Origin of the sequence: Streptomyces sp. NPDC051315 (assembly GCF_044455165.1) — a bacterium.
In the GTDB taxonomy this organism is placed as follows: Bacteria; Actinomycetota; Actinomycetes; order Streptomycetales; family Streptomycetaceae; genus Streptomyces.
The window spans coordinates 1-56044 of record NZ_JBITEN010000016.1; the positions used below are offsets into that span (position 1 = coordinate 1).

General features: G+C 71.4%; 46 protein-coding genes and 6 pseudogenes. 28 read left to right on the forward strand and 24 right to left on the reverse strand.

All coding sequences use genetic code 11. The features are described from left to right. The coding region (locus tag ACIBBD_RS27405) for an SDR family NAD(P)-dependent oxidoreductase (RefSeq protein ID WP_399422249.1) at positions 1-2658 on the forward strand (2658 nt) is incomplete at its 5' end. Between the two features lie 173 nt (positions 2659-2831). Here ACIBBD_RS27405 and ACIBBD_RS27410 read toward each other — a convergent pair. The 6 genes from ACIBBD_RS27410 to ACIBBD_RS27435 form a co-directional block, all read right to left on the reverse strand. Beyond that, on the reverse strand, positions 2832-3410 hold the full coding sequence (locus ACIBBD_RS27410) for a LuxR C-terminal-related transcriptional regulator (protein WP_399422250.1): 579 nt from the start codon (positions 3408-3410) through the stop codon (positions 2832-2834). Positions 3411-4001: 591 nt separating this feature from the next. After that, a complete protein-coding gene (locus tag ACIBBD_RS27415; RefSeq protein WP_399422251.1) occupies positions 4002-6824 on the reverse strand; it encodes an AAA family ATPase in 2823 nt (940 codons plus the stop codon). 768 nt (positions 6825-7592) lie between these two features. After that, positions 7593-10487, reverse strand: coding sequence for an ATP-binding protein (locus tag ACIBBD_RS27420; RefSeq protein ID WP_399422252.1), 2895 nt, complete (start codon positions 10485-10487; stop codon positions 7593-7595). Positions 10488-10752: 265 nt separating this feature from the next. Beyond that, entirely contained in the window at positions 10753-12135 is a 1383-nt protein-coding gene (locus ACIBBD_RS27425; protein ID WP_399422253.1) for an acyltransferase, read from the reverse strand. A 6-nt stretch (positions 12136-12141) separates the two neighbouring features. Next, entirely contained in the window at positions 12142-13362 is a 1221-nt protein-coding gene (locus ACIBBD_RS27430; protein ID WP_399422254.1) for a cytochrome P450, read from the reverse strand. A gap of 173 nt (positions 13363-13535) precedes the next feature. Next, complete coding sequence (locus ACIBBD_RS27435; RefSeq protein WP_399422255.1) at positions 13536-14759, reverse strand: cytochrome P450; 1224 nt, start codon at positions 14757-14759, stop codon at positions 13536-13538. Between the two features lie 389 nt (positions 14760-15148). Here ACIBBD_RS27435 and ACIBBD_RS27440 point away from each other — a divergent pair, with 389 nt between their 5' ends. From ACIBBD_RS27440 to ACIBBD_RS27455, 4 genes are all read left to right on the forward strand, one after another. Continuing rightward, the gene (locus ACIBBD_RS27440) at positions 15149-15361 is read left to right on the forward strand and encodes a ferredoxin (RefSeq protein ID WP_399422256.1); all 213 of its coding nucleotides are present in this window, start codon (positions 15149-15151) and stop codon (positions 15359-15361) included. 46 nt (positions 15362-15407) lie between these two features. Beyond that, positions 15408-16655 carry an activator-dependent family glycosyltransferase gene (locus ACIBBD_RS27445; protein ID WP_399422257.1) on the forward strand — a complete coding sequence of 416 codons (1248 nt, stop codon included), beginning with the start codon at positions 15408-15410 and terminating at the stop codon, positions 16653-16655. A 98-nt stretch (positions 16656-16753) separates the two neighbouring features. Next, positions 16754-17770, forward strand: a complete 1017-nt coding sequence (gene rfbB / locus ACIBBD_RS27450; RefSeq protein WP_399422258.1) for a dTDP-glucose 4,6-dehydratase — start codon at positions 16754-16756, stop codon at positions 17768-17770. Further along, a complete protein-coding gene (locus ACIBBD_RS27455) occupies positions 17764-18555 on the forward strand; it encodes a BTAD domain-containing putative transcriptional regulator (RefSeq protein WP_399422259.1) in 792 nt (263 codons plus the stop codon). Before rfbB ends, ACIBBD_RS27455 begins: the two co-directional genes overlap by 7 nt. 114 nt (positions 18556-18669) lie before the next feature. Here ACIBBD_RS27455 and ACIBBD_RS27460 read toward each other — a convergent pair whose 3' ends face one another. Continuing rightward, positions 18670-19653, reverse strand: coding sequence for an NAD-dependent epimerase/dehydratase family protein (locus tag ACIBBD_RS27460; protein WP_399422260.1), 984 nt, complete (start codon positions 19651-19653; stop codon positions 18670-18672). A 186-nt stretch (positions 19654-19839) separates the two neighbouring features. Between ACIBBD_RS27460 and ACIBBD_RS27465 the strand changes: the two genes are divergently transcribed. Further along, positions 19840-20448, forward strand: coding sequence for a dTDP-4-dehydrorhamnose 3,5-epimerase family protein (locus ACIBBD_RS27465; RefSeq protein ID WP_399422261.1), 609 nt, complete (start codon positions 19840-19842; stop codon positions 20446-20448). A 42-nt stretch (positions 20449-20490) separates the two neighbouring features. Then, a complete protein-coding gene (locus ACIBBD_RS27470; RefSeq protein WP_399422262.1) occupies positions 20491-21720 on the forward strand; it encodes a macrolide family glycosyltransferase in 1230 nt (409 codons plus the stop codon). 371 nt (positions 21721-22091) lie between these two features. Here the strand turns inward: ACIBBD_RS27470 and rfbH are convergent, their stop codons facing one another. Beyond that, positions 22092-23393, reverse strand: coding sequence for a lipopolysaccharide biosynthesis protein RfbH (gene rfbH, locus ACIBBD_RS27475; RefSeq protein ID WP_399422264.1), 1302 nt, complete (start codon positions 23391-23393; stop codon positions 22092-22094). A gap of 265 nt (positions 23394-23658) precedes the next feature. Here rfbH and ACIBBD_RS27480 point away from each other — a divergent pair, with 265 nt between their 5' ends. Beyond that, positions 23659-25017, forward strand: a complete 1359-nt coding sequence (locus ACIBBD_RS27480; RefSeq protein WP_399422265.1) for an acyltransferase — start codon at positions 23659-23661, stop codon at positions 25015-25017. A gap of 72 nt (positions 25018-25089) precedes the next feature. On the opposite strand, the pseudogene ACIBBD_RS27485 reads toward ACIBBD_RS27480, so the two are convergent. Then, positions 25090-25290, reverse strand: a pseudogene (locus tag ACIBBD_RS27485) (methionine adenosyltransferase domain-containing protein); the annotation flags it as partial. A 276-nt stretch (positions 25291-25566) separates the two neighbouring features. On the opposite strand from ACIBBD_RS27485, the gene ACIBBD_RS27490 reads away from it, so the two are divergent. Together ACIBBD_RS27490 and ACIBBD_RS27495 are read left to right on the forward strand one after the other, a co-directional pair. Beyond that, on the forward strand, positions 25567-26199 hold the full coding sequence (locus ACIBBD_RS27490; RefSeq protein WP_399422266.1) for an HAD family hydrolase: 633 nt from the start codon (positions 25567-25569) through the stop codon (positions 26197-26199). 205 nt (positions 26200-26404) lie between these two features. Continuing rightward, positions 26405-27346 (forward strand): SDR family oxidoreductase, encoded by a 942-nt coding sequence (locus ACIBBD_RS27495; RefSeq protein WP_399422267.1) that lies wholly within the window; start codon positions 26405-26407, stop codon positions 27344-27346. A 268-nt stretch (positions 27347-27614) separates the two neighbouring features. Here the strand turns inward: ACIBBD_RS27495 and ACIBBD_RS27500 are convergent. Next, positions 27615-27692, reverse strand: a pseudogene (locus tag ACIBBD_RS27500) (hypothetical protein); the annotation flags it as partial. A 519-nt stretch (positions 27693-28211) separates the two neighbouring features. Between ACIBBD_RS27500 and ACIBBD_RS27505 the strand changes: the two are divergent. Then, the gene (locus ACIBBD_RS27505; protein WP_399422268.1) at positions 28212-28598 is read left to right on the forward strand and encodes an ArsR/SmtB family transcription factor; all 387 of its coding nucleotides are present in this window, start codon (positions 28212-28214) and stop codon (positions 28596-28598) included. A gap of 514 nt (positions 28599-29112) precedes the next feature. Here the strand turns inward: ACIBBD_RS27505 and ACIBBD_RS27510 are convergent. Next, positions 29113-29283: a hypothetical protein gene (locus ACIBBD_RS27510; protein ID WP_399422269.1), complete on the reverse strand. Its 171-nt coding sequence runs from the start codon at positions 29281-29283 to the stop codon at positions 29113-29115. Positions 29284-29451: 168 nt separating this feature from the next. Here ACIBBD_RS27510 and ACIBBD_RS27515 point away from each other — a divergent pair, with 168 nt between their 5' ends. Then, positions 29452-29910, forward strand: a complete 459-nt coding sequence (locus ACIBBD_RS27515) for a MarR family winged helix-turn-helix transcriptional regulator (RefSeq protein WP_399422270.1) — start codon at positions 29452-29454, stop codon at positions 29908-29910. A 315-nt stretch (positions 29911-30225) separates the two neighbouring features. Here the strand turns inward: ACIBBD_RS27515 and ACIBBD_RS27520 are convergent, their stop codons facing one another. From ACIBBD_RS27520 to ACIBBD_RS27530, 3 genes and pseudogenes are all read right to left on the reverse strand, one after another. Next, positions 30226-30837, reverse strand: coding sequence for a lytic polysaccharide monooxygenase auxiliary activity family 9 protein (locus ACIBBD_RS27520; protein WP_399422428.1), 612 nt, complete (start codon positions 30835-30837; stop codon positions 30226-30228). 891 nt (positions 30838-31728) lie between these two features. Then, positions 31729-32527 (reverse strand): annotated as a pseudogene (locus ACIBBD_RS27525) (MerR family transcriptional regulator); the annotation flags it as partial. After that, positions 32520-33056, reverse strand: coding sequence for a VOC family protein (locus ACIBBD_RS27530; RefSeq protein ID WP_399422271.1), 537 nt, complete (start codon positions 33054-33056; stop codon positions 32520-32522). The pseudogene ACIBBD_RS27525 and the gene ACIBBD_RS27530, both read right to left, overlap by 8 nt. 366 nt (positions 33057-33422) lie before the next feature. Between ACIBBD_RS27530 and ACIBBD_RS27535 the strand changes: the two are divergent. Next, a pseudogene (locus ACIBBD_RS27535) lies at positions 33423-33653 on the forward strand (nuclear transport factor 2 family protein); the annotation flags it as partial. Positions 33654-33785: 132 nt separating this feature from the next. Here the strand turns inward: ACIBBD_RS27535 and ACIBBD_RS27540 are convergent. Further along, on the reverse strand, positions 33786-35897 hold the full coding sequence (locus ACIBBD_RS27540) for a LamG-like jellyroll fold domain-containing protein (protein WP_399422429.1): 2112 nt from the start codon (positions 35895-35897) through the stop codon (positions 33786-33788). A 616-nt stretch (positions 35898-36513) separates the two neighbouring features. Here ACIBBD_RS27540 and ACIBBD_RS27545 point away from each other — a divergent pair. Both ACIBBD_RS27545 and ACIBBD_RS27550 read left to right on the forward strand, forming a co-directional pair. Further along, positions 36514-36744, forward strand: a complete 231-nt coding sequence (locus ACIBBD_RS27545) for an e9imm peptide (RefSeq protein ID WP_399422272.1) — start codon at positions 36514-36516, stop codon at positions 36742-36744. A 437-nt stretch (positions 36745-37181) separates the two neighbouring features. After that, positions 37182-37826 (forward strand): CBS domain-containing protein, encoded by a 645-nt coding sequence (locus ACIBBD_RS27550; protein ID WP_399422273.1) that lies wholly within the window; start codon positions 37182-37184, stop codon positions 37824-37826. Between the two features lie 208 nt (positions 37827-38034). On the opposite strand, the gene ACIBBD_RS27555 is transcribed toward ACIBBD_RS27550, so the two are convergent. After that, positions 38035-38550, reverse strand: a complete 516-nt coding sequence (locus ACIBBD_RS27555) for a hypothetical protein (protein WP_399422274.1) — start codon at positions 38548-38550, stop codon at positions 38035-38037. 150 nt (positions 38551-38700) lie between these two features. Here ACIBBD_RS27555 and ACIBBD_RS27560 point away from each other — a divergent pair, with 150 nt between their 5' ends. Together ACIBBD_RS27560 and ACIBBD_RS27565 are read left to right on the forward strand one after the other, a co-directional pair. Next, positions 38701-39081 (forward strand): hypothetical protein, encoded by a 381-nt coding sequence (locus ACIBBD_RS27560; RefSeq protein ID WP_399422275.1) that lies wholly within the window; start codon positions 38701-38703, stop codon positions 39079-39081. Between the two features lie 400 nt (positions 39082-39481). After that, the gene (locus ACIBBD_RS27565) at positions 39482-39766 is read left to right on the forward strand and encodes an ANTAR domain-containing protein (protein ID WP_399422276.1); all 285 of its coding nucleotides are present in this window, start codon (positions 39482-39484) and stop codon (positions 39764-39766) included. Between the two features lie 26 nt (positions 39767-39792). On the opposite strand, the gene ACIBBD_RS27570 is transcribed toward ACIBBD_RS27565, so the two are convergent. Continuing rightward, the gene (locus tag ACIBBD_RS27570; protein ID WP_399422277.1) at positions 39793-40155 is read right to left on the reverse strand and encodes an STAS domain-containing protein; all 363 of its coding nucleotides are present in this window, start codon (positions 40153-40155) and stop codon (positions 39793-39795) included. A gap of 170 nt (positions 40156-40325) precedes the next feature. Between ACIBBD_RS27570 and ACIBBD_RS27575 the strand changes: the two genes are divergently transcribed. Together ACIBBD_RS27575 and ACIBBD_RS27580 are read left to right on the forward strand one after the other, a co-directional pair. Then, complete coding sequence (locus ACIBBD_RS27575; RefSeq protein ID WP_399422278.1) at positions 40326-40814, forward strand: ATP-binding protein; 489 nt, start codon at positions 40326-40328, stop codon at positions 40812-40814. 647 nt (positions 40815-41461) lie between these two features. Then, positions 41462-42307 (forward strand): RNA polymerase sigma factor SigF, encoded by an 846-nt coding sequence (locus ACIBBD_RS27580; protein WP_399422279.1) that lies wholly within the window; start codon positions 41462-41464, stop codon positions 42305-42307. Position 42308: 1 nt separating this feature from the next. Here the strand turns inward: ACIBBD_RS27580 and ACIBBD_RS27585 are convergent. Beyond that, positions 42309-42566, reverse strand: a pseudogene (locus tag ACIBBD_RS27585) (IS630 family transposase); the annotation flags it as partial. An 81-nt stretch (positions 42567-42647) separates the two neighbouring features. Further along, positions 42648-43001: an antibiotic biosynthesis monooxygenase family protein gene (locus ACIBBD_RS27590; protein ID WP_399422280.1), complete on the reverse strand. Its 354-nt coding sequence runs from the start codon at positions 42999-43001 to the stop codon at positions 42648-42650. A gap of 232 nt (positions 43002-43233) precedes the next feature. On the opposite strand from ACIBBD_RS27590, the pseudogene ACIBBD_RS27595 reads away from it, so the two are divergent. Together ACIBBD_RS27595 and ACIBBD_RS27600 are read left to right on the forward strand one after the other, a co-directional pair. Next, positions 43234-43396 (forward strand): annotated as a pseudogene (locus ACIBBD_RS27595) (alpha/beta hydrolase); the annotation flags it as partial. 179 nt (positions 43397-43575) lie between these two features. Beyond that, entirely contained in the window at positions 43576-44451 is an 876-nt protein-coding gene (locus ACIBBD_RS27600; protein ID WP_399422281.1) for a PhzF family phenazine biosynthesis protein, read from the forward strand. A gap of 110 nt (positions 44452-44561) precedes the next feature. Here ACIBBD_RS27600 and ACIBBD_RS27605 read toward each other — a convergent pair whose 3' ends face one another. Continuing rightward, on the reverse strand, positions 44562-44741 hold the full coding sequence (locus ACIBBD_RS27605) for a hypothetical protein (protein ID WP_399422282.1): 180 nt from the start codon (positions 44739-44741) through the stop codon (positions 44562-44564). Positions 44742-44905: 164 nt separating this feature from the next. Here ACIBBD_RS27605 and ACIBBD_RS27610 point away from each other — a divergent pair, with 164 nt between their 5' ends. From ACIBBD_RS27610 to ACIBBD_RS27630, 5 genes are all read left to right on the forward strand, one after another. After that, positions 44906-45262 carry a GNAT family N-acetyltransferase gene (locus tag ACIBBD_RS27610; RefSeq protein WP_399422283.1) on the forward strand — a complete coding sequence of 119 codons (357 nt, stop codon included), beginning with the start codon at positions 44906-44908 and terminating at the stop codon, positions 45260-45262. A gap of 393 nt (positions 45263-45655) precedes the next feature. Beyond that, positions 45656-45940, forward strand: a complete 285-nt coding sequence (locus ACIBBD_RS27615) for a GvpL/GvpF family gas vesicle protein (protein WP_399422284.1) — start codon at positions 45656-45658, stop codon at positions 45938-45940. Between the two features lie 47 nt (positions 45941-45987). Continuing rightward, the gene (locus tag ACIBBD_RS27620; RefSeq protein ID WP_399422285.1) at positions 45988-46407 is read left to right on the forward strand and encodes a phage holin family protein; all 420 of its coding nucleotides are present in this window, start codon (positions 45988-45990) and stop codon (positions 46405-46407) included. Beyond that, positions 46404-46868, forward strand: coding sequence for a DUF3618 domain-containing protein (locus tag ACIBBD_RS27625; RefSeq protein ID WP_399422286.1), 465 nt, complete (start codon positions 46404-46406; stop codon positions 46866-46868). Before ACIBBD_RS27620 ends, ACIBBD_RS27625 begins: the two co-directional genes overlap by 4 nt. Positions 46869-47348: 480 nt before the next feature. Then, entirely contained in the window at positions 47349-48338 is a 990-nt protein-coding gene (locus ACIBBD_RS27630) for a magnesium and cobalt transport protein CorA (protein ID WP_399422287.1), read from the forward strand. A 606-nt stretch (positions 48339-48944) separates the two neighbouring features. On the opposite strand, the gene ACIBBD_RS27635 is transcribed toward ACIBBD_RS27630, so the two are convergent. Both ACIBBD_RS27635 and ACIBBD_RS27640 read right to left on the reverse strand, forming a co-directional pair. Then, the gene (locus ACIBBD_RS27635) at positions 48945-49610 is read right to left on the reverse strand and encodes a DUF6518 family protein (RefSeq protein ID WP_399422288.1); all 666 of its coding nucleotides are present in this window, start codon (positions 49608-49610) and stop codon (positions 48945-48947) included. A gap of 682 nt (positions 49611-50292) precedes the next feature. After that, a complete protein-coding gene (locus ACIBBD_RS27640) occupies positions 50293-50874 on the reverse strand; it encodes a TetR/AcrR family transcriptional regulator (RefSeq protein ID WP_399422289.1) in 582 nt (193 codons plus the stop codon). Between the two features lie 249 nt (positions 50875-51123). On the opposite strand from ACIBBD_RS27640, the gene ACIBBD_RS27645 reads away from it, so the two are divergent. After that, entirely contained in the window at positions 51124-51612 is a 489-nt protein-coding gene (locus ACIBBD_RS27645) for a nuclear transport factor 2 family protein (protein WP_399422290.1), read from the forward strand. A gap of 202 nt (positions 51613-51814) precedes the next feature. Further along, positions 51815-53248, forward strand: coding sequence for an MFS transporter (locus tag ACIBBD_RS27650; protein ID WP_399422291.1), 1434 nt, complete (start codon positions 51815-51817; stop codon positions 53246-53248). Positions 53249-53766: 518 nt separating this feature from the next. Here the strand turns inward: ACIBBD_RS27650 and ACIBBD_RS27655 are convergent. Both ACIBBD_RS27655 and ACIBBD_RS27660 read right to left on the reverse strand, forming a co-directional pair. Then, entirely contained in the window at positions 53767-55236 is a 1470-nt protein-coding gene (locus tag ACIBBD_RS27655) for an aldehyde dehydrogenase family protein (protein WP_399422292.1), read from the reverse strand. Between the two features lie 30 nt (positions 55237-55266). Further along, complete coding sequence (locus ACIBBD_RS27660; protein ID WP_399422293.1) at positions 55267-56013, reverse strand: aquaporin; 747 nt, start codon at positions 56011-56013, stop codon at positions 55267-55269. Positions 56014-56044: the final 31 nt, after the last annotated feature.

The window sequence follows — 56044 nt, forward strand, 5'->3', positions numbered from 1 at the left end:
GAGGCGCAGGGCCGCCGCACCTCCCGTCTGCGGGTCTCCCACGCTTTCCACTCGCCGCTGATGGAGCCGATGCTGGCGGACTTCCGTCAGGTCGCGGAAGGCCTCACCTACGCCGCCCCGTCGATCCCGGTCGTCTCCAACGTCACCGGACGCGTCGCCGCAGATGGCGATGTGGTGACTGCCGAGTACTGGGTGCGGCACGTCCGCGAGGCCGTCCGGTTCGCCGACGGCATCACCACCCTGGCAGGGAAGGGCGTCACCCGGTTCGTCGAACTGGGCCCCGACGCCACCCTCACCGCACTCGCCCGCACCGTGCTCGGCGACACCGCCGACCCGGTCTGCGTCCCGTTGATGCGCCGGGACGCGGCCGAGGAGGTCACCCTTCTGCGCGGACTGGCCGCCTTCCACGTGAGCGGCGGCACCGTCGACTGGACGACGCTGCCCGCCGTCCGCGCGCACGCCCGAGTGGACCTGCCCACCTACGCCTTCCAGCGCACCCGGTACTGGCCCGCTGTCGCCGACTCGCACGCCGTCGCGTCGGTGTCGGCCTCACGGGCACCCTCCGCCGACGACGCCTTCTGGTCGATCGTCGAGGAGGAGAGCGCCCAGGGTCTGGCCGGGCGCCTCGGAGTGCCTGAGGACGCGCTCGACGCGGTGCTGCCCGCGTTGACGTCGCTGCGGCGGGAGCAGATCGAGCGCGGGGCGGCCGACGCGTGGCGGTACCGCGTCGGCTGGCGGCCGGTCGACGTGGGAGCGGCCGCACCGGTGACGGGGCGCTGGCTCCTGCTGCAGCCGCCCGGTGGCGCCGCCCTCGAAGGGCTCGAGGAGTTCGTTCCGTGCCTGGAACGGGTGGACTGCGACGTGCGGGACCGCAAGGGGATGACCCGGCTGCTCCAAGCGGCGGTCGCCGAGGGCGAGGCGCCGGCCGGTGTGCTCTCCTGCCTGACGGCGGGCGCGTCCGGTGCCGACGACGGCGCTCCCGGCGTGGTCACCGCGGTGGTGGACACCGTGGCCCTGATCCAGGCCCTCGGCGATGTCACCGTGAGCGCCCCGCTGTGGGTGGTCACGCAGGACGGGCCCGGGCCGGACGACGCGCCCGAGGACCCGGCGCAGGCCGCTGTGTGGGGCCTGGGACGAGTGGCCGCGCTGGAGCATCCCGACCGGTGGGGCGGACTGGTCGACGTGCCGCGCCGAGCCGGTCGTGCCGAACTCGGCCGTCTTGCCGCGGTGTTGGCGCGTGCCGACGAGGACCAGGTGTCCCTGCGCGGCACGGAGGTGTCCGCGCGGCGACTGCGCCCGGCGCCCCTCGCCGATACCGCGCCGGACGGCGCCTGGCGGGCTCCCGCCCGGGTACTGGTCACGGGCGGCACGGGTGCGCTCGGCGGGCGGGTGGCCCACTGGTTCGCCGAACACGGCACGAAGGAGCTCGTTCTGACGAGCCGAAGGGGATCCGCCTCCCCGGGTGCGGCTGATCTCGTGACGCGACTGCGCGCGGCCGGAGCGGAACGTGTCGACGTCGTGGCCTGTGATGTCGCCGAACGCGCAGAGGTCGCCGACCTGCTCACCGTGCACCGAGTCGACGGCGTCGCCCACGTGGCGGGTGTCCTGGACGACGATCTGATCGACGCGATGACCGCCGAGAACGTGGAACACGCGCTGCGAGCCAAAGCTCTGGGCGTGGTGCACCTGGACCAGCTGACGCGGGCCCGGGAGCTGGAGACGTTCGTGGTGTTCTCGTCCATCGCCGGTGTGTGGGGGAGCGGTGGGCAGGGCGCGTACGCGGCGGCAAACGCGTGCGCAGACGCGGTGGTGGAAGCGCGTCGTGCGCGGGGCGAGGCGGGGCTTTCGGTGGCCTGGGGCCCGTGGGCCGGCGGGGGGATGGTGTCGGACGCGGGTGCGCGGGAGCTGGAGCGCCGCGGGCTGCGGATGATGGAGCCGGCGCGGGCCCTGCAGAGTCTGGGGCGTGCGCTGGACGCGGGGGACGCCACGGTCGTGGTCGCGGACGTGGAGTGGGAGCGGTTCGTCCCCGCCTTCACCAGCCGTCGGCCCAGTCCCCTGCTGACCGCTCTTCCGCGGGCGGTGGCCGCGCTGGACCGGGAGGACCAGACCGGACGCCAGAGCACCGGGGCGGCCCGCTCCGCACTGGTGGAACGAGTGATGTCCCTGACCGCCCAGGACCGGTCGGCCGCCCTCCTCCTGCATGTGCGGCAGGTCGCGGCCGCGGCACTCGGTCACGCCCCGGACGCCGTCCCCGCGGACCGGGCGTTCCGTGACATGGGTTTCGACTCCCTCACCGCCGTCGAACTGCGCGACCGGCTCACCAAGGACACGGGGCTGAGTCTGCCCTCGACGCTTGTCTTCGACCACCCCACACCGGCCGCCCTCGCCCGTCACCTGGCCGCCGAACTGGCCGGTGAGGGCGGGACGGTGGCGGGCATGCTGGCCGACCTCGAGACCGGCATCCGACGCATCGTGCAGGCCGATCCGGACCGGGACGCGCGAGCGCTGCTCGGCACGCGGCTCAGGGCGCTGCTGGCCGAGATCGAAGGCGGTACGGCCGACGACGAGGACACGGACGGCGCCGCGCTCAGTGACCGTCTGGACGGCGCGAGCGACGACGAGCTGTTCGATCTCATCAGCCGGGAACTCGAGCAGTAGGCGGCCTGCCCGGGGCGGCGGGCGCCCCGCCCCGGGCACACATGCCGGCGGCCGTACCAGGAGGAGTGGTACGGCCGCCAACTGTCCTGTGTGCCGGAGTCCGGATCGGTCGGTCTCGCTCCCGCGCCGTCGCGGACAACCGGACCGGCCACGGAGGAGGAGAGATACGCGAGTTACTTGATGAACTCCGGCAGGACCCGAGGCGGCCACTGGCCCACCGTCAGCATGCCCATGGAGTGAGCACGGGCCACCAGCGCCGCTCGGTTGGGGGCCTTGAGCTTCCGCAGCATGAGGCCGACGTGGTACTCGACGCCCTGCCGGCTCAGGTAGAGCCTGGCGGCGAGCTGCACGGTCGAGGCCCCCGCCGCGATCCCTTCCAGGACCTGCGCGTCGAGTTTGCTGAGCAGCCGCTCCCGCGGGATGCCGACCACGTCCTCGGCGGCCGTGCCGTCCGCCTCCGAGTCGGGCCGTACCTGCACGACGATGCCGGCCAGATTCCCGGTGGTGTTCTGCACGGCGATGCCGGTCAGCTCGCCGGAGAAGACCCGGCCCGCGGTGCTGAGGCCGACCATGCGCTCGGCGAAGCGGTTGGAGCGGCCCTCGGCGAGCCGGATGAAGTGACGGTTCAGCACAGAGGGCGCCGAGGGGTGGAGCAGGTCGTACAGGCTGCGGCCGCAGGTGTCGGCCGGGGTGCGGCCGAACTGGCGCGAGAAGTCGGGTTCCGCGGCCACGATGTGCATCTCGGGATTCACGTGAGCGGTGTAAAAGCGGCGGTTCACCATCGCATGAGCCCGGGACTCCTGGGTATTCCGGCCGGCGATGCCCTGATGCGGTATGGACGCCCTGTCTCGGGTGTGCGGGGGAATGACTACGTGCGTGGTCACTTCGATGCCCGTCTTTCTGCGTTCAGATGTGGGGGATGCACGCACCACCTGGGAGCGCATCTGATCACAGGTGGTGCAAACTCGGCCGGGTCTCGGTCAATGACCCGTCGAGTCAATCTCTGATCAACTGGGGGAGAGCCTAGGAATGCCCCTCCAGGCCGGTCAAGCAAACCTTTGCGTGGCGGCAAAACACTGTGGTTCGGTGGTTCGGTGGTGCGGTGCGGTGGACCCTCCGGGGGCCTTCCTGATGTCCGGCCACCCGGCCTGACCAGCTCAATCACCGCTGACCGCGAAGTTTCGCCCGCCCTCGGGGATCGTCGGGGCGGCGGCCGCGGCCGCCGGGTTCCGGCCTGGTCGTCCGCCGGGTGGGCCGACCCGCGTGACCGTTCTCCGCCGGGGGCTGCCCGTTTCCCGCCCGATTTCCGGGAAGACGCAGCGCGTATGCGGAAGTGGCGCGGGTCACGTGGGTGGCGTTTCGCCGCGTTCCTCAAGGGCTTGGGCGAGATCCGGGCGGCCCGCGATTCCCAGTTTGCGGTACGAGTTGGTCAGGTGCTTTTCGACCATGCGGGAGGACGTGCCCAGCCTGGCCGATATCTCGGTATTGCTGAGGCCGGCGGCCGCCAAGTGTGCCACTTTCCGCTCGGACGGGGTCAGCCTGTCGGTGGCCGAGGAAGTCCCTCTTACACGCTCGTCCCTCCTTCGCGCGATTTTCTCCGCCAGAGCGTCGGCTCCGAGGCCGACCGCCAGCTCGTGTGCCCGTTTGAGCGCGGCGGAGCGCCGTCTGCGGTCCGTTTCGGAGTGGGTGCCGAGGGCGTACAGCGCCTTGCACAGCTCAAGCTCGTTGGTCGCGTTCTCCAGCACCCCGACGGCTTCTTCCAGCACGGTCACGCCCTCTCGTCCCTGGGAGACCCTGCCGAGGGTCACCAGGGCACGTCCCAGCCGCACGGGAGCACCCCACGTGCGGGAGCGCTCGACCTCCAGGCGCGCTGCCGCCACCGCCTCCTCGTGCTCGCCCAGACGGTGGTGCATGAGGGCGGCGCAGGACGACCAGGGGACCGCGACCGGGTTGTACCAGCCGATGCGCTCCGCGCGCCGGCCCGCGGTCTGGAAGTGGACGAGCGCGGTACGGGTTTCGCCGCGTCCGGCCGCGAGTGTGCCCCGCGCCAGGTGCAGCAGCGCCGCCAGGTGCTGGTTCTCGGTGTGCAGTCGGTGCTGGGTGAGGATCTGTTCCGCGAGCTGGGGTTCCTCCGTGTGGAGGGCGACGATCGCCAGGACGGCGGCGCAGACGGTCGGCAGGCCCCCGGTGTCGGGTCCGGCCAGGGCGTCGGCCTGGACCACCTTCTGCCGGGCGTGGACCAGTTGCCCGTCGGCGAGGGCGACCAGGGCCTGCTCCGCGCGGATGACGGCCTGCTCCACGTCACCCCCCGTGCGCTGCGCGAGCCGGTGCGCCTCACGCAGCCAGCCGGCCGCGCCGTCCGTCCGGCCGGCGCCGGCGAGGATGTTGATGACCAGCGGCGTGGTGCTGTGGACGTGCTCGGGGGTGGGCGTCTCGCGCTCCAGCAGCCGGGCGCACAGCAGCGACAGTTCCTCGGCGGAAGCGGCGTTGGCGACGAACGCGACGTGCATGAGCGACGTCACCAGTTCACGCTCCCCGGTGGTGCGCAGGGAAGGGGTGGGGCCCAGCTCCCGGAAGCGGCGCAGAGCGCGTTGCACGTGCGCGGGATCCTGTGCCGACAGCACGTGCTCCCGGGCTTCCAGACGCAGCGCGAGTTCTCGTTCCGTCCAGTCGTCCGGGTCGGACCGGCCCAGTTCCTCGGCAACGGCCCGCCGTACGGAGTCGATGCGGAACGCGGCTGGATCCATCAGCAGAGGGCCCAGCCGTGTCACGGCGTCGGCGCGCTCCCATACCGACTCCAGCAGCGGTACGGCTTCCGCGACGTGCCGCAGGGAGGCGGCGGAGGCGAAGCTGCGCTCGGCGGTCGCCAGGTCGATCAGCAGGCGGCCGCGGTCGGGCCCGGTGGGGGAGGTGTCGAGCAGCGCGCGTCGCAGGTAGCGGGCGGCGTCCCGGGGCGAACCGCGGCGCAGCGCGCTGTCCGCGGCGGTCCGCAGGATCTCCACGGCCTGCGGGCCGTGCAGGGTGATGACCGACATGAGCTGTTCCGCTGCCAGTTCGGCCGGATGACCGGTGCGGTGCAGCAGTTCGGCCGCCACGCTGCGCATGGCGGTGCGCTCGGCCGCGGGCATGCTCTCCTCCAGCAGGTCACGCAGCAGCGTCCCGGGGATGAGGAAGCCGGAGTGCTGCGCCACGAGTCCGGTCAGACGCAGGACGTCGATGGCTTCCGCCCGCCGGTCGTCGTCGATCTCCGCCAGGTAGGTCACCAGTTGGGGGTCGGCGGCGTCATCGAGCACGGTCAGCGCGTAGGCGACGCGCCGGACGTGGTCGGGCTGCGACCGCAGGAAGGCGGTGAGGCGCCGGCGAGCCCGTTCCGGACGGAGGGCTGCCGCTGCCGCGCAGTTGGCCTCGGTGGGCTGGAGCTGCTGGTACTGGGCCTCGTCCACCAGGGCCTTCACCAGCAGGGGATTGCCGCCGGAGCGTTGCAGCAGGGTGTCGACGAATGTGCCGTGGGGCGGCGCGTCACAGGCTTCCTCCACCAGCAGACGCACACCGTCGCGGCTGAGCGCGGTCAGTTCCACGGTACGGTCAGCCGGCTCCAGTAGTTGTCGGACCTGGTCCCTGGTGCCGCGTACGTCGCCGGGGAGGACGGACAGGACGAACACGATCCGGTTCTGCCGTCGCTGCGCGAGGGACGGCAGCAGCGCCAGCAGGGACTCACTGTCCGACCACTGGAGGTCGTCCACCATCACCATGACCGGCCGGTCCGACGCCATGGACGCGAGGAGAGCGGTCAGCCAGCGGGGTGCCTGCCGAGGGGTGACCGAGGACCACGGCGGGACGGATCCGGTGACGTGAGGTCCCGCCGTGTCTGCCGCGGCCGCCGCGTCCCTCAGCCAGCGTCCGCTGTCGTCGGCGGGTGCGGTCACGAGGACCGAGTCCGCCAGCTGCCGCACGACCCCGAGCGTGAAGTTCTCCTCGGCGGCGGCCGCCTGTGCTCGCAGGGTCAGGAAATCCTCGGCGTCCGCGAGGGCCGCCACCGTCTCCAGGAACGTCGACCTGCCCACTCCGAGCGGTCCTCGCACGACCAGGAGGCAGCCCTCCCCCTCCGCGGCGCGGCGCAGTGCCGACGTCGCCTGCGTCAGTTCGGACCTGCGCTCCAGTAGCAAGGCTGTGGTTCTCCTTCATCGGCACGGGCCGCCGGCCACCGCTCCGGGTGCGGCCGGACGCGGCTCCGTGAGCGTTGCGCACCCTGCGGGCGGTGCCGCGGGACCGCCGGGACTCCTGTGGGCACAGCACCGGACTTCTCACGGGGGTTGGCCGAACCCGGGCCCGGCACGCTGAGGCCCGGGAGTGTCGGGCCCGCGAAATCGCTGACACAAGGGAGTTCCTGAAGCTCGGTCACAGCTGTGGGAAAGCCTGGGGACGAGCAGATCACAGCAAGGTGCGCGGCGGCAAGACCAGTTGGGCCGTACATACCCGAGGGAGGTCGGCAGCGAGGAGAATCGTCACCTTCGGCATGTCGCATGCGTAAGCGGAACGACGTGGGGAGTCGGCTCCCGGGTGGCGTGCGGCGGATGGGCGACCTGAGGGCTGCTGCGTGATGCCTCCACATGCGTGTCTTCGGTGCTCACCTCCGCGCCGGTCGCGGATGGCCGCAGCTGGTCGCGCAGGAGAAGAAGGACGACGGGGTGAACCGGAATGCCGTGGAACTCGGTGGGGCGGGAAGTGCGCCGAAATACGATGGGCCGTTCCGAAGAGAATGCGGCCGCCTGTCAGCCGATGGACAATGTGCCCGTCGGGCCTTTATCACCATTCCGTTCGTCGCGCATGGCCGGCCGGACATCGACAGCAATACGACAGCGACCCGGCCGTGCGGAAGGTGCGCCGGAAGCCGTCGGGATTTCTCCGGTCCCCTCGGCGCACCGCGCGTCCGATCACACCTGCCGGGTTGCGCCCTGGGCGTCCGCCGACTCCAGAGCGTCGCGCAGCTGCCGCCTGCCGGACAGGCCGAGCTTGCGGTAGACGGAGGTCAGATGAACCTCCACGGTGCGCTGGGTGACGAACAGGGTCTCCGCTATCCACGCGTTGGACCGCCCGTCCGCCGCCAGCCGGGCCACCTGCGACTCGCTGCGGGTGAGGGCACCGAGCCCCCGCGACACGCGCCGGCGCGGACGGGCGCCCGTGGCCAGCAGTGCCCGGTGGGCGACGTCGTGCAGGGAGCGGGCGCCGAGCGCGTACGACTCCTCCCATCCCTGCCGCAGCACTTCCCGCGCCGCCTTGCGGTGACCGAGGGCGTCCAGGGCGCGGCCCCTGGCGACCTTCACCCGCGCCGTCAGCAGTGCCGCCCTCGTCCCGCCGAGCACGTGCTCGGCCTCCTCCAGGAGCGTCGCGCGCTCGGCGCCGTCCACTGTCGCGGCCCACAGCTCCAGACCGGCGCCCAGCGCGAGCGGCAGGTGCGCCGACCGGGCCCCGTCGACGGCCTCTTCGGCCAGCGCGCGGGCCGCACGGCGGTCGTCCAGCGCGAGGTGCGCCCGGCCGGTCCAGTACCACCAGGGCGAGACGGCCGGGTTGACGCGCTGCCAGGCCGCCTGCCGGCGTCCGCACTCCCGCAGGTCGGCCAGCGCGCGCACGGCGTCCTTCTGCGCCAGCCGGAGCCGGCCGCGGGCGCACAGCACCTCGTTCCACTGCCAGGCCTCGCTCCGGGCCGGATCGGGCACCCGCTCGTCCAGGTCGGCGGCCTCCGGCAGTTGGCCGCGGTCCAGGAGCGCGTGCAGTCGCACGGCCAGCGGGAGCGCTTCCTGTGCGGTGGCGCGTGCCACGGTGGTGTGGCGCAGCGCGTCGGTGGTGTGGCGCAGCGCGCTGTCGAGGGCACCGAGCCGTTCGTGGGCCTCGGCGCTGAGCGCGAGCAGGCTGGCGTAGGTCTGGTCGGGCAACGGGTCGGTTCCGTCGATGAGTTGACCGTAGACATCCTGCGCCTCGTGCGGCAGGTCGGCGTAGAGCAGGACCGAGGCCGCGACGGCGAGGAAGGCGGGGTCGTCCGCGGTGGGTCCGCCCCGCCCGGTGACTTTGCGTGCCGCCGCGACCGACTCGGCCACCCGGTCCATCCGGGACACCGCGATGACGGCCCGGGCGGCCAGCAGCGCCCGCTCCTGGGCGGTGTCGCCGGGCAGCCGGAGGTCGAGGGGCACCGTGTCGAGCAGCCGCGTGAAGGCGGCCCGGTCGACCGTGGACGCCATCAGCAGCTGCGCTTCCAGCAGTCGGGTGCTCTCGGCACCGGAGGGCAGGGTGGCCGGGTCCGCGCGGCACAGCTCCAGGAGTTCGACGGCACGGTCCACCCGGCCCTGGCGGGTCAGCGCGTCGGCGAGGGAACTGAGGGCCGTGAACCGCAGGTCCGGGGAGGTCGTCCGGTCGAGGGCGGCCGTCAGGTGCCGGACACTGGCCGCCGGGTCCAGCCGTGCCTCGGCCGTGCCCAGTTCGATCAGCAGCCCGGGATCGCAGTCGTCGGCGGCACCGTCCGGAACACAGGGCCGCAGCAACTCAACCGCCCGGCTCGCCGCCCCGACCACCATCGCCTCCCGGGCCGCTTCCCGCAGCACGGTCGTGGCCCACGGCTGGGTCGCCGTGGCGGCGGACCGGCACAGGTGGGCGGCGACATCCGCCGCGCCGGCACCGATGTCGTGCAGCAGACGGGCCGCGCGGCCGTGCGCGGCGGCACGCTCGTCGTCCGGCAGGTCGTCGAGCACGGCGCGGCGCACCAGCGCGTGCGTGAAGGCCCACCTCCCCTCGGGGCGGTCGCCATTGACGAGTCCGAGCGCGCCCAGCACCGACAGGGACCGGTCGAAGGAGGTGGCGTCCACCAGGGCCAGCCGCGCGCACAGTTCGTGGGCGGTCCCGTCCCCCAGCACCGCCATGGCACGAGCCGCGTCCACCGTGGCCGGTGCCTGGCGGTGCAGCAGGCGCACCACACGGGCCCCGAAGGCCTGCATGTCCTGCTCGGTGACCGTGCTCAGCTCGGCGCCGGTCAACGGCAGGTCCTCCGCGTACAGCGTCCGGATGAGCCGGGTCGCCAGCAGCGGATTGCCGTAGCTGGCGGCCAGGCACGCCCGCTGGAACGTCGCGTCGGGCTCGGCGCCGGTGAGACGGCGGGCGAGCGCGACGAGGCCCGGGCCGGTGAGCGGACGAGGCCGCAGCACCCGGCAGGACGCCAGGGTGGCGATCTCGGCGAGGGCCGGCGCGTCGGCACCGGTGCGGCACACGAGGGCCAGCAGCACCGGCAGGCCCGCCAGCCGCCGCGCGGTGTGTGCCAGCAGGCGCTGGGAGGCGGGGTCGGCCTCGTGCGCGTCGTCCACGGCGATCAGCAGGGGAGCGCGTGCGGCGGCCCGCCTGACGACGTCGTGCAGCCGCGTCAGCACACCGAACGACACCTCCGGGGTGTCGTTGTCGCAGCACAGCAGCGCGGGTGGCCGTCTGTCGGCGAGCCCGTGCGCCGCGAACGCCCCTGGTGTCGAGGGCGGTGGGGCCTGATCGTCGTCCGGCAGGCCGGTCAACAGGGTGTGCGCGGTACTGAACGGCAACCGGTGCCCGTCGGCGGCCTCCGCCTGGAGGACGCGCAGCTCCAGGGCGTGCGCCTCGGCGATCAGGGCCCGCAGCAGGGCCGTCTTCCCGATGCCGACCGGGCCCTCCAGGACGACGAGACCGGACCGTCCGGTGGCGGTGTGCCGCAGCAGCTCACCGAACAGGGCGAGCTCCCGTTCCCGCTCCACGAGTTCCGGGGGTGGGGAACCGGTGCCGGAGTCCGGGTGGCTGTGACCCTCCGAGGCAACGATCATGACCGTGTCCCTCTCTCCCGGCGTTGCGAGGCAGAGCCAGCATCCAGGCCACGACGGCCGGCTGTCGCGGGTGCGCGCCCGACGGTTCGGCCGGACGACCTGACCGTTGCCTGCCATCTTTGCCCAGACCAGCCCGGCCGATGTCCTGGACCCCCCTTTTCCCGTCCGCCGGGATCCATCCCGCTCGGTTTCCCGGCCGACGCGTACCGCGGCCGACCGCCCGCCCCGCGCGGCCGCGGCCCTCCACCGCACCCCCGGCGAGACCTCACCCCGTGAGGCCGGAAACCGCGTACGGATGCAGCCGCTCCTGCCAGCGGCCGGTGCCGGCCAGGACCGCGTTCGGCTCGGACAGGCACAGGTACACGTCCCGGCCGCCGTCCTCCTCCGGCGTCGGCGTGATGTGCACGGTGGGCACCGGCAGGTCGGGGAACTCGTACCAGAACGGCCGCCCGGCGCCCAGATCGATCCGGTACAGCGGAAAACGCGACCAGTTGTTGACGGTCAGGGACGTCTCGGACACGTCGAGGGCGTGGGCCGACATCACGTGCCGGGAGACGCCCCGTCGGCGGTAGGAGCCGAGGAAGGCGATCTCGTCGCGGAGCTTGTCCTCCGTGTTGTCGCGCAGGCACCGGCGCACGTCGCCCGCCACCGCCCCCAGGGACCGGCCGCGCAGTTCTCCGGCGGGCAGCGACGTCCAGCTCTTGCTGACGCAGTTCCCCCAGTACGACGACGGCAGCGCGTCGCCCAGCCCGGATCGCGCCCCGACGACGAGTCCCAGCCACTCCACCACCTCGTCCGGATGCGCCCGCAACTCGCCCAGCACACGCCACAGATGGGCCGTCAGCACGTCGTTGGTGGACACCCAGGCGCCCGCGTCCGTCAGTTCCCCCAGCGCCCGGCTCTTCATCGCCGCCAGCTCGGCCGCCTCGAACCGGGTGGTGACGGTGACGCGTCTGCGCAGACCCGGGCGCAGCGTGGTCAGCAGGTGCCGCATCCGGCCGACGCCGACGAACACGCGGCCGGCCCGCGTCGCCGGGTCGTCCGACGGCCGGCCGAGCGCGTCCAGCGCCCGGCGGTCGTGGCTGGGGTCCTCCCAGGGCAGCCCGAGGTGCTCACGCGACCAGTTCTCCAGGAAGGCGAGGGTGCTGCCGCCGTCCGCGAGACTGTGGCTGATGAGCACGCCGAGGACCGAACCTCCGCCGCGCATCTGCGTGAGCCGGATCTTCAGCAGGGGAGTGTCCCGGCCCACCACACCGAACGGGCTCACCTCGCGCACCACGTCCCCGATGACCGGCTGCGCGCGCAGCAGGTGACCGTACTCGCGCATCGGGTCGGGACAGGACGCCTCGGTGAAGCGCACGCCCGCGTCGTTGCACAGCACGCTCAGTCCGCCGTCGGCGTCCCGCTCCAGCCGCCCCGCCAGCAGCGGATAGCGCAGCAGGGTGCGGGCCAGTGAGTCGCGCAGCGCCTCGCCGTCGAGCGTCTTGCGGTAGAAGAACGTCAGCGGCGTGTACCAGGGGCCGGTCAGCAGGTCGTAGGCGGAGAGCCGGACCCGGCCGCCGTCGGCCGTCCCGGCCCGGACCGTGTGCACGGACTCCACCCGGCTGTCGACCACCGTCCGCAACGGCGGAACCCGCCTTCTCGCCACGGCCGCTCAGTCCCAGCCCACGAGCAGCCGGTCCACGCCGTAGTGCACGGCGCGGTCCCGCAGCGGCACCTCCGCGGCCGGCTCCGCCAGCCGCAGCGTCGGGAACCGCTCGAAGAGCCTGCCCAGCCCGATCCGCAGGCTCGCGCGGGCCACGTGCTGGCCCAGGCACTGGTGCGGCCCGAAGCCGAGCGCCAGGTGTTTGCGCGGCGTACGGGTGACGTCGAGCCGGTCGGGGTCGTCGAAGACCTCGGGGTCGCGGTTGGCCGCGGGCAGCGACAGCACCACCGTCTGGCCGGCCTTGATCGTGGTGCCGCCGATCTCCACGTCCTCCAGCGCGCACCGGCTGGAGCCCATGTGGGAGATGGTCAGGTAGCGCAGCAGCTCGTCCACCGCCCCCTGCGCGTACAGCTCGGGCCGCTCCCGCAGCAGGGCCAGCTGGTCGGGGTGCTCCAGCAGGGCGAAGGTGCTCAGCGCCAGCATGTTCGGCGTGGTGTCCAGCGAGCCGGCCAGGGTGAGCACCGCCAGGTTGACCAGCTCCTCCTCGGTCAGTTCGCCGCTCGCGGCCAGCCTGCCGAAGAAGTCGCCGCCGCGCTCGGCCATCCGCGCCCGGATCATGGGACGGATGAGGGCGTCCATGGCTTCCACGTGGTGGATGAACTCCTCCAGCGTGTAGGTGAGCGCCATCAGGACCGAGAAGTGCTCCTGGATGCCGTCCATCAGCTCCGGCGACACGTCCATCAGCGAGCACGTCGAACGCAGCGCGACCTTCTCCGCGAAGCCGGTCACCAGATCGGCCGGCGAGCCCTCGGCCGCCATCTCCTCCAGGGCCTCGTCGACGATGCGGGTCAGCTCCGGTTCGTGCCGCTGGATGGTGCGCAGCGTGAAGTGGCCCGCCAGGAGCCGCCGGTACTTGGTGTGCTCGGGCGCGTCCGTCTTGGCGAACGAGCCGGGCGGGGAGGGCTGCGGCGCGTACTCGGTCATCGGGAACGGCGGGGCGACGACGTGCGCGAGGAGTTCGTTGCGGTGGCTGAAGCGGTCGTCGGCGAGGATCTGGCGGACCAGGTCGTAGCGGGTCACCAGCCAGCCGGAGGGGTCCTTCGGCGCCACCTTGAAGGTGATCGGACTGACCGGTTCCTCGGCGCGCAGTCTGGCGTAGGCGGCGGGCGGGTCGAAGGGGCACTTGCCGCGGTCCGAGGGGATCACGGGCGGATCGGGCCGGGTCTTCATGAGGTCACTCCGTCGGGGTACGGGGGCTTGGGCGGGGTGGGAGGGACGGGACGAGGGCCACACGCGGCGGCCGGGGCCCGCATGCACGGGTGGGACGTCCCGCACGGCGGCCGGTGCAGGGGAGCGGCGCGGGGCGCGTGCCACGCGGGGCGGCCGGTGCGCGGGGGGAGCGGTCAGGCGCGTTCCACGCACAGCGGCAGGTGCCGGGCGCCGAAGACGTTCGTGCCGTGCCAGGAGAGCCGGACCGTGGGATCGACGCGGATCCGCGTGAACCGGTCCAGCAGGGCCTCCAGGGCGATCCGGCCCTCCAGCCGGGCCAGCGGGGCCCCGATGCAGTAGTGGATGCCGTGCCCGAACGCCGCCTGCCGGGCGTTGGCGCGGTCCGGGCGGAAGGCGTCCGGGGCGTCGAAGACCCGCTCGTCGCGGTTGGCGGCCAGCAGCCACAGATGCACCAGCGTGTCGGGTCCCACCTCGAGGCCCGCGACGGTCGTGGCGGTCGTGGTGACCCGCTCGATCCGTGTGAACGGCGGCCGCAGCCGCAGCGTCTCCTCGATGACCGCGGGGATCAGCGAACGGTCCGCGCGCACCTTCTCCAGCAGGTCCGGGTCGGAGTCCAGACAAATCAGCGCGTTGCCGACCAGCACGGACGTGGTGATGTGCCCGGCGAGCAGCAGGAGGGTGGCGAAACTCGCGATGTCCTCGTCCTCCAGGCGCTCGCCGTCGAGTTCGGCGTCGACCAGGGTGCCCAGCAGGTCCCCCTGCGGTTCCCCGCGCCGGGCCTCGATGAAGTCCTGGAGGTAGGCGGTGATGGTGACCGCGGTCTCCTCCATGCGGCGCACGCTCTCCGGGTCCTCCGGATCGGTGGACAGCAACTGGTCGGCCCAGCCCTGGAACAGGGCGCGGTCCGCCGTCGGCACGCCCAGCATGCGGGCGATGACGGTCACCGGCAGTGGGTTGGCCAGTGCGTCCACCAGGTCGAAGCGGTCCTCGGTGACGGCGTCCAGCAACTCGCCGGTCAGCTCGGTGATCCACGGTTCGAGCCCGGCGATCAGACCGGGCGTGAACGCCTTGCTCACCAGCCGGCGCATCTTTCCGTGCAGCGGCGGGTCCAGCAGCAGGAGCGTGCCGCGCGGTGCCTTCTTCTCGCCGCCCGAGAGACGGCCCACCGTGTCCGAGGAGAAGGTGGCGGGATCGGAGAGCACCTGCTGCACGTCGGCGTGCCGGAACACGTGCACATGACCGGAGTCGTCCCGACAGGCCCGCTCCTCCTCGCGCATCCGCGCCGCCCACGCCAGCAGGGTGGCCCCGCCGTCCGGTTCCACGGACGGCGCGCGGCCGGGCCGGGGGGCCGCCGCGGGCGTGGGGTCGAGCACGTCCGAAGTGCCTTGCTGCGCCACCCGGATTCCCCTTTCACGAAGTCGTCGTACGGCCGCCCGCGTCCCCTGCCACGGCCCTCCCCGAGCCGGGCCGGGGACGAACACCGCGACGGCCGGCCTGGGAGCGGCCCTCCCCGGGCACCGGCCGGCACCACGCGGGTTCCGCGGGGTGCCGTTCCTGCCGGCCACTCCAGCACGGCCGGTGCGGGCCCGGCCAGCGGTGCCGGAGCACTCTAGGGATTTTCCGAGTACCGGCCGCCCCGCCCCGCCCGCGGAACCGGGCGGGCCGCGTGAATTACTGGAGGAAACCCCAGACAGCGTCCGAGCGCGGTCCCGGTCCCGCCGGGAGGCCTCCAAGATGGGCACGACCCGGCATGCGTCACGGACCCGACCGGCTGACAGGGGGCGGCATGGACATCACCATCGACCACGACCGGTGCATCGGCGCCGGCCAGTGCGCGCTCGTCGCACCCGCCGTCTTCGACCAGCGCGACGAGGACGGACTCGCCGTACTGCTCGTCGACCGGCCCGGAAGCGACCAGCACGCCGCGGTGCGCGAGGCGGCCGAGTCGTGCCCGCTGAGCGCCATATCCGTACGGGAGGACCGGAAGCCGGCGGCCTGAGGCCCGTCACGCACCGCCCCCGCGGCCCCGACGAGGAGAGAAACCCATGCGCGTCCTGTTCGCCGGCCTGCCGGAGAAGTCGCACGTCTACACCATGGTGCCGCTGGCCTGGGCCCTGACGGCCGCCGGGCACGAGGTGCTGATGGCCAACGCCCCGTCGCTGACCGAGGTCATCACCGGCGCCGGGCTGGTCGCCGCCCCGGTGGGCGACGACCACGACCTCCACCGCGAGATGGCCGTCGCCCGGGACTCCCAGGACGCGGACGTGGCCAACTGGAGTCGCCTCGGCTACGGCGACGTCGACCACGCCGGCCTGGTCGCCCGTTACCGGATCAGCGTCCCCTACGGGTTCGCCCGCTACAACGACCCGATCCTCGACGACCTCGTCGCCCTCGCCCGCGACTGGCGGCCCGACCTCGTCGTGCGGGACCCCATCGCCTACGCGGGCGGCATCGCGGCCCGGGCCTGCGGTGCCGCCCACGCCCGTCTGCTGTGGTGCGCGGACGTCTACGGCCAGGCCCGCGCCACCTTCGTCGAACTGGCCCGCGACATGCCCGAGGAACAGCGCGTGGACCCCCTGGCCGACTGGATCGACGAGCGGGGCCGCCCCTACGGCGTGCGCTGCGACGAGGAGCTGCTCAACGGGCAGTTCACCCTCGACACCCTGCCCCCCAGCCTGCGCCCGGCGAGCGACCTGCGGACCGTGTCCATGCGGTACGTCCCCTACAACGGCCGGGCCGTGCAGGAGGACTGGCTGCGCGAGGAGCCCAAGCGGCCCCGGATCTGCGTCACCCTGGGACGCACCAACACCGAGGCGTACGGCGGCGACTACGTCGGCGTGTCCGACATCCTGCGGTCCCTGTCCCGGCTCGACGCGGAGATCGTCGCCGCGCTCCTGCCCGAGCAGACCGAGCGCCTGGGCGGCCTGCCCGCCAACGTACGGGTTGTCAGCGGCGTCGCCCTCAACACGCTGCTGCCCAGCTGCGCCGCCGTCGTCCACCACGGCGGCTGGGGCACCTTCTCCACCGCCCTGGTGAACGCCGTGCCGCAGCTGGCGCTGTCCACCCTCGTCGCCGACCAGGAACTGCGCGGCCGATGCCTGGAGGAGGCCGGTGCCGGATTCTTCCTGCACCACTCCGAGAGCGACCCCGACCGGGTGGCGGACCTCGCCCGGCGGCTCCTGGACGACCCCGCCCACGCCGCCGCCGCACGCCGGCTGCGCGACGAGTCCGCCGCCATGCCCAGCCCCTACGACATCGTGCCGGACCTGGCCGACCTGGTCGCGGGTGACTGACCCGCACCGGGCTCTCGCCCGCCGGGCGGACACCACCGCACAACCGAAAGGAAGGAGGACGGCGCCGCTCGGCACGCCCGGTGACGCGCCGCATCCCCATGAGTCAGACGCGCATCCTGGTGACCGGCGGTGCCGGCTTCATCGGTTCCCACTACGTCCGCACCCTGCTCGGGCCCGACGGACCCGACGACGTCACCGTCACCGTTCTCGACGCCTTCACCTACGCCGCCAACCCGGCCAACCTCGACCCCGTCCAGGCCTCGCCCCGTTACCGCCTGTGCGTCGGCGACATCTGCGATGCCTCCGTGGTCGACGCTCTGATGGCCGAACACGACCAGGTGGTGCACTTCGCCGCCGAGTCCCACGTGGACCGCTCCCTGGCCAGCGCCACCGAGTTCGTGCGCACCAACGTGCTCGGCACCCAGGTCCTGCTGGACGCCGCCCTGCGCCACGGCGTCGAGCGGTTCGTGCACATCTCCACCGACGAGGTCTACGGCTCGATCCCCGAGGGCTCCACCTCCGAGGAGCACCCGCTCCACCCCAACTCCCCGTACGCCGCGTCCAAGGCGTCCTCCGACCTGGTGGCCCTGTCCTACCACCGCTCGCACGGGCTCGACGTGCGGGTCACCCGCTGCTCCAACAACTACGGGCACCACCAGTTCCCGGAGAAGATCATCCCGCTGTTCGTGACCCGCCTGCTCACCGGCGGGAAGGTGCCGCTGTACGGCGACGGACTCAACGTGCGCGACTGGCTGCACGTCGACGACCACATCCGCGGCGTCGAGCTCGTGCGCACCGGCGGCCGGGCGGGCGAGGTCTACAACATCGGCGGCGGCACGGAGCTGGACAACCGCCGGCTCACCGAACTGCTGCTGCGGGCGTGCGGGGCCGACTGGGACAGCGTCGAGTACGTCGCCGACCGCAAGGGACACGACCGCCGCTACTCCGTGGACTGGAGCAAGGCGCGCGTCGAACTCGGCTACAAGCCGCAGAAGGACTTCACCGAGGGCCTCGCCGAGACCGTCGCCTGGTACCGCGACCACCCCGAGGTGTGGGAGGCGGCCGCCCGCCGCGCCGCCCTCCCCGAGCAGCGCTCGGGAGCTCTGCCGTGCTGAGGTGGCGAACCCTGGGCCCGCTGCGGGTCACCTGCGACGGCCGGGACGTCACGCCGACGGCGCCGAAGGTGCGCCAGGTCCTGGCCCTTCTGCTGGCCCGCCGCAACACCGTCGTCCCGCTGACCGCCCTCACCGAGGAACTGTGGTCCGGCCGGGCGCCGCGCAGCGCGGTCACCACCGTGCAGACGTACGCCTACCAGCTGCGCAGGGCGCTGCACGGGGGCGAGGAGCCGGACGGCCCCGAGGGCGGGCCGCTGGTCACCCACGCGCACGGCTACCTGCTGCGGGTGGGGCCCGGGGAGTGCGACGCGGAGGAGTTCACCGCCCTGACCGCGGCGGCGCGGACCGCGCTGGCCTGCGGTGACCCCGCCGCCGCGGAGACCGTGGTCGGCCGGGCGCTGGACCTGTGCGAGGGGCCGCTCTTCGCGGACGTGGTCCACGGCCCGCTGCTGCGCGGATACGCCTTGCGGATGGGGGAGTTGCACCTCCAGGCGCAGGAGCTGCGCATCACTGCCGGCCTGCGCCTCGGCCGGCACCGCGAACTCGTCGGGGACCTGAAGGAACTGGCGTGCGCGCACCCGCTGCACGAGTGGTTCCAGGGCACCCTGATCATCGCCCTCCAGCGCTGTGGCCGGCGCAGCGAGGCGCTCGAGGTCTACCAGCGTCTGCGCGCCGTCCTGCGCGACGAGCTCGGTCTCGATCCCTCGCCCGGCCTGCAACAGCTGCGCCAGCACGTGCTGACCGACCGGGTCAGCACCGCGGACCTCGATCTGCTGCCCGGCTGACGCCGCCCACCGCCGACGCCCCGAGCCCGTGCCGCACGTACGCCTTCGTGCGTCCCGCGTATCCTTCCCCGCCGCCGCGCTGCCCTGCCGTGGTGTCCCGGAGGGACCGAGCGGTCAGTCCTGGTGTGCCGCGGCCCGCCACAGGTCCTCCACCATGTCCCGGGGGGTGCGCCGCGGTTCCCAGCCGAGCACCGTGCGGGCGGCCGACACGTCCACCCCGGTCCAGTCGCTGCCCGCGGCCGGACGCAGCCCCGGGGCGCCCCGTTCCACCAGCGTCGCCCGCCGGCCGCTGACCGTGAGCAGCAGGCCGACCATGTCCCGCACGTGCTGCGAGGTGCCGCTGGCGATGTTCAGCACCCGCCCCGAGGCGTCGGGGACGCGCAGCGCCGCGATCACCGCGCGCGAGACGTCCTGCGCGTCGACGAAGTCGCGGGTGCTTTGCAGGGGAGAGACCCGGACCCGCGCCGGTGCTCCGTCCCGGCCGCCGGCGAGCAACTGCGCCGCCACCTGCCCCAGCAGACTGGCCCGGGGCGTGCCGGCGCCGATGACGTTCGACAGCCGCAGCACCACCGCGTCCGCCTCGCCGGCCCGAACGGCCCGCAGGACCGCCCGGGTGCCCCTCAGTTTCGTCCGTCCGTAGTCGGAGACGGGCCCCTCCGGCGACGACTCCGTCAGCCACACCCCGTGCGGCTGTGGCGCGTACTCGTGCACCGACCCGAGCTGGACGAGCCGCGGCCGTGCCCCGGACCCGGCGAGAGCGGCCAGCAGCCGGTCCACCAGCAGCTCGTTGTTGCGGCGCATGCCCTCGGTGTCGGGGGACCAGACCTCACCGGCGGCGTTCACGACCGCCACCGGCCGTTCCTCGTCGATCAGTTCGGTCAGGGCCTCCGGGCCGCCGTGCGCCAGGTCCATCGGCCGGAACCGCCAGGAAGCGGGAGTCTTGAGCGGGCGGCGGGCGACGGCGAGGATCTCGTACCCGGCCGCCTCCAGGGCCGCTCCCACGTGCCCGCCGACGAAACCGGTCGCTCCGAGGACGACCACCCGGCCGGACCCGGTGTCCCACCTTTCCGGTCGCCCCAGCACACCGACCTCCGTCATGCCGTTCTCCTCCCGGACCCGCCGACGCGTGCCCGTTCGTCTCCCGCACCCGCGACGCGGACGCGCGGGCCTCGGCGCCACCTTGGCACCCGCCGGTCCAGGATCGTTCCAGGCTCCGTCCACCCGATCCGTCCACAGCCGGTCCTGGATCGGCCCTCGAACGGGGTTCCCTACGGTGTTGCCACCATGAAGGTTCGAGAGATGGCCGTGCCGGACGCGTACCACATCACCCCGCACCACCTGCGTGACGCGCGCGGCAGCTTCTACGAGTCGTTCCGGCACGACCGGCTGGCCGAGGAGATCGGCCGCCCCGTGTCCGTGGCCCAGGTGAACTACTCGGTCTCGCGCCGCCGCACCCTGCGCGGGCTGCACGGGACACTGCTCCCGCCGGGCCAGGCCAAGGTGGTGTGCGTGGTGCGGGGCGCGGTGCTCGACATCGTCGTCGACCTGCGGGTCGGGTCGCCCACCTGGGGCGTGCACGAGGTGAACGAGCTGTCCGCCGAGTCCGGTGAGACCCTGTTCGTCGCCGAGGGACTGGTCCACGGCTTCCTGGCGCTCACCGACGACACCTGCGTGTCGTACCTGTGCTCCACCGAGTTCGTGCCCGGCACCCAGGTGGACATCGACCCCTTCGACCCCGAACTCGACCTGCCCTGGGGCCTGTCGGAGGCCCCGCTGATGTCGGCCAAGGACTCCTCGGCCATCTCCGTCGCCGAAGCCCGGGACCGCGGGATCCTGGCGGGGTACGAGGAGTGCCTGGCGCACTACGCGGCCCTCCGCGAGGCCGCCCGCTGACCATGGCCGGCACCGCCGCCCACCCGACCCCTAGGAGAGCTGATGCCGCCCGGCACCCCCGCACCCGTCCTGCACTACGCCGTGCTGCTCTTCGCGGACTTCGGCCACATCGCCCCCACCCTGGGCGTGAGCCGCGAGCTGCTGAACCGCGGACACCGCGTCACCTACGTCGTCGACGAGAAGTTCGCCGCCACCGTCGAGGAGACCGGCGCCCGGGCCGTCACCTACCCCTCCGCCCGCGGCGACTTCTACCGCGCCGCCGATCCCACCGCGGACCGGCTCGCCGTGGACGGCTACAACCTCCTCGTGGACACCGTGCTCACCGTCTTCCCCGCGGCCCTGGAGGCGTTCGCCGACGACCGGCCGGACGTCGTGCTGTACGACTTCGAGACGGTCGCCGCCGCCCGGGTCCTCGCCCGTGAACTGGACGCGGTGCCGGTGCAGGTGTCCCCGAGCCACGCCGCCAACGAGACGTTCTCGCTGCGGGCCCAGATGTGGGGGGCCGACCACCCGGTGATGGCCGAGGGCGCCAAGGTGATGATCGACTTCATGGGTGAGCACGGCATCGGTCTCGACGAGATGGCCCGTTACGGAGCCGAGTGGGATCAGCGCAACCTCGTGTTCCTGCCCCGCGCCTTCCAGATCGAGGGCGACAGCTTCGACGACCGGTTCGCCTTCGTCGGCCCCACGTTCACCGGGCCGGCGCCGGACTCCGGCCGGTGGGCCCCGCCCGCCGACGGCCGGCGCGTGGCGCTGGTGTCGCTGGGAACCGAGGCGGGGGACCGGGGCGACTTCTTCCGGCTGTGCGCCGAGGCGTTCGACCCGGCCGACTGGCACGTGGTGATGACGCTCGGGCGCGGCAGCGACCCGCAGCTCCTCGGTCCGCTGCCCGCGCACGTCGAGGCGCACCCCTGGCTGCCGCACCCGCAGGTCCTGCCGCACGCCGACGTCTTCGTCTGCCACGCCGGCATGGGCAGCCTCATGGAAGCCCTGTACTACGGCGTCCCCGTGGTGGCGCTGCCCCGCGCCCACGAACTGGCCGTCAGCGCCGAGCAGCTGGAGCGGTGCGGGGTGGGCAGGTCCCTGTCCCGCTCCGGGCTGACCGCGCCCGGCCTCGCGGCGGCGGTGGCCGGCCTGCTCGACGACCCGGAGGCTCCCGCGGCGCTCGCCCGCATGCGGGACGCGGTCCGTACGGCCGGTGGCGCCGCCCGGGCCGCCGATCTGCTGGAGGCCTGGGCCGCCGACCGCCCCGCGGTGACGGCCGCCGGCTGATCCACCCGCCCCGCCCCCACGCGAGTCGCCCCCGGCGCCGTACGGCTGCCGGGGGCGACGGGCCTGGCCGAGGAGGACGCCCGTGCCGTCGATGTCGATCGCCGTGCCGTCACATCCGCCGATGCCGGGCCCGCCTTGGTGGCCGGGACCGTTCGCGCGCGTCCACGATGCAGACCTGCCGCCCGCCAGGGCCCGGCATTGCGCCGGTCCGGGCAGGGGCCGGACCTCTGATCAGCGCCTGTGACGGCACCCTTCGGGCCCCGGTGACACCACCCGCCAGGTCATCCGTCCGACAGGGGCAAACAGTCACGCCGGGCACGGAGGCCCGGCGGCCCTCTTGCAGGACCGCGCGGAAGACGACGGGGCCGTAGTCAGTGCGGCAGCGTCACGTACTCGCTCACCGTCTGGATGCTGTGGTCGATCATCTCGTCGGTGAGACCCGGGTAGACGCCGATCCAGAACGTGCGCTCGGTGGTGATGTCGCTGTTCGTGAGGGGCCCGCTGACCCGGAACTCCCGCCCCTCGTACGCGGGGTGACGGGTCAGGTTGCCCGCGAAGAAGCGCCGGGTGGCGACCTTGCTGGACTCCAGGTGGTCGATGAGCGCACCTGGCGCGAAGGGCGCGTCGGGGCGGACGGTGATGGCGAACCCGAACCAGCTGGGGTCGCTGCCCCTGGTGGCCTCCGGCAGCAGCAGGTGCGGCAGCCCGTCCAGGCCCTCCCGCAGTCGCGCCCAGTTGTGCCGGCGCGCGGCCCCGAACTCCTCGATCCGGCCGAGCTGCTGAAGCCCGAGCGCTGCCGCGATGTCGGTCGACTTCAGGTTGTAGCCCACGTGGGAGAAGATGTACTTGTGGTCGTAGCCCTGGGGGAGTGAGCCCATCTGGTGCTCGAAACGCTTGAAACACCGGTTGTCCTCGCCCGGTTCGCACCAGCAGTCGCGTCCCCAGTCGCGCATCGACTCCACGATCCGGGCCAGGATCAGGTTGTCGGTCAGCACACAGCCGCCCTCGCCCATCGTGATGTGGTGGGCGGGGTAGAAACTCTCCGTCGCCAGGTCGCCGAAGGTACCGGTCAGCTGTCCCCCGTAGGTGCTGCCCAGGGCGTCACAGTTGTCCTCGATGAGGAACAGGCCGCGGTCCTGAGCCAGTTGGGCGATCTCCCGGACCTGGAACGGGTTGCCCAGGGCGTGCGCCATCATGATCGCCCGGGTGCGCGGGCCGATCGCCTGCTCCACCCGCTCCAGCGAGGCGTTGTAGGTGCCCAGTTCGACGTCGATGAAGACGGGCACCAGCCCGTTCTGCAGGATCGGGTTGACGGTCGTGGGGAAGCCGGCGGCCACCGTGATCACTTCGTCGCCGGGCTTGAGGCGGTCGTCGCCCAGCTGCGGCGAGGTCAGCGAGCTGAGCGCCAGGAGGTTCGCCGAGGAGCCCGAGTTGGTCAGATGCGCCTTGCGCAGGCCGAAGTACCTCGCCAGGGACCGCTCCAGCCAGCGTGAGCTGACACCTGCGGCGATCCGCATGTCGAGGGCCGCCTCGACCAGGGCCACGCGATCGTCCTCGGTGAGTACGGCGCCGGAGGCCTGCACCGGGGTGACCCCCGGCACGAACCCCGACGAGACGGTGGAACGGTGGTACTCGCGAACCAGCTCCAGGATGTCGGTCTTGTCGTACCCCATCGCCTGATGGCCTCCTGTGTGTGCCAGTGGGGACGACACGTACGGCCGGCTCGCAGTCGAAGCGGGTCCCCACGCCCGTATCGATCGATCGGGGGATGCCAGACCAGCACGTGGGCACGGGCACGGGCCAGCGCTGCCGGGCAACTCTAGGGATCCACCAAAAGCGTGCGCCGCCGCCCGCCCGGTCTAGGGAATTCCTCGCCCGTCAGCGGTCACGCTGGAGTGTCCGGCCAGCCCCCTCGGAACGACCATCCTGGAGACGCTCATGAAAAGCGGTCCCGCAGCAGGCGACGCCGACCGTACCGTGCTCCTGCGTGCCGGAGGGGCGAGCGGCGAACGCGTCCGGTTGAGCGTCTACGACGTGGTGAACGGCACCTTCGCCACGTCGCGCACCTTCTACTACCGGCAGCGGCTGGACACCGAGGCCCTGCGGGAGTCGCTGCGCCGGACCCTCGCGCACCACCCCCTGCTCACCGGGCGTCTCGAACGGGACGCGGACCGCGGCCTGAGTGTCGTCTGCAACGATGCCGGCGCGGTGCTGGCCGAGAGCCACTGCGACCGGCCCATGCCCGACTACGGCCCGGGCCGCCCGGCCGAGAACGACCTGCGCCGGTACCTGCACTCCGTCAACGCCTTCCGGGTCGTCGGGCACGACACGCCGCTGCTGACGGTCAAGGTGACGCACATGCGCGGCGGCGGCTCCGTCCTCGGCGTCTCGATCAACCACAGCGTGGTCGACGGCGCTGGCTTCCTCGACTTCCTGGTGCACTGGTCGCGCACGCACCGAGGGCTGGACCACGTGGCGCCGCCTCATGACCGCGCCGTCCTGAACGGTCTCGCCGCGGGAACCGCGCCCGCGCCGCAGGACCCGCAGTACGCGGTGGTCACCGGACGGGCCAAGTTCGGCTTCATCTGGCGGGTCAACGCGCGTGCGCGCCGGGTGCGGACCCTGACCACCCGGTTCTCCTCGGCGGAGGTCCTCGCGCTGCGGGAGGCCGCACGCGCCGGCGGGGACAACGCCCGGGTGTCGAGCGGTGACGCCCTGGGCGCCCATGTGTGGCGGGTCCTGGGCGCACTGCGCGACCGGGAACAGCAGGCCACCGAGCGGCTGGGCATCGTGGTCGGTCTGCGTGCCGCGCTGTCGGAGAGCCTGCCGCACGGATACTCGGGCAACGCGGTCTCCAACACCACGGCCGCCGTGCCCGCCCGTGCGCTGCGGGAGGAGCCCCTGGCCCACACCGCCTCGACGGTCCGTGAGGCCCTCGACCGTGTCACGCCGCACCGGATACGCCAGGAGGCGGCGTTCCTGGACGCGCAGCGGCGCGCGGGCCGGCTCAACCGGGTGCTCAGCCGCATGGCCCTGGACGCCTTCGAGGGCACGGTCGCCCTCAACAACGTCAGCCGGCTGCCGGTGTACGCGATCGAGTTCGGGGCCGGCCGGCCGTTCTGGTTCGAGTACCCCGCGAGCCCCATACCGTGGACCGTCCTGATCACTCCGACGCCGGACGGCGAGTACAGCCGGGATGTGCACCTCAGCGTTCCCCGCGAGGCGGCCGAGGCCCTGCGCACCCCCGAGTGGGCGCGACGTCTGCACCCCCGGGACCACTCGCTCGACCGTCCCTGAGCGGAGTACGGGGCCCGGCTCCCCGAACCCGGGGGAGGCGGGCCTTCCGGCGCGGTGCGGGACCTGCGGCGCGGCCGCCTTGCGCAGCGCGTCCACGCGGTCGATCTTCTCCCACGTGAAGTCGGGCAGCCCACGGCCGAAGTGGCCGTTCGCGGCGGTCCGGGCGCAGATCGGGCGGAGCGGACCGAGGCCGCGGATGATCGGGGCCGGACGGAGGTCGAAGACCTCGCCGATGGCCTTCTCGATCGTCTCGGGGTCGGCCTGCCCGTCGCCGATCCCAGCAGGACGGCGCATTGCACGACGGCGACGGCGACGGTGACGTGGCCGGGGCTCACACGAGGCTCCAGCGGGACGGTGTGCGCGGTGTCCGGCCGCCTGTCATCCTCCCGTCGGCCCGACCAAGCAGATCGGGCATCCCCGCACCCCGGGCCGGTCCCGGGAGCGCCCCCCCGACGTTCCGGAGAGCGGACCTCCGCATCCTGTGCACGCTTTGCGGAGCGATGGTGCACATCTCTGCAGAGGACACGCTGACGATGGCATAGTGAAAGCGTGTTCATGTCGGATCACGTGGGCGTCGTCTTCTTCTCCGTCGACTGCGTCCTGAGCGAAGGGTGCAGCCTCACCCGCCTCGTCGAGGAGCGCCTCGGACTGCGCGTGTCCGAGAGCACCGCCGAGCCGGACGACACGGGTCCCGACGCCGACCGCTGGGCCGGAGTGCCCGAGAGCGCGCTGCACGCCGAACTGGACGGGCTTTCGCTGCTCCCGGGTGTCCAGGAGACCGTCGACTGGTGCTGGCGCACCGGACTGGTGCCGATCGCCTTGTCCCTCACCTGGACGCCGATCGTGGCCCGGCTGGCCGAGCGGTTCGGCTTCCACTCGTACTCGGGCCGTCCGTTGGAGACCAGCCAGGGCCACTTCACCGGCCGCGCGACCCGACCGACGAACGCCGCCGACCAGCGGAGGGCCGCGCTCCGACGGGCCGACGAACTCGGTGTCCCCCTCACCGCATGCGCCGCCGTCGGCGCATGCCCCGACGACGGCCCGCTCTTCGACGCGGTCGGCATCGGCATCGCCTTCAACGCCGCGGACGAGGTCCGTGCCCTGGCGGACACGGCCGTGGACGGCGACGACCTCCGTGCGCTCATCCCCGCGTTGGAGCAGCTGAAGGCCAGGACGAGGTAGACCTCGGCCCGGTCCTCCGCCGCCTGGCCCGGACCGGTCGCGCGGCGGCGCCGCCCCGACCGTGTTCATCCGCCCGGCACCCGTGTCCTGGACGCTGCAGAGCCGTGGGCCGAACGGGTCAGACGCCCCGCCCACCCGGGCCGCGCCGGGTATGTCGGTAGGGGTGCCGCCGACGGTGGTCGGTGGCAGGGAAGGAACGAGGCGTATGCGTGACATCCCCGGGACCGGCCGGCCCCGTACGGCTGCCGTTCCGCCGCTCGCCGGGCGGGTCGCGGTCGTGACCGGCGCGGCGCGCGGTGTGGGTGAGGCTCTCGCCCGGCACCTGTCCGACGCCGGGATGCTCGTCGCGCTGGTGGGGCGCGAGGAGGAGACCCTCTGCCGGGCGGCGGCCTCCCTGCCCCACCGCAGTGTGTGCGTCGAAGCCGATGTCACCGACCCCACGGCTCTCGACCGCGCCGCCCGGCAGATCACCGACGTGCTGGGCCCGGCGAGCGTGGTCGTGGCCAACGCCGGCATCGCCACCGGCGGCCCCTTCGCCCGTACCCCGGCCGATCTGTGGCAGCGGGTCGTGGACGTCAACCTCACCGGATCCGCCAACACCGCCAGGGCCTTCCTGCCCCAGCTCACCCGCACCCGCGGCTACTTCCTGCAGATCGCCTCCACGGCCGCCTTCGGCTCCGCCCCGATGATGAGTGCCTACTGCGCCTCCAAGGCCGGGGCCGAATCCTTCGCCCAGGCGCTGCGCGGCGAGGTGGAACCGGACGGGATCGGCGTCGGCATCGCCTACCTGCACTGGACCGGCACCGACATGGTCACCGGCATCGACGACCATCCCGTGCTCAAGGCCCTGCGACGCAACCAGCCCCGCTTCGCCCGCACCGTGCACAGCGCCGACCAGGTCGCCGACTGGCTGACCACCGGCATCACCCGCCGTGCCCGCCATGTCTACGCACCCCCGTGGCTGCGCTGGTGCCAGCCGCTGAGACCCGCCTTCCCCGCCCTCGTCCTCCGCCTCACCCGGCGCGAGCTGCGCCGCCTGTCCTCGAAGGAACTGGCCGCCGACACCGGAGTGCTGGGTGCCGGCGGCCGCGCGGACTGGGACGCCCACCGAGCCGGCACCCGCCCTCCGCGCCCCGACGACTCGTGAGCCGGCCGGCTGGGCGGGCTACTGCCGTGCCCCGGACGTGGGTGCCGCACTCCACGGTCCGCGCCCCTGTAACCCACGGGCGCGAACGAACCGATCCGCAGACCGGCGTTGACGAAGGCGACACCCCGGTTTGCAGCAGCTCGGGGGCGGTGGTGACCTCGAGAGGCGGGTAGGTGCTGGTGGACAGGGCCGGGAAGGACTGGGCGTGGGGCAGGGGGGTGGGTCGGGGGTCGAGGGCGCCGTGGACGACCAGGTGGCCGCCGGGGGCGATGGCTTCCGCCAGTGTCTCCACCCCGGGGCCGGCGACCGGGTCGAAGGCCAGGCGGACGCCCCGGCCGTCGGTGATCTCCTTGACGCGGGCGGGGAGGTCCTCGTCGTCGGTGACGACGACGAGGTCGGTCCTTGGTGGCGTGCACGGACTGGTTCAGGCCCTCGCCCGCGACGACCTCGATGACCTGGTCGACGCCCTGACCGTCGGTCAGCTCGCGTACCGTCTAGGCCCAGTCGGGGGTGGCGCGGTGGTTGATGAGGTCGCCGCGCCGAGGGCGGAGACCCTCTGAGGCTTCTCGTCGCTGCTGGAGGTGGCGATCACGCGGGCGCCGAGCGCGATGGCGACCTGCACGGCGAACAGGGAGACGAGTAAGCGAATCCGCTTCTCGCGGCTGCGCGGGACCGCCGGAAGGGGGCATCGCTGCAGGTGGGAAGAGTGTTGGAGGGCATCGACGGTTGCGCAGGACTTCCCCGCAGGGCTGCTGCACCCCTGCCGGTCCCGCCCTTGAGTGGACCGCAACGGTGTGGTCCGCGTCACTTATTTGATGGCCGTCGTAATATGGCTCTGCATCCGCACCGCACCAAGGGAGTCGTCATGGCCCGCCCCCGCACCTCCGCCCGGACGGTGGATCACCCTGACATCGCGGACGTCTTGCTGCAGCAGTTCCTCGAAGCCCTGGTGGACCCCGTACGGCGCACAGTGGTGTCCCAGCTCGCCCGAGCCGGCAAGGAGATCAGCTGCGGCACGTTCGATGTGTCCGTCTCCCTGTCGACCCTGACCCACCACTTCAACGTCCTGCGGGAGGCCGGTGTGATCCGGCAGTACTACGTCGGAACCACGAAAATGAACGCGCTCCGCACGGAAGAGATGGAGAAGCGCTTCCCGGGCCTGTTCTCCGCCCTTCTGGCCGCCGCCCAGGATGCGGACAGCGCTGTGCAGCAAAGGGTCGAAGGGCGTCGAGTCGCGGGTCGGGTTGGTTGATCAGCTCCGGCGGTACCGCAAGGGTGCTGCCCTGGGCGCGTGAGCAGTTCAGTGGGTGCTGTGACGCGGTCGGACCGGTGCGGTCCCTGCGATCCAGCGCCCGCGACGTGCTCACTCTCACCGAAGCCCTCCTCGACCCCGTCTCGGCTGAGGTCGAGCGCACTGCAGACCGCTCTGCGCGAAGTCCTGCGCCCCCGGCTCCGCCTGCCGCGCGGCAGCAGAGGTCTCGAACGGGACCTGGCGGACTCGGTGCCGCCCGCCGGCGCGATGTCGCGCGTCCCTGACCGCAGCAGGTCACGGGCGAGGCCGATAGCGGTCGCGCCCGAGGCATGCGGTGGAGGTGGTGACATGCGGACCCCCCGCTCCCGGATGGATCGTGACCTCGCCCGCCGCCACGTTGGGGATGCTGCGCGGCACTGTGCGTGGGGAGACCCGCTCAGGGTGGCCGTACTGGGGTGGCGGGAAGGCGTTGTGATCAGGCGCAACGCTTGTCGCAACCCGGCTCCGGGCGGCCTCACGCGGCCAGGGCCGCTCCCCGGGTGAGGGTCGGCTGCCGCAGCTCGGTGGGCGCCGCCGGCACCGAGCGGGCGGTGTTCCAGTACGGGTGCCACCCCAGCCCTGCAGACAGGCGCGGTGGGTGGTGCTGCACGGCGGTGGGGTGCGGCGAGCGCGTCGTAGGTGGCATTCCAGGCGTGCTGCCTCTGCACACGGGTGGGCCGAGTGAACGCCGGCCGCCTGAGGCCGTCGCGGTCCTGCATGCTGGCGGCGATCACGGAGCCTTGACCTCAAGTTCGGTTGAGTTTTTATGGTCGGTCTCATTGAACGAGCTGAAGCGACGACGGAGGGACCGGTCGTGGAGTACTCACACGATGACGCCGAACTGATTCAGCAACCCATCGGCTACTGGAGTTGGGCCGCCTTCAAGGCCGTCGTCACCCGCACCCGGGGCGCCCTCGCGGAGATCGGCACTACCCAGCCGCAGTGGTGGATCCTGGCACAGGTCGCACGAGCCGACACTGTCAAGACGCGGGACGAGGTGTCCGGCCTCCTCCGGAACTACCTCGACACGGGCGCGGAAGCCATGGAGTGGGAGATCGACAGGACCATCGCCCGGGGCTGGGTCACCGAGGACTCAGAAGGACGACTGGGCATCACGGCCGAGGGCAGGGCGTTCTACGACAAGGCCGCGGCCCTCCAGGACGAGCTGTGGGCAGAACGGCACGCGGACATCTCCGACGAGGAGTACTTGACCACCCTCAAGGTGCTGCAGCGATTCATTCACAACACGGGCGGGCGTGCCTGGCACCACTAAGGTCCGTCTTCGACGATCATCCATGGTGGCGGCGTATCACCCCGCCATGAACCACTACCTACACGTGACCGGCGTACCCCGGTGCGGAGGAGGATGGCGCGTCCTGGCCGTCCGGCCGGGACGCGCCACCCGGACGCATCGCCGCCCTGACGAGGGCGTGGCGTGCCAGGGGCCGTACAAAGGTGTGCCGGCCGTGGGTTGCCGTAGGTCAGGACGAGACGATTCGCCCACTGGCACGACGTACGCCCCGCGATCCCGGCCGGTTTCCGGGACGCCCGTGAAGACGGGACGGTCCCGGCAGTCTCCCCTTGCGGCCTACCGGGTGAAGTTCACATCCATCACCTGGTAGAAGGCATGACCCGTGTCGGCGACCTCCCACACACCGAGGACGACGTGGTAGCCGGAACGCTCCGGCAGTCTGATCGTGTGCGGCTTGTCGAGGTTCGGGTCGGTGGAAGCGTCCGGCATCTCCCAGTATGGGATGTCGCCGTACGGCTTGTATGTCGCGAACGGCTCAGGCTCGAACTGATCGCGGCTCAGGGGCGCCGTCGGGTCCCAGTCTTCCCTGGTCACGAAGTAGTTGTAGCGGCGTGTCCTGTGCTTCTGCGAGAAGTTCCACTGGAAGGGAACTTCGGCGCCCGACTGGAGATCGACCTTCGGCCAGTCCCGTACCTCGTCCAGCTTCGCCGCGTCCGGCTCGTTTCCGCCGCTGGCGATCTGGCCGTCCGGGGGCACTGGCTTCGGTCCGCTGGGGCTGTCCGTGGGCGCGTCCGGGTCCGTAAGCCCGATCTCTGTCGCGGGGAAGAACTTGCCCGCCTCAAGCCCATTGGCCGGCCAGCCGCCATTGAACTCGAGGTCGGCGCGAGAGGGAGGACTCGTCAGCCCGCCGTGTGCGGGAGTGACATCACTGCGATCTTCGATAGCCATTTCTGTCTCCTCTTGGTCCCGATGCGCTGGGCAACGGGATGGCCACTCAGTGGACGACGTACACGGCGCATGAACACGGCTTTGCCCACGCCGTCCTTGCCGCCGTCGTAGGCTACTCACTGTTAATGATTGATTACAGAAAGTCACGCGCGAGAGGTCATCGTGTTGTCTCGCGCCTGCGCCCGGCTGCAGCCGGCCACAGCCGTCCGTCGTCCGTGACGTCTTTCCCGTCCTGGGCCGTCCGGCAGCGCCGCTGAAGCGACCCTGTGCGCCATGTTGCTGCAGACCGTGGCAAGCGGCGACAACCTCACCCTCGAAGCCCCACTTTCGACTGGGCTGGGAGACTGGGCCGAGGGACGGCGCCGCCGCTGTCCGTCTCCATGAAGTGCGCCGCGTCAGGGTAAGGCGTCGTCTCCGCGCGCCTCCGCGCTGGACGCCGTGAAGGCCGGCTTCCGCGCACGGGTACCCCTGGAATATTCGGTCGGAGTCGCCCCGGACACGACAGCCGCGGCCGTGGACGACTTCCACCAGGCAGGTATCGCCGTATCCGGTGAGGCACCCCTGCCGCAGTAGTCCCCGCACCAGGCTCGGAGCGGGACCGGAGCGAACTGTGGTGCGCCCTGCGACCGGGAACCCTCGTGGCCGAAGCCGCGAGGGCGGACCGGTACGCGTCGTGGCCGGCCTGGTGCGGAACGCGACAGGACGTCGCCGGCATCCTGACCTCGCTGACCGAAGACGGTGAACTGCCCGCCAGATGGACGTTCCCCGCCGCCGCCCTGCCAGGTCGCGGCCGCCCTTGACGGCGAGGGCGGCGATGGGGTCGGCCCAGGACCAGCCGAGTTTCGTGAAGCCGTCGGACGCCCCCGAGGCTGCTTCGGGACCCGCGTTCCACTGCCAGGTCGCGGTGTCGGGGTCGATGCCGTGGGCGCGCGCCGGCGTCGATGATGCGACGGAACCACGTGGCGAGGCCGGCGCGGATGCCGTCGTAGTGGGCAGCGAATCCCGGATCGGCCTCATACATGCGGCCGAGACAGACCTGCATCCGCCGGGTGAGGGGAAAGTACGAAGCGAAGACTTCGCGGTGCCGCTCGACGAGTTGATGCGCTTCTGGGCTGCCAGGTGTGACGCCGGCGTCCATCGCATCCCCGAGGGCGCGGTCGAGGCCGGCAACGGCGTCGGCGATGGCCTGTCACTCCTCCGGGCCGCGAGAGGCGGAGAGTTCGGCGTACTGCCGCCACTGCGTCGTGTCTCCGTAGCGCTGACGGGCTTGGGCGGGCCCGTCCGGGTTCCACTGGGGGCCGAAGATCGAGGCCTGCTGCTCGACGGTCAGCGACAGGCCGCGCTCGTGGGCGGCGATCATCCGGTCCAGCCCGGCCCCGAGCTGCTGGAGGCGGTCGATACGTCCAGCAACCTGGGTGCGCTGCGCGCGCAAGGCGCCGGGCACGTCCGCGGTCGAGTCGTCCAGGACGGCCCGGATACCGTCCAGGCCCAGACCGACCTCACGGTAGACGACGATGCGTTGCAGGCGTTCCAGAGCACCAGCGGTGTAGAGCCGGTATCCGGCAGCCGTGCGCAGCGACGGTCGCGCCAGACCGATTTCATCCCAGTGGTGCAGCGCGCGGACTGTCACTCCCAGACGCGCCGAGACCTGAGCGACGGTCAGACCATCGGTGTCAGCGGCATCAGGCATGCTGCTGATTGTCGCCGCGACCGAAGCCCGGTGGGGTGATCCCGATGGCTTCAAGGTTTTGCGCCTCCTGACTGGCCGGATCAAAGGGCTTCGCCGCAGTGAAGACGATCCGTGCGTTCTCGGGGGTGATCACCGCCACGTCGCGGGTGTTCCAGGGCGTGTCCCGTGGACCGTCGACCGAGTCCGGGCGCAACGCGCGGCAGGCCTCGACAAGGGAATCGACCTGGCTGAGCACGCACGCGAAAATGAGGCTCATCGCTGGTGCCCGCTCCGGAACGCTCCCCTCCGAGACGAGAAGTACGTCCTGGAACGCCCACCGGCGCAGGTGTACGAGCCTGCCAGGGATGCTGAACAGCTCGAAGAACCCGAGCCCACGAACCCAGAAGTCCACCGACGCCGCCAGGTCACTCGTGGGGAGCGTCACGAACGCGGGCATTCCATAGATGCCACGGAACGGCTCCGGCGGAACCGCATCCGGGCCGGGAGCGGGCACGGGGCTCATCTCGAACGCGTTGTAGTAGTCGCTCATGTGCCCAACCCTCCAGCCTCACGCAACGTGAGAGTCAAGCCGGGACCTGAATCTCTCCCTACCCAAACGATGTGACCAACGTTGTGGCCGGGTACGACCAGGGCCTTTCGCGAAGATCGATCTCGGGCCGCTCTCCTCACAGGATGTCGGTGACCAGCGGGACGGGCGGACTTGCCATGATCGGGCTCGGCGCCATGGTCGCCGTCACCTGTCGCGCCGACTGGAACGGTGGGGCAGCTTCTGAGAACCCGCTGTCCCGGCAGGCGTTGCCCGTTGGGTGCCTGTGGGCTTGTGGGGTCGTTTCCCAGGCGGACGTTGTCACGATCACCGCCAGGAGCTCCTCCGTCTTGGCTGCCGAGTCCGTCCGTGCGGCGGCCCAGCACCTTCCGTGACCACCTGGCGTACCTGTCGGCCGGGAGGATCGACCAGTGGGTCGAGCTGTTCACCGAGGACGGCGTGCTGAAGTTCCTTTACGCCCCGGGCGGCTTCCCCGAGGCCGTCAAGGGCAAGGCGGAACTGCACGAGTACATGAGGAACTTCCCCGAGCACTTCAAGGTCGAGTTCACCGACCTGCGCTTCCACGAGACCACCGACCCCGCACTGGTGATCGCCGAGTTCGCCTCCCGCGGGACCGCACCGGCCGCCGGGCGCCCCTGCAACCGACGCACCCTCCCATACCAGCGGCCCGCCGGAACCTGGGTTCGGGCGGGCCGCCGGGGAGGTCGGAGATCAGCACAGGCAAGGATCCGTGCCCGACCCCAGGCTGCGGACGTCCCCGTCCCTCAGTGCACCGGAGTAGGCCTGTACCTCGTCCACGTCGCCATGCAGGTACTCGCCCCAGCCGTCACCGGCCTTGGCCCGGCCGATCTGGAGGGCGCCGGTGCTGTGCCAGCCGCGGGGGAGGTTCGCGGTCGCCTGGGCGTTGGTGTAGCCGTCGAGGTAGAGCTTGATCGTGTCGGTGGCGTCGTCGTAGACCACGGCGAGGCGATGGCCCTGGCCCTCGCCTCCGTCCGCGCCCTCGATCTGGGACACCACCTTCTCGGGGGCGCCGGCCTCGTCCTTCTCCGGCATCACCAGTTGCCAGGTGTGTGTGGACGGCTCGTAGCGCACCTTGAAGGCGTCGGTGTGCCCGCCGGCCTGGGAGAGCACGGTCATCGGGTGGGCGGGCTCCGAGTCCGCGAGGCGTACGACGACGCCGAGAGTGAAACTGTCCCCGGTGTCCACGACGGGCCCGTCGGCAGCGGCATACCCGTTCTCGCCGTCCAGACGCAGATGCCCGTCGCCGACGAGTGGCGGCGGTACGTAGGGGCAGTCGGGGTCGAGGTCCGGGATACAGGAACTGTCGGAGCCCCGGTAGATCGAAGCCCCCGTGCCGAGCCGCAGTGGCGCACCGTCCGACTGCTCGGGGCTCACGCCGTCCGTCGCGTTCTCGAGCGACCAGTGGCCGAGCAGCTTCGGCTTGCGGTACGCCAGTCCGGCTATCTCGTTCGGCACCACGACCCGGTCGTGAACCTGTACGTCACCGATGTCCCCGTGCCACCGGTCCCGATAGCCGACCGTCCCGCGGGCGCGCCCGATCTGGAATGCGCCGGCCGCCTCAGCGGGAGTGGCGGCAGCCACGGCCCCGACCTCGTGGCTGTTGACGTACAGCCGCGCCGTTCCGGTCTCGGCGTCGTACAGCCCCAGCAGATGGGTCCACTCGCCGGTCTCGGGGGCGCCGCCGGACACCCGTGCGCCGCCGATCGCGAACGACCAGGCGGGCCCGGAGTCCTTATGGCGCAGCCCGAGGCCGAAGCCGGGCGCCCCGTTGGCGTCCTGGCTGGCGACGGTCATGTTCCGGTCGGTGCGGGCGGGCCGTACCCACCCGCTCACCGCGAAGGTCTTACGGGTGTCGGTCGCCGGGGCGTCCGGGGTGAGAAAGCCATGGCCGCTGCCGTCGAGGCTGACTGTGGTGGTGGAGGTGGTGCCAGCGGGCGCCGGGCCGCCGAAGGTCACGCCGGTCCCGGCACGGGCGGTGGTGCCGGTCTCGGCGGCAGCCCAGCGGGAGCCCGCCGGGTCGTCCAGCCTCCAGCGGGCGACGGGGGCACGGCCGGCCTTCACGTTGAAGTCGTACTGCGACTCCCCGCTGCTTCGGCCCGACCGGTCGATCGCGCGGACCGTCAGCGACTTCGGCCCCGCAGTGAGCGGCAAGTACGCAATGGTCACGGCCGCGCCCGGCCGCTCTGCGGAGACGGTTCCGTAAGGACCACCCAGGAAGCCGTACCGGTACGACACCACGTCATCGGAGGGCGAGTCCACGGTGAAGTGGCCGTAGACGCCCACTCCGTCCACCCAGAACACGTCCTCGGGGTTGGGGTATTCGGGTGAGGTGATCGTCGCCTTCTCAGGGCTCACGTCGTCGTACACGAACGAGCAGACCGAGCCGCCGTCCTCGTCGCTCCATGCGGAGGTCGCCTCGCCGTCGTTCGCGCGGACGTGCCAGGAGACGACGGTGTTCGCCGGGACGTCGTCCGGCATGGTCCAGTACTGGCGCGTCCCCGACGACAGAATGATGGTGGTGTAGGTCCGCCGCTGCTCCACTCCTGCCGCGTCCGTCCACCAGGCTTCGAACTCGCCGCTGACCGGGCTGAATTCGGAGGGCTGGTTGTCCTCCTCCGGGTCGTACAGCACTGCACTGAGCCTGGGCGGCGCCGAAACGTATGGCGTGTCGTCGCCGGTCGCGCAGGCCTTGCCTCCTGACTGGAGATCCTGGACGAGCGGTTGTTTTGGCGGCAGGTTGTCCACCGCGTACGCCGTCCCGGCAGTCGTGGCCAGCAGCGCCGCCGCGCAGCTCCCCACCACTGTCCGTCTGCGTCGGCCCGTTCTTGCGAACTTGGTCAAGTGTCCCTCCCCTGTGAGCGCTTGAGGCTCGTGGATCACACGAGCGCATGAAGCTAACAGAGACCACTGACAGCATCGAAAGGGTTTTCCCCTACTCCGCCCCGGCCCATGAAGGCAGTCGCTCGCGTTGCGGCCTCTCGGTGTGGTGCCGGTGGTGGTGGGGGCTTGGGGGTGTGGTGCTTTGGCGCTGGTCAACGGGGGGAGGTAGGGGCGAGGCTCTCGTGGGGTGAGAGATTGCTGGGAGGGATCAGTGTCGTGGGGCTGTATCCGAATGGCGGGTGATGCTGTCTCAGGTCGTCGTGATTCCTTACGCGGTGAGGGGGTAGGCCCGTGTGATCGGGGGGTGGATGAAGATGCAGGAGCCGGCAGGGGGACGCCGTCTCGGACGTGGTGGGGGAGCTGTTGGGCGAGGTGGGGGCAATGTTCCGGAGCTGCGGCGCCGACTGGTGACTGTCGGCGCTGAGGCTTCGTTTCCCGTCGATGCGCTCCTCGGCGAAACGGAGATCGGCGCGGGCGCCTTCCAGGACTTGTCCGGGCGATCACCCGTCCCGTTTGGGTGATCCGGCGGAGGGTCCTCATGAGCGCGGTGGAGATGAGTCGTGCGGAGGCGGTCGTACCCGTGCAGCGGATCATGCAGGCGGACGACGCTTCAGACGATGAGGTGGCGGGCTGGCCGGACAGGCTCGGCAGGGCCCTGGCATGCCCGTCTGGTCATGTCGGTGACTTGATCTTCTGGCCGCCGGAGCGGCAGCTTTCGGCTGATGAGGTAGTTGATCGGGCCCCGGCGTATCGGCCGATCCCTTCATGAGGTCGGGACTCAGTTCCGGAACCAGGGTTCGGAGATGCGGTTCAGACCAGCCCGTTCTCGCGGGCGTACAGCGCGGCCTGGGTCCGGTCGCGCAGACCCAGGCGGAGCAGCACGCGGGAGATGTGGTTCTGGAGCCAGCAGCTCGATGACCCCGAGTGAGCGGCCAGGGGCTACCTGATCACCCTCATCGACCCAGGGGCAGTCGCCCGGCGTCGCCAGCATCTACCGCGTACTCGGTCCCACCCCTGGCACGGGACCGCCGGTCCTCCCTGCCCGGCCGGACGTCACTGGCCGCCGGAGCGGCGCGGTGTTGTCATGGGTAGGGAAGACGGCGTCGACGAGCCGGCTGGGGCGCGGGCGCGGTGGCCGGCGCGCCGCGCGTGGTCCGCCCGGGCGTCCGACCGCGGTCGCCCCGTCCAGCGGAGGAGGCCGATGCCATGCTGCACCGCCGCACGGTCGGTGACGTGATGACCGAGGAGGTCGTCACCCTCCGCTCCGACACACCGTTCCAGGAGGTCGCCGCCCTGCTGGACGCGAACGACATCGTCGCGGCCCCGGTCGTCGACGACGACGGCGCTCCCGTCGGCGTCGTCTCCGCGTCCGACGTGTTGCGGCACGAGACCGGCATGCCCGATCCGCAGGGTCGGGACGGGAACGACGAGCACGCCTGGGACAAGGCTCGGGCCCGGACCGCGGGCGCGCTCATGAGCAGTCCCGTCTTCACCGCCCGCGCCGACTGGACGATCCCCCGGGCAGCGCGGGAACTCCGCAGGCGGCACGTCAAACAACTGCCGGTGGTCGGCGACGACGGGCTCCTCATCGGCATCGTCACCCGCAGCGACCTGCTCGACGCGTTCATCCGCTCCGACGACGAGATCCGCGACGAGATCGAGCAGGACGTCCTGGGGCGCATCCTCGGCCTGGACGAGGGCACCGTCGCGGTCGAGGTCCGGGAAGGGGTCGTCACCCTGCGGGGTCACGTCCCGGAACCGCGTCTCGTCCCGGTGGTCGTGGGCCTCTGCCAGGGTGTCGACGGTGTGGTCGCCGTGAACGCCCACCTGGCCGCCGCCCGGGCGGGCTAGGCGTATGCCTCTTGCCCTGTGAGTGGGGATGCGGCTGGCGGGTGGTTCGCGTACGAGCGCGGTGTGTCCCGCAGTGGTGAATGTGGGAGTGCGGCCAGCCGGGAACGCCTCACGGCGTTCGGTCTCTGAGCGGTGAGGGCGGGGGCGGCCCCCGGAGCCGGACACCCTCAGTCCGTTGTTCGGCTGCGCAAGGACGGCAACTCCAGGATCATCGGCGGTCTGGGACCAGGCTGTTCACGTCTGTCTGCGGCAGGGCCGCTTCCTGACTGACGGTGTCCAGGACGGCGAGTGTGCTCGTGGCTGACTGGAGGGCTGCTTCCAGAAGGTGAGGGGTGTGCAGGGCTCCGGTTCCGTCGGGCGGGATGATCCATTCCAGGTGTCCGGTGTCCCGGTAGGGCGGTGGGACGGGGATCCAGCAGCCCTTGCCGACGTGGCGGACTCCGGCGCCGATCCACTGGTCGTCGGGGCCGGGGGGCAGGAAGAACCCGATTCTGCGGGCTTTGCCGTGTCTGAGGACGGGCCCGGGGGCGCGCAGTGGATCCTGCCACAGGACGTTCAAAGCGAGCAGTCCCAGGCCTTCGGGGACGCTGAGGACGTTCCAGTAGCGTCCGGCTTCCAGCAGGGCGGTGCCTGTTCCGTGTTCCCACTGCCGCTTGCACGCCCTGGGGTCCGGTGAGGCCGCGGCGAGCCACTCGACACTGCGCATCCATGCTGCGTTCCACATGTTTCCTCCTGAGGCGTCTCGTCCTGTTGCAACCGGCCATGCGCCATCCCCACGGCTGAGCGCTGTGTGTATGTGTGCAGGTCAGGCAGGTCTGATCATGCTGGTGGCTGTTCGAAGCCTGGGGGAAGGGTGGCGAACCCTGGCGCTTCGGTGATCACCGTTGTGGGTGACAGTGGGCAGGCCGAGCGGGTCGCCGTGGCGGGGACGTTCTCGAGGGCCGCCTTCCGCGGTCTCAGCCCGCCGCTGACGGCGGCGGCGCGATCTCAGCAACGGTTTTTCCGTTGCCGCGCACAGATGTGTCCACATGCCGATCGCTCCGGTGTCGTGCGCGTGGCCTGGGTGCCCGTTTCCGGCGGCACCGTGAGCGCGGTGCGGCCACACGGCACGAGGGGCGTTGTACGGCATGGCGCAGATGAAGCTCGGCAGGCAGGCGGGGGAGACCAGACCGCCGAATCGCTGATGTTCGGCATCGGACCGCTCCACGCCGGCCGTGACCTGGACGGCGTGAAGCGGACCGACGCCACGTTCTGACGGCCGGGTACCCGTGTCCTGCCGAACGCGCAGGGCCGCCGCGTACCCGCCGCGCACCCGCCGCTCCATCGGACCGGGTGAACGCGGCATGTGTTCGCGCCAGCCATTACGGAGGCGACGAGGAACGCAGGTGTGAACGCGGGCGCGAGGGCCACCCGGCGGGACAAGGGTTGGGCATACAGCCCTCGGGAGCTCTTCGCCGGCATCGGCTGGCGAAGAGCCGCCCCAGTGTGATCTCCCCCATCTTGTGTGATCTTCATACCGCGGTGAGGGTGCCTTGGTGTCGCGGTCAGGGGGCAGGCGTACAGGAAGCCTTGCCCCCGTATGGAGACCAGTGATGACGACCTCCCGCCTCCCACGGCCCTCGCCGGACGGCGCACCTGAAGCCACGATCGCCCGCTTGGAGCAGGAGAACGAGCAACTGCGGCACGCGGTCGACTCCCACGCGACGGTGGACCAGGCCATCGGTGTCCTCACCGCGATCCACCAGTTGGCGCCGGCCGCCGGGTTCGAGGTGCTGCGCGAGGTCTCCCAGCACACCAACACCAAGCTGCACACGGTGGCTGAGACGGTGATCGGCTGGGCGCTGGGGCAGCCGTTGCCGGAGCTGCTGGGTCGGGAGTTGGAGGCGGCCGTACGGCGGCGTTCACGCGAGCGGGACGTCCCGGACGCGGAGGCCGGGTAGCCGCCGTGGCCGGGCACCGGCGCGGGTCAGGCGGTCAGGGCCTGCTCGACGGTGGGATGGCAGTGGATGACCTCGTCCAGGCCGACGAGCTGCAGGACCCGCAGCACCGATTCCTGGGCGCCAGCGATGCGCAGCCACCCCTGGACCTCACTCGCGGCCTTGTAGGCGGCGACGAAGATGTTGATGCCGCTGGAGTCCATGAACGTCACGCCGCTGAGATCCACCACCGTCCGCGGCGGCGTGCCGTCAGACGACTCCAGGGCCTCGCTGAGCTCATGCTTGACCGTGTGGTCGATCTCGCCGCGCAGGGTGACCACCCGGATGCCGTCGACGGCGGTGTGGACGATCGACAGCTGGCTCGGCCGGGCTGCTCCGTGGGTGTCTGTCACCGTTTCCTCGACTGCGCTCGCTGATGGGAACTCGGGCTCCGGCACGATATGCGCCGGCAGCTTGACCCGATACTACGGCGAACGCCTGTGCGACCCATGGTCGGGACCTCGAGGGCATGTGAGGCATAGTGCTGGGTAGGCGCACACGTGTGAACGGGGGAAACAAGAGGATGGACCCGGTGGAATCAGTTCCCGAGGGCGAGGGCAGCGTGGCGCCCGGCGCTCCTTCGATACAGGACACGATCGCCCTGGACGGCGATGGCTCCTGCATCGCTGAGGCGCGTCATCGTGCGGCTGACTTCCTGGCTCGGGTCCAGGCAGAGCACGGCCTGCCCGTGTCGGCCCGCGCGATGGACCTGACCCAGTTGGTGGTCAGCGAGCTCGTCACCAACGCGCGGAAATACGCTCCCGGACCGGTGCTGATGGAACTGCGCATCACCGGCGCCATGGTGGAAGTGGTCGTGTGGGACAGCGATCCGATCCTGCCGGTGGCGCGGGCCGCCGATCCGGGCAGAGTCGGGCAGCACGGCCTGGAGATCGTCATGGCCGTCGCCCAGGGTTTCGAGGTTCAGCGGGAGCCGGTCGGTAAACGCATCACCGCCCGCATCGCCCTGCCCGACGACCCCGGCGGCGACGTCACCGGACGCCGCCCTCAGTAGCATCCAGCGCTCCCCGCCGGACGGCTCTCCGTGACGCCCGCCGGCACGGGGCCAGGGGCTGCGCGCAGCTCGATGCCTCCGACAGCGCCATCGTCCGCGCCACCCACCCCGGGCTCGGTCGTGCGGCTCGGACTGCTCTGCGTCGCTGTGGCCAGGCCGCAACGGGCGCTCATCCTGACCTCGACGTGCGCGGGCGGCACCAGCGAGGAGAAACCACTCGCCTTGCCGAAGCTCCGCGCACGACGACCACCTGCGCACCTTCGCCCACCAGCCGATGGACGCCGGCGGCCTCCAGCACGCCCGCTGACCGGGATCGTCTTGAGAGCCGAGGACCTCTTCGCGGCCGACCAGGTCGTCGGCCAGCGAATCGGTCTGGACGCCTCCCGCGAAGCCCGGCACGTCGCCGAACAGGTCATGGACAAGGCTCGGTTCCTGTGCGGTGGGTCCGCCGCCCGTGATGCCGTTCGGTCGTGTTTCATGACCGAGATGCCCCTGGACCATCCCCTCGAGGGCCGGGCCCCTCGACAAGTGTGGCCCCCCCTTCGTGCGAGTGCGGGCATAGAGGCAAGATGAGGGGGTATTCGCGCGGCGACGTCGGCTGATTCGGCCGGCCGCGCGGTTGGCTTCGATAGTGGGAGGGACATGTCATGGCGCTCATGAACGCGACGGCAACGGACACACACGCGCACGAGTTGCCGGAGGTCGCCGATCCCTCTCAGGTGGCTCCGAAGGATGCCCGCGAGCTGTCCAAGCTGTTCTTCGACCAGTTGGCGGTGCTTGAGGAGGGCACGCCGGAATACAGCTACGCGCGGAACACGCTGATCGAGATGAACATGTCCCTGGTCCGCTTCGCGGCCGGCCGCTTCCGCAGCCGCGGGCCGGAGGAGATGGAGGACATCGTCCAGGTCGGCATGATCGGTCTGATCAAGGCGATCGACCGGTTCGACCTCTCCCGGGAGACGGAGTTCACCTCTTTCGCCATCCCCTACGTCGTCGGCGAGATCAAGCGGTTCTTCCGCGACACCACCTGGGCCGTCCACGTTCCGCGCCGACTGCAGGAAGCCCGCGTCCAGCTCGCGCGCGCCACCGAGGAACTCCGCAGCCGCCTGGGCCGCACCCCGACGGTGAAGGAGCTGTCGGAGCTGATGAGCCTGCCCGAGGACGAGGTGCGCGAGGCGCGCCTCGCCGGGAACGGCTACAACTCCTCCTCCCTGGACGCCACCATCAGCGGCAGCGAGGACGGCGAAGCGGCCCTGCAGGACTTCATCGGCGCCCAGGACCAAGCGCTGGAACTGGTGGAGGACTTCCACGCTCTGGCCCCGCTGATCGCGGAGCTCGATGAGCGGGGCCGGCAGATCATCCACATGCGGTTCGTGGAGGAACTCACCCAGGCCCAGATCGGCGAACGCCTGGGCGTCTCCCAGATGCATGTCTCCCGGCTGCTGTCGCGTACCCTCGCCCGGCTGCGGGAAGGCATGCTCACCGATCACTGAGCGGCCGCCCCGAGCGCGAAGACTTGGGGCGGAGCGCGTCGAATCCGTCGGTGTCGCAGGTGTGGATCGCGTCCCGGACCCGGTCCGCGCTGGAGAACGCCACTTCGGCGATCTTCACCACCGGCATGCCCCGGGCGGACAGCAGCACCATCTGGACTCGCCGCCAGGTCACCCTCGAGCCGGTGCCCCTGCCGATGATCCGCAGCAGGCGCTGGCCCGCGTCGTCATCGATCTCGTGGACGCGGACTCGTTCTGCCACCCGGACACAGCCGGCGGGACGGCGCTTGCCGGACCAGGAGGTGACTTCGGTGGGTCAGCCTGCTGCCGGGTTCTGCACGATTCACGCTCGCGTGAATCCGTGGCTCCGCTCCACTTTCGCCACATGCAGCGTGTAGCTCTGGTACCACTCGGCCTGCCCACGCTTCTGCGCCGCGCGGTGCTCGGCGTTGCACCGCCACTCCGTGAGGGCGTCGGCGTCGCGGAAGTACCCGACGGTGATGCCCAGCCCGCCAGGAGTCTGCGCGTGGTCCATCCCCAGGAACCCAGGGACGTCCTTCACCAGGTCTTCCATGCGTGCGTTGGTCTCGCTGTAGCCGCTCTGGCCCTGGGTTCGCACCGTGGTGAAGACAGCCACGTAGTACGGGGGTTCAAAGGCCTCGACGGGTGCGACAGGTGCTACCGAGTGATCGCTCATGGCGCCACCGTAAGGCGGGATGCGCCCAACGATCCAGCGTCTTTCCTGAACGGGATACATGAGGGATCGCGCTCTTGACCGAAGCTGTCTGAAGCTCCCCCGGCTCCCGGAAACGGCCATGAGCCCGACGGCTCACGAAACGGCGCAAGGGACGGGGACACCGGGGCGAACGTCACCTGATGCGGCACCGGCTGATCGGCGAGCTGCCGGCGTCACTGGGGTTCGGCCACCTGGGCGGTCGGCGGCGATGGCACCGGTGGTCATGGACCATGCGGAGCGGCCCGAGCTGGGTGACGAGCTGACGAACACTTTCAGCGCCACCGACTCGGAGATGGCGTGTGTCCTCGCCCGGAGCACGCACGTTCCTGTCGGACTCGAGGGACGACCTGAAAGCCGGGCTGGCTCGGCCCGGAGCGGGGGGCCGTGGTGGGCCGGACGCGGGTCACCGACCTGCTGACCGTGGGCGGCACGCTCTACGACGAGTCCGTATCGTGGTGCGGCTCGCCGCAGGGGCCCGTCCCCTTCTCCACCCGATCCAGGAATAGCCGCGGCCCCGTCCCGCGTTGCCGCGGACATGACGACGAATGCGCCGCGGCCCGAGGTGCTGCGCTACACCGCTTTCTCCAGCGTCCCCGACGGCGGGAACCCCGCCGGCGTCGTTCTGGATGCCGCTGCCCTGGACGACGGCGACATGCTGGCTATCGCCGCCGACCTCGGATACTCGGAGTCCGCGTTCCTGACCGCGCCCCCGGAGGGGCTCGGCGGCCAGGAGGGACGGGCGTACCGCATCCGTTACTTCAGCCCCAGGGCCGAGGTGCCGTTCTGCGGGCACGCCACCGTCGCGACCGCCGTCGCGCTCGCCGAGCGGATAGGGCCCGGGGAACTGGTATTCGCGACGCGCGCCGGCACCGTGCCAGTGGAGGTCGCCGAGGAGGGCGGAACGCTCAGGGCCACACTCACCAGTGTCGAGCCGCACGTCGAGGAGATCGCCGACACCGACCTCACGGAGGCGCTCGCCGCGCTCGGCTGGCCGGCCGCCGATCTGGACCCGGCCTTCCCGCCCCGTATCGCGTTCGCCGGTGCCCGCCATCTGGTTCTCGCGGCGGAGACCCGCGCACGCCTCGCGGACCTCGCGTACGACTTCGCTCGCCTCGAAGCCCTGATGCACCGCCTGGACCTGACCACGGTCCAGTTGGTGTGGCGAGAGGCGGCCACCGTCTTCCATGTGCGTGACCCGTTCCCCGTCGGCGGCGTCGTCGAGGACCCGGCAACCGGCGCCGCGGCCGCCGCGTTCGGTGCGTACGCCCGTGAACTCGGCCTGGTCCCCGAGGAGGCCGTCCTCACCCTGCACCAGGGAGAGGACCTGGGGCGCCCCGGCGAGCTCACGGTGTCGCTGCGCGCGGGTGACCCGCGCGTCCGTGTCAGCGGCACGGGAGTTCTCATCAGCTGAAGGATGCCGGCGACGTCCTCGTCGTCCTCGGTGAGGACCTGCGCGGCGAAGGGCTGACGGGCGGGTGACGCCCTCCGCCACCCAGGACGCAGGGTGGCCACGAAGACGCGTCAGAGGGCCTTCAGCGCGAAGGAGTCGTCGCACGGCTCGGGATCGATGTCGCACAGGGCGGTGACCGGGACGACGATCCGCTCCGCGACGTCGACGAGCGGCACGGGCATCTGCGGCTCGGCGTCGGCGTACTCGGCGAGTGGCGTGCCATGTGAGGCGCGCTCGTGGCGTCGTGACATGGAGGCCGAGGATCGGGGGCACACGCGATGGCATGCAGGGAAACCAGATGGACGCCCGCAACGCACTCGGTCGGCCCGGACCACGGGCGGATGCCTCACAGCGGCGGGCCGAGGGAAGGCATCGGCGCTTGGGACGACGCGGGGGCCGGTGGCATCGTCGGCTGATGGCCTACCGCAGCATCGAGCTGCTGCCGTCTCCCGCTCTTGAGGGTACGGGTGAGGAGTGCCTGCTGCTGGTGCACATCCGCAAGGTGGTCGGGCGGGTGGCCTATCGCGCGTGCGATGAATGCGCCGAGGGCGTGATCACCGACGTCGTACTCGACGAACCGTTCCGCGACTGCGGGCTGGGGACCAGGGCGCTGTCGCATCTGCGCTCCCAGTATCCCGGTGTCACCTGGCGCACCACGCTCGACAAGCGCCTCACTCGCGATCTGCTGCGCCGGATGCGCATCCCCAAGACGACCGCGACCGGGAACTGCTCCCACCTTCGGTCCGTCGTCGTTGCCCCGGCCAGTGGCTGAGCGGTGCCGGCGGGCTTCGCGGCGGAACGGCCTTGCCCTGGGTCCCGGCGGGCGTGGAGCCGGCGGCGAGGAAGGACGCCATGTGTGCCGGGCGGTGCGGTGCAGGAGGCGGAACGGGCTGCAGGGCAGTGCTCGGAGGCGACTGCCATTCGCTGAACGGTGACGGCCCTGGGCGCGTGCACGGCGAAGGCGACGACACCAGGCACGATCCCAGCCTCGACGGCCCTACTGTGTCCACGAGTCCAGCGCGCCGTCAGCGGTGCAGGGCACGCGAGGCGACTGACGCGGAGCTGCTTCGGCAGGCGTGGGAGCCGATGGCCGAGGAGGTCAGCGTGGGGCCGCGGTGCTCCGGCTGGCCGGCCGGCCTCACTGCCCTGGTGAACCACTGTCCTGGTGGACCGCGGTTCAGCGGAGCGATTCCTTGCCGCAGTCGACGAACTCCGCCAGGAGCACCCGCACCTGGAGCCGCGTGTCCACGGCCCGCTGCCGCCCTACAGTTTCCCCGGCACCCCCTCGTCGCATCAGGCCGAAGGCGGCAACGCGGAAGCATGGGGAACCGCAACAGCCCAGCCGACGAACGGGTCACGAGCTGTGAAGCCTCATGCACGGACGACGGCTTCAGCCGTGCCCGAGTCCCGTTGGATGGTGCACCCGCATCCGGGTACCGGGAAGCGGTGAGGTGAGCGCACCTCATGAGCGGCAGCTGAGAAGGGCGGCAATCCCTCATGGGTACTCATGATTCCCACCCCAGTCCGAGCGGCTCGCAGGAGCCGGTCGGTGAACTGGTCCAGCGGGCCTCCCAGCAGCTGACGGAGCTGGTGCGCGGGGAGATGCGGCTGGCGCAGGCGGAGATGAGGGAGAAGGGCAAGCGGTACGGCAAGAGCGGGGGTCTGTTCGGCGGAGCCGGTCTGGCCGGCTTCCTGACCGCGCAGGCCCTGGTCGCCACCGCCATCGCCGCCCTGGCTGTCCCGCTCCCGGTGTGGGCCGCGGCCCTGATCGTCACCGCCGTCCTCGGCGTGGTCACCACCCTGCTGGCCCTGACGGGCAAGAAGGAGGTCAGCCAGGCCGCTCCACCCGCACCGCAGCAGACCATCGACAGCGTCAAGGCCGACGTGGCCGAAATCAAGGAGAGTGCACAGCGATGACCCAGCCGCCCCACGACGAGCCCACCGCCTCCAGCCCCGACCAGCTGCGGGAGCAGGTCGAGCGGACCCGCCACCAGCTCGGGGAGACGGTCGAGGAACTGGCCGCCAAGACGGACGTCAAGGCCCGTGCGCAGGAGAAGGCGACCGCGCTGAAGGAGCAGGCGGGCGCCAAGGCCGCGGAGCTGACCGGGCAGGTCAAAGTGAAGGCTGCCGAGGCTGCCCACCTGGTGCAGGACAAGCTGCCCGACCCGGTCAAGGACAAGGCCACCGCAGCCGCCGAGCAGGTGAAGGTCAAGGCTGAACAGGCCGGGCAGGTGTGGCAGGACAAGGCACCCGAACCGATCCGCACCAAGGCCCAGCAGGGTGCCCAGGCAGCCCGCGACAACCGCACCGCGCTGATCGTGGCCGGCAGCGTGGCGGTGGCCGCCTGGCTGCTGCTGCGCCGCCGGGGCAGGAGCTAGCGGGGAAGGCATCGAAACGCGCCTGGAAGCCGGTCGGCTGGCGCTCGGCGCGCTCAGCGGCGCTGCCGACGGGGCTGTCCAAGCGGGTGTGAAGACACTGATGGGGACGCCCCGGGCGCCATCGACGAGGGCCGCACCTGGCAAGTGGTGCTGCTCGCCGCAACCCCGGGGAGCGGTCTTCGTCGGGGGCACAGCCGCCGTCGATCGGTCAGGCACCGTCGGCACCCGCCGCATGTCCGGTACCCGGCCCGGCTGGTCCACCCTCTGTCGGCGAACTCCACGGCGCCGCCGGCACCGTGGAGTTCGCCGATCCTGTCGTCTCCGGCGGTGTCCGTCTCGGTGGGAGGGCGCGGTCGGCGCTGTGCGCGGCAGCTCATCCACCACTGGGGAAGCAGTACGGCAGCGGTGGGCGGCATGTCGGGAGGCCGACTGTCGGTGGGCGCTAGGCATGCAATCGTCGCAGCGGTACAGGAGTGGAGTATGAGGTGTGTCATCTACCGCGAGTCAGCGGGCGAGCCCGAGCAGGTGGACTGCCGACAGGTCGACGGTGGCCGTGCGGCGGTGCTGGACAGTCTGAAGCGTGTGGGGCAGGGCGAGTTCTGCTGGGTGCATCTGGACGATCCCGGGCCAGGTGATCTGGAAGAGCTGGCGGGCCCCCTGGGGCTGCATCCGTTGGCGGTCGAGGACGCCGGTGAAGCACACCAGCGGCCCAAGCGGGAGCGTTACGGGGACGTGCTCGCCGTGGCGCTGAAGACCCTGTGGTACGTCAGGGACGGCTGCGAGGTGGAGACCGGCGAGGTGATGGTCTTCACCGGCCCGCGTTTCGCCTTGACCGTGCGTCATGGCCCAGCCGATCCCATCGTCGAGGCCGCACGGCGACTTGACGAAGACCCGTCAATGCTGCGGTTCGGGCCAGTCGCCGTACTCCACGCCCTCCTTGACACGGTGGTCGACTCCTACACCGAGGCTGCCGGCCAGGTCCGTTCCGATCTGACCGCACTGGAGCGGCGCGTGTTCTCCTCCGAGCGCGAGGACCTCACCGAGGGCATCTACTCCCTCAAACGCGAGGTCCTGGAATTTCGTGACGCCGTTCAGCCCCTCGTACCGGTGGTGCAGGATTTCGCCGGTCCCCGCGCCGGGTGGCCCGAGGAGATGCTGCCGTACTTCCGCGACGTCGCCGACCACATGCACCGCACCGACACAGAGGTCCGCTCTCTGGACGAGTTGCTCAACTCGGCCCTCGACGCCCACTTGGCACGGGTGGGTACCTGGCAGAACGACGACATGCGCCGCATCTCCGCCTGGGCTGCGATCCTGGCCACCCCGACCCTCGTCGCCGGGATCTACGGCATGAACTTCGCCCACATGCCGGAACTGAGCTGGACGTACGGATACCCGCTCGCCATCGCGGTGATGGTCGGCGCCGCCGCCCTGCTCCACCGGACCTTCCGCCGCAACGGCTGGCTGTGAACGTGAGGCACCTCCGTCGACCTGCGGAGGGTCAGGTGATACCACTGCCGGCGCCCTCAGAAGCGTCAGTCCTGGACGAGCTGATCGGCCAGAGGACGGACCTGGGTCGGCAGCGCGCCCTGCGGCGCCAGCTTTCAGGCTCCTTCTGACCCGCTGGCCGGCCGATCCTCACGACGCGGGCTACCGGCGTGCCGAGGCAGGTCGCCGACTTCCTCCGCTCCACCGACCTGGATCCCGCCGAGCGGGCCGCGCTCGACCAGGGCAGTGACCGTACGGCGCGGCCAGGGCTGCACCCTGCCTCGCCGATGGACCCGTTGAGAGTCCGGCGCCGGGGATGTTCATACGTCCCCGATTGGACACCTTCACCACGTGTACACCGACAGTCCCGGCAACGTAGTACTCCGTGCCGTAGGGCGAATAACCGCATGCTCGTCTTTCGCTGTGACAACGTCAGCAGCCTGTGACCGGCGAAGTGATGCCGGGGAAACCGTTGAGGGGTCCCGAGGGGCCGCCCGGCCACGAGATCTTCCGCCTCGGATGGCTCCGGGAACCTTCACGACCAACGAGTCCGCGCGATCACGGCCTTCTGCCACACGCTTCAGGGCCTCAGGCGGAGACCGACCGGAGGGGTAGTTCGATGATTGCGTAGGCCAGCAGCGCGCAAGGCGCGGCTGCCGCCAGGGTGAGGGCGCGCTCCCGGTGTGTACGGGCCATGAACAGGGGGATGAGGGCGAAGACCGTGAAGCAGGCCGTGGCTTGGGCCATGTAATGGAGGTCCCAGGTGTACATGAGCCCTTCCGTCCCGAAGAGACCGGCGAACGCGGCCAGGCCGGCGATGCGGCGCCGCATGTCCTTGCCGCGCCGCCACCAGTGCCCCGCGACGCCGAAGAGCGGCCCCGCTAGGCACGCCATGCCGAGCCAGATGAGCGGGAAGAGCAGTTCACCCATGCCGTCGCGGCCGAACTCGGCGTAGCCGTAGTACCCCATGACGAGTCCGACCTCCGCGCCCAGTCCGCCGACCGCGGCCCGGGACGAGGTGCCCCGGCGGGCGAGCAGGGCTCCGGTGACGAACGCGGAGGCAGCCCAGACGGAGCCGGAGTTGGCGAGTTGGTTCCAGGCTCCCGGGAGCCACCCCTGCGCCAGATGGGTGAGCACACCGAACAACAGCCCGCCTGTTGTTGCCGCCGCCGCAGCGGTGACCCTCGCACCAAGGGCGCGGCCCGGTTCTGTCAGGTTCTCCGGGGGCCTGGTCGTCTCCGCAGTCGTGCTCATGCCTGCCGCCCTCTCGTATCGTCGGTGCTGCTATACGCACAGTGTATACACATGATGTATACGTGCGGTGTGTAGCGTGCTGCCGTGGCTCTCCGTCGCCGTTCCGGCGCTGAGGCGATGTGGTGACACCTGGTGCGCGACGAAGGTCCGTGTCCGGGGCACCGGTGCCTGCGCCGCCTCGTCAGTCATGCCGTCCGGCCTGCCGGTGGTCCTCGTGCAGTCGGGCTGTGGCGGAGCATGGGCCGGGCCGCTGCGTGCTCGGCAGTGCCGCCGCCGAATCCTCCTTCGCGACGCTGAAGGAGGAGGGGGCGCGCACTGGCGGCCGGAGCGGGCCACCGTGGCATCGGCCCGCCCCTCGCCGGTCGGGCGGCCGACTGCGCAGGGACCCGGTGGGTGCAGGGCCGGAAGCGGCGGGGTCCGTTGGTGGTCGTGGATCGCCGTCCGTGGCGCGCCCGTCCGTGGCGCACCGGCCGGCTGAGACGGGCCGGCAGGTCGCCAAGGACGTCCGGGCGCGGTCACGTCGGGCAAGAGTGCGGTCCCGGCCGCGATCTGCCGGAACGCCGGTGTCATCTCAGTCTCGTGCCTGGAGCACAGTGCCACCCGGCCTGTGTCGACGGGGGCCGGGCCGCTGTGGGTCTCTGCTGTGAACTGCTGCCTTCCCGGGTAGGCCGGTGCTGCCGGCTCATGTGGTGGGTGTGAGGCGGTGGATGCGGTCGATGAGGCGGTGGACGGTGTCTTCGTTGCCGGGTGTGCCGTCGAGGAGGAGGCCGGTGTACAGGGGGGCCACGATGAGGTCGACGACGTCCTGCACGGTGGGCGGGTGTTCGCCGCGGGCGGCGGCGCGGTCGAGCAGCGCTTGGAGCTCGTCGTAGCGGCGCAGCAGGGCGGGGGGGAGTTCGGCTGTGTTCTCCGGTCCCTGGCGTACGGCGACGAGGGTGCGCAGCAGGAGTTTGCCCTGAGGGCCTGAGAGATCGTCCAGGGTCTGGCGTGCGTACTGCTCCAGGTCCCCGGCCAGGGTGCCGGTGTCCGGCATGGGGGAGTGGCGGACGAGGCGTTCGGTGACGACGTCGAGGAGCAGGCCGTCGAGGCTCTGCCAGCGCCGGTACAGGGTGCCCTGGTGCACGCCCGAGCGCTCGGCGATCTGGGCGATGGTCAGTTTTGCCAGGGGCTGCTCGCGCAGCAGTTCCTCGACGGCGTGGTGGACGTCGGCGCGGACGCGGGCGGTGCGGCCGCCGGGGCGGCGGGCGGGTGCGGGGTCGGTCATGCCGCCATCTTAATGCGAGGAGTTTCTTTTTTAGGTGCCGCGGTGCTACGGTCCTCCACGTAACGCGAACTTCCTCGCTTTAAGCGACGGGGGCCGCGCCGTGCCGTACCCGGTGAAGCCACCGCCGGTGCCGCGGCACCCGGTCCTCCCGACCGCTTACCGCACCTGGCACCAATTCCTGCCCGGTCGGCGCGTCGGGACCGCGTTGCGGCTCCACCACCCGTGACTTCTGTCGAAAGGCGCTTCACCATGACCACGACCACCGCCACCAGCTCCTCCTTCTCCGCAGCCGAGTCCGTCCGTGCGGCGGCCCAGCAGGCCTTCCGGGACCACCTGACGTACCTGTCGGCCGGGAAGATCGACCAGTGGGTCGAGCTGTTCACCGAGGACGGCGTGCTGGAGTTCCCCTACGCCCCGGCCGGCTTCCCCGAGGCCGTCAAGGGCAAGGCGGAACTGCACGAGTACATGAGGAACTTCCCCGAGCACTTCAAGGTCGAGTTCACCGACCTGCGCTTCCACGAGACCACCGACCCCGCACTGGTGATCGCCGAGTTCGCCTCCCGCGGGACCGCACTGGCCACCGGGCGCCCCTACAACCAGCGTTACATCTCTCTGGTCGAGACCCGCGGCGGCCGCATCAGTCGCTACGTCGACTACTGGAACCCGCAGGTGGCCGCCGAATCGCTGCGCGGCGCCGAAGTCGACGGCGTCTTCTCCAGCATCCGCGACCTGGCCTGAAAAACCTCCGGGAGGCCGGGACCGGCGGGCCCCGGCCTCCCAGGCACTTCACCCCACCCACCAGCAAGGCCCCTCTCGCGCAGAGCACCACCAAGGACCCACCGTGGAGCGGGTCCCCATCGAAGACTCCAGCGCCGATCCGATCCGTCACCAGCCCGGGCAGGGCTGCGCGTCCTGCCCGCGACAGAAAGCCCCACTTTTCATGAAGCCCCCTCGCGGAGCAGGGCTCCTCCTGGCCCTGCTCGCCTTCGCACAGTTCATCAGCGCCATCGACTACAACATCGTGTACGTGGCGCTGCCGCAGATCGGCCACGATGTCGGCTTCGACGCGCACAGTCTGCAGTGGGTGATCAGCGCCTACGCCGTGGCCTACGGCGGCTTCCTGCTGCTCGGCGGACGGGCCGCCGATCTCCTGGGCCGACGCCGCACCTTCGCCACCGCCCTCACCCTCTACGGCATCTCCTCCCTGGCCGGCGCCCTGGCCACGGAACCTGCACTGCTCATCACGGCGCGCGCGGTACAGGGACTGGGCGGCGCCCTGCTGCTGCCCGCGACCCTGGCCCTGATCAGCACCACGTTCGCCGAAGGCGCCCCGCGCAACCGGGCGCTGGCCGTCTGGGGCGGCGCCGGAGCGGTCGGCATGGCGCTGGGCGCGCTCCTCGGCGGGGTCCTCACCAGTGCCTTCGGCTGGGAGGCCGTCTTCTGGGTCAACGTGCCCCTGGCCCTCGGCGGTGCGGCGGCGGCCTTCGTCGTCATCGGCGAGGACGCACCCCGCGAGCGCGGCCGCGGCTTCGACCTCGGCGGCGCGCTGACGGCCACGGTCGGCTTCACCGCTCTGGTCCTCGCCGTGGTCCAGGGTCCCGAGGCCGGCTGGACCAGCCCCACCACCTTCATCGCGCTCGTCGCCGGGGCCGCGTCGACCGGAATCTTCTTGTTGATCGAGAGCCGCACCGAGCATCCGCTGATGCCGCTGGCGCTGCTGCGCAACCGCAGCCTGGCCGCGGCCATGGGCATCACGTTCATCTTCATGGGCACCTTCGGAGCCCAGTACTACTTCTTCACCCTCTACCTGCAGAACGTGCACTCCTACAGCGCCCTTGCCACCGGACTGGCCTTCCTGCCCGCCGCCCTGATGGGCCTGGCCGGCACTCAGGCCAGCGAGAGGCTCCTCGGCCGGACCGGCACCCGCACCACCATCGTCATCGGCCTGCTCACCGGCGCGGTCGGCATGGCACTGCTCGCCACCGCCATGTCTCCCACCGGCGGGTACGCGGCACTGCTGCCTGGCACCGTACTGATCAGCCTGGGCCAGGGGATCGCCTGGACCGCCATGTTCGCCGCGGCCGCCCACGGCATTGATCCCGCCCGCCAGGGCATCGCCTCGGCGATGGCGTCCACCACTCAGCAGATCGGCGGTGCGGTGGGCCTGGCCGTACTGGTCGCAGTCGCCAACGCGGGCATCGACGTCTCCACCGGCCCGGCTCTCGTCCCCGGGCTGCGCACGGCGGGCTTCGCCGCAGCGGTCCTCACCCTGACAGGCATAGCCATCGCCCTCGCCCTGCCACGCCGTTCGACCGTACCGGTCGCATCACGCGAACCGGACGCCGCGAAATCACCAGCCCAGGTCGTCGGCTGAACGACCTGCCCGCACAGCGGTTGAACTCACCACAGACGCCCTCAGGTCCGAGACAGCCCGAGGACACCAGTGGCCGCCGGGAATCGTTTCCGGCAGCCACTGCGACCGGTCGTCGGTGCTCATATCCCAGCCTCTCCGCCTTGGCGCGCCAGCAGGTCAACGGACAGCAGCCGTAGTGAGGAGAACCGCGTGAAGAGAACCGAGGCAAACCGCCGGCTCGGTCCGTCCGGTCAGGGTCATCCCAGACCAGCAGTTCAGCACGGAGCCAGCTGCACCCGCGCGCCTTCTACGTCCAGCGCACGCCGATGGCAGGGAGCTGCTCGATCCGCTCCGGCGACAGTGTCACCACCCTGCTCCGCTGGGTATTGGTCGCGCAACCCAGCTTGACCTGGTGTTCTTCCTGGCCATCGCCGTCGCGGTCCCGCCCCGCCCGTCCGGACCGAGTCGGCCGCCTCGGTCCCGGCCGTCCGGGGCGTGTCGTCCCCGTCGCCGCTGCCCGGTGACGATCCGTTGAACCGTCAGATCGGGTAATGCGCGTGGCCCACGGCCTGCACGGTGACCCAGCGGGTGTCGGTGAAGGCCTCGGCGCCTGCCTGCCCGCCGAAACGGCCGTAACCGGAGCTCTTCACGCCACCGAAGGGGGCCTGGGGCTCGTCCGCGATGGACTGGTCGTTGACGTGGACGATGCCGGTGCGCAGACGGCTGGCGACCGCCAGGCCCTTCGCCAGGTTCTCGGTGATGACGCCGGCTGTCAGCCCGTACGGAGTGTCATTGGCGAGGGCCACGGCCTCGTCCGCGCTGTCGACCACGTGGACCACCGTCGCGGGGCCGAAGATCTCGTCGTAGTAGATCTTCATCTCCTTGGTGACCTTGGTGAGGACGACCGGGCGGATCAGTGTGCCCGGCTCCTCGATGGCGCCGGTGCCCGCGGCCAGTTCGGCGCCCCGGGAGACGGCGTCCGCGATGAGCGTGGAGACCCGGCGGGCGGCAGCCGTGTTCACGACCGGGCCGACCGCCGTACCGGGATCGCTCGGATCGCCGTACGGCAGTGCCTGGACGCGGGCGGCGAACTTGGCCGTGAATTCGTCGGCGACCGCGCGGTGGACGATGACCCGGTCCACGCACATGCAGATCTGACCGGCGTTCATGAAGGAGCCGAATACCGCGGCGTCCACCGCGTAGTCGACGTCCGCGTCCTCCAGCACCAACAGGGGGTTCTTGCCGCCGAGTTCGAGCACGGCGGGCTTGAGGTGCTGCGCGGCCTGGACGCCGATGGCTCGGCCGACCTCGGTGGAACCGGTGAAGTTGACCATCCGTACCCGGGGGTCGGCGATCAGCGCGGACACGACCTCGGCGGCGTCGGCACGGTCGTTGGTGACGACGTTGAGGACGCCCGCGGGCAGTCCGGCCTCGTGCAGGACGTCCGAGATCAGCAGACCGCAGGTGATCGGCGCGTCCTCGCTGGGCTTCATCACCACGGTGTTGCCCATCGCGATCGGCACCGCGACCGCGCGAACGCCGAGGATGACCGGCGCGTTCCACGGCGAGATCGCGGCGATCACCCCCTTGGGCACCCGCACCTGTCCGGAGTAGACACCGTCGGCGTTGGTCGCGAGGGCCTGGCCGGTCGGGCGGGTCACCTCGGCCGCCGCCTCCAGCAGGATGTCGGCGGCCAGGCGGGCGTTGAAGCCGGCCCAGGGCGCGACGCCGCCGACCTCCGTCGCCATCAGCCGCACTACCTCCTCGGTGCGCTCGGTCATCAGCTGCGCGGCGCGCAGGAAGATCCGGCGGCGTTCGGCCGGTTTGGTCGCGGCCCACGCCTCGGACGCGGCGTCCGCGGCATCCACGGCACGGCGTATGTCGTCCGGGGTACCCGCGGCGACCTCCGCGCAGACGGCGCCGCTCCAGGGGCTGATGTCGGAGGTCGTGCGACCGGATGAGGAGGGGACTTCCTGGCCGTTGATGATCAGACCTCGGGAGATGGACATGGAGTGCTCCTGGGGGTGGGGGAGTGGGGCTCAGGCTTCGGCGGACGCGGGCGAAAGGGCGGTGGCCCTACGGCTGCGCCAGGCACGATGGGCGAGGCCGACGAGGGCCGGGGCGGCCACCGGCGCGATCATGTAGTTCCAGAAGTGCGCGTACGTACCGGAGAGCACGGCCGGGCCGAAGGCGCGCGCCGGGTTGATGCTCGCACCGGTCACGGTGCCCAGTGTCGCGATGACGACGCCCACGCCGATACCGATGACTGCCGGGACGAAAGCGCCCAGGCTGGGCCTGGTCATGACCAGTGTCACCGCGACGAACACCGCGGCGAGCGCGGCGCCCTCGATGAGGAACAGCTCGACCGCACCGGTCCCGGGCGCGGGGTGCACGGCCGCGTAGCCGATCTGCCGCACGGTCTTGCCCCACACCAGCCCGGCCAGCGCGGCCCCGGCCACGGATCCGGCGAGCTGGGCGGCGACGTACGGGAGGACCGTGCGGCCCGGGAAGAGACCGCTCGACCACAGGAAGACGGTGACACCGGGATGGAGGTGGCCCCCGGATCTGCGTCCGAGCGGCGAGTACATCAAGGCCGCGATCAGCGCGGCGACCGCGATGCCTGCGACAGCGAACAAGGTGTCCGGATGGTCTATGGCCAGCGACGAACCGGGCGCCGCCAGCCAGCGGACCAGGCTCACCACGACGAAGAGAAGCACCGTGGTCAGCGCGAATTCATAGACGCTGTGCCGGACGAGATCCGCACGGCTGTGGGCGGAAGTGCTCATAGCAGTCCTCAAGGCAGGGGCTGGGGAGACA

Bases quoted from the DNA above. Each gene is read 5' to 3' on its own strand.
- ACIBBD_RS27420 (WP_399422252.1), bottom strand. From the start codon at position 10,487: ATGATCGTTGCCTCGGAGGGTCACAGCCACCCGGACTCCGGCACCGGT.
- ACIBBD_RS27430 (WP_399422254.1), bottom strand. From the start codon at position 13,362: ATGAAGACCCGGCCCGATCCGCCCGTGATCCCCTCGGACCGCGGCAAG.
- ACIBBD_RS27440 (WP_399422256.1), top strand. From the start codon at position 15,149: ATGGACATCACCATCGACCACGACCGGTGCATCGGCGCCGGCCAGTGC.
- ACIBBD_RS27445 (WP_399422257.1), top strand. From the start codon at position 15,408: ATGCGCGTCCTGTTCGCCGGCCTGCCGGAGAAGTCGCACGTCTACACC.
- rfbB (WP_399422258.1), top strand. From the start codon at position 16,754: ATGAGTCAGACGCGCATCCTGGTGACCGGCGGTGCCGGCTTCATCGGT.
- ACIBBD_RS27460 (WP_399422260.1), bottom strand. From the start codon at position 19,653: ATGACGGAGGTCGGTGTGCTGGGGCGACCGGAAAGGTGGGACACCGGG.
- ACIBBD_RS27465 (WP_399422261.1), top strand. From the start codon at position 19,840: ATGAAGGTTCGAGAGATGGCCGTGCCGGACGCGTACCACATCACCCCG.
- ACIBBD_RS27470 (WP_399422262.1), top strand. From the start codon at position 20,491: ATGCCGCCCGGCACCCCCGCACCCGTCCTGCACTACGCCGTGCTGCTC.
- rfbH (WP_399422264.1), bottom strand. From the start codon at position 23,393: ATGGGGTACGACAAGACCGACATCCTGGAGCTGGTTCGCGAGTACCAC.
- ACIBBD_RS27480 (WP_399422265.1), top strand. From the start codon at position 23,659: ATGAAAAGCGGTCCCGCAGCAGGCGACGCCGACCGTACCGTGCTCCTG.
- ACIBBD_RS27495 (WP_399422267.1), top strand. From the start codon at position 26,405: ATGCGTGACATCCCCGGGACCGGCCGGCCCCGTACGGCTGCCGTTCCG.
- ACIBBD_RS27505 (WP_399422268.1), top strand. From the start codon at position 28,212: ATGGCCCGCCCCCGCACCTCCGCCCGGACGGTGGATCACCCTGACATC.
- ACIBBD_RS27510 (WP_399422269.1), bottom strand. From the start codon at position 29,283: ATGCCACCTACGACGCGCTCGCCGCACCCCACCGCCGTGCAGCACCAC.
- ACIBBD_RS27520 (WP_399422428.1), bottom strand. From the start codon at position 30,837: ATGGCTATCGAAGATCGCAGTGATGTCACTCCCGCACACGGCGGGCTG.
- ACIBBD_RS27530 (WP_399422271.1), bottom strand. From the start codon at position 33,056: ATGAGCGACTACTACAACGCGTTCGAGATGAGCCCCGTGCCCGCTCCC.
- ACIBBD_RS27545 (WP_399422272.1), top strand. From the start codon at position 36,514: ATGAGCGCGGTGGAGATGAGTCGTGCGGAGGCGGTCGTACCCGTGCAG.
- ACIBBD_RS27550 (WP_399422273.1), top strand. From the start codon at position 37,182: ATGCTGCACCGCCGCACGGTCGGTGACGTGATGACCGAGGAGGTCGTC.
- ACIBBD_RS27555 (WP_399422274.1), bottom strand. From the start codon at position 38,550: ATGTGGAACGCAGCATGGATGCGCAGTGTCGAGTGGCTCGCCGCGGCC.
- ACIBBD_RS27575 (WP_399422278.1), top strand. From the start codon at position 40,326: ATGGACCCGGTGGAATCAGTTCCCGAGGGCGAGGGCAGCGTGGCGCCC.
- ACIBBD_RS27580 (WP_399422279.1), top strand. From the start codon at position 41,462: ATGGCGCTCATGAACGCGACGGCAACGGACACACACGCGCACGAGTTG.
- ACIBBD_RS27590 (WP_399422280.1), bottom strand. From the start codon at position 43,001: ATGAGCGATCACTCGGTAGCACCTGTCGCACCCGTCGAGGCCTTTGAA.
- ACIBBD_RS27600 (WP_399422281.1), top strand. From the start codon at position 43,576: ATGACGACGAATGCGCCGCGGCCCGAGGTGCTGCGCTACACCGCTTTC.
- ACIBBD_RS27605 (WP_399422282.1), bottom strand. From the start codon at position 44,741: ATGTCACGACGCCACGAGCGCGCCTCACATGGCACGCCACTCGCCGAG.
- ACIBBD_RS27610 (WP_399422283.1), top strand. From the start codon at position 44,906: ATGGCCTACCGCAGCATCGAGCTGCTGCCGTCTCCCGCTCTTGAGGGT.
- ACIBBD_RS27620 (WP_399422285.1), top strand. From the start codon at position 45,988: ATGGGTACTCATGATTCCCACCCCAGTCCGAGCGGCTCGCAGGAGCCG.
- ACIBBD_RS27625 (WP_399422286.1), top strand. From the start codon at position 46,404: ATGACCCAGCCGCCCCACGACGAGCCCACCGCCTCCAGCCCCGACCAG.
- ACIBBD_RS27630 (WP_399422287.1), top strand. From the start codon at position 47,349: ATGAGGTGTGTCATCTACCGCGAGTCAGCGGGCGAGCCCGAGCAGGTG.
- ACIBBD_RS27635 (WP_399422288.1), bottom strand. From the start codon at position 49,610: ATGAGCACGACTGCGGAGACGACCAGGCCCCCGGAGAACCTGACAGAA.
- ACIBBD_RS27640 (WP_399422289.1), bottom strand. From the start codon at position 50,874: ATGACCGACCCCGCACCCGCCCGCCGCCCCGGCGGCCGCACCGCCCGC.
- ACIBBD_RS27645 (WP_399422290.1), top strand. From the start codon at position 51,124: ATGACCACGACCACCGCCACCAGCTCCTCCTTCTCCGCAGCCGAGTCC.
- ACIBBD_RS27650 (WP_399422291.1), top strand. From the start codon at position 51,815: ATGAAGCCCCCTCGCGGAGCAGGGCTCCTCCTGGCCCTGCTCGCCTTC.
- ACIBBD_RS27655 (WP_399422292.1), bottom strand. From the start codon at position 55,236: ATGTCCATCTCCCGAGGTCTGATCATCAACGGCCAGGAAGTCCCCTCC.
- ACIBBD_RS27660 (WP_399422293.1), bottom strand. From the start codon at position 56,013: ATGAGCACTTCCGCCCACAGCCGTGCGGATCTCGTCCGGCACAGCGTC.